This window comes from Pseudomonas sp. GW821-FHT09A09, from assembly GCF_059418405.1.
On record NZ_JBWKPU010000032.1, the window covers coordinates 1 to 56,961 of the forward strand.

The following is a 56,961-nucleotide window of genomic DNA, read 5'->3' on the forward strand; positions in this document are numbered from 1 at the left end:
CCCCCCCCCCCCCCCCCCCCCCCCCCCCCCCCCCCCCCCCCCCCCCCCCCCCCCCCCCCCCCCCGGGCTCCTACAGGATTGTGTGATCAATCACCCGTTGCAACTTCACGCTGCGGGTCGGTAATCCACTCACTCCACGACCCTGCATACAACTTGCCCAACGGGTAACCCGCCAGGCTCAGGGCGAACAGGTTGTGGCACGCCGTGACGCCCGATCCGCAATACGCCACCAGTTCATCCGGCGAACGCCCCTGCAGTTGCGCGGCGAAGCGCTGCTTGAGTTGTTCGGCCGGCAGGAAGCGCCCATCGCTGCCCAGGTTTTCAGTGAACGCCGCACATTGCGCGCCCGGAATATGCCCGGCGACCGGGTCGATCGGTTCCACGTCGCCACGAAACCGCGCCTGGGCACGGGCATCGATCAAGGTCAGGCCCGGTTGGCCCAGGCGTTTTTGCAGGTGTTCGGCGTCCAGTACCAGGTGGTTGTCCGGCGTGCCGGCAAACGTACCGGGCTCGATCACCGGTGCGTCCAGGCTCAGCGGGAACCCTGCGCTGTGCCAGGCCTTGAGGCCACCGTCCAGCACAAACACGCCCTCGCGCTTGCCCAACCAGGCCAGCAACCACCAGGCGCGGGCGGCATAGGCGCCGGGGCCGTCGTCATACAGCACGATGTCGGTGTCGGCGCTGATGCCCCAGGCGCGCAATTGTCGAACCAGAACATCGGCTGCAGGCAGCGGATGACGACCGGTCACGCCTTTGGTGACCGGGCCACTCAGGTGGCGCTCCAAGTCAGCATACTGCGCACCTTCGATATGCCCTTCGGCATAGCTGCACAGCCCGTAGTCCGGGTCTTCCAGGGCAAAGCGGCAGTCGAGGATCACCCATCCACCGGCCTTCTGGCGCTCGGCCAGTTGCTGGGGGCTGATCAATTGGGCAAGCGGCATGACGGACTCCTGTGAACAGATTCGGGAAAGGTCCTACTTCACTTCTTCCAGTGCCTGGTTCAACGGCACGTAAAACTCTTTGAACAGGGCATCCACCGCCTCTTTCGCCTGGGGGGTGACGAAACCTGCTTCCAGTACCAACACCTGATACACCCCACGCTTGATCGCCTCAGCGCTCAAATGGGTGGAATTTTCGTTGGTGGTGCACAAAAAACGCACCCAGGAGGTGAGGATGATCCAGGCATTGAGGGTCAGGGCCTCGGTTTGCACCGGGTCCATATTGAGGATCCCCGCGTCGACAAACCCTTGATAGATAGCACCGCCCTGGGTCAGGCAGCGCTGGGAAAAACGCCGGTAACCGGTGGCCAGCTCCGGGTCGCTTTCCAGCAGGTGTTCGAGGTCACGGTGCAGGAAACGGTAGCGCCACATGCCGGCCAGCACGGCTTGCAGGTAGAAGCGTTTGTCTTCGACGGTGACGGCGCGGCCCTGGGGCGGGCGCAGGAAACTGTCCACCAGGGCTTCGTATTCACGAAACAGCACGGCGATGATCGCCTGCTTGTTGGGGAAGTGGTAGTACAGGTTGCCCGGGGAGATTTCCATATGGGCAGCAATATGGTTGGTGCTGACACTGCGCTCGCCCTGCTGGTTAAAAAGCTCCAGGCTGGTTTGCACAATGCGCTCGCTGGTCTTTACTCGTGGTGCCATAGGGAATCAGCTTCTGTACACGTGAAGGGGCATCTTACGGCCTATCCTTGCCGGGATAAATCCACATGTTGCTGCAATGTTATTTGACAATTTAGAGCAATGACTCTAATAAATGAACCATTCAAATAACAATCGGGAACTGTGCCATGTCTGCCAACGTTGCCTACCTGCAAGATTCCCAGGCGCTGGATCAACTCCAGGACCTGTTCGATACCCAGCGTCGAGCCTATGCGGCCAACCCGATGCCGCCCGCCGCGCAACGCCAGCAATGGCTCAAGGCCCTGCGTGACCTGCTCAGCGACGAGCGCCAGGCATTGATCAACGCGATCAGCCAGGACTTCAGCCATCGCAGCGCCGACGAAACCCTGTTCGCCGAACTGATGCCCAGCCTGCATGGCATTCACTACGCCAGCAAACACCTCAAACGCTGGATGAAACCTTCTCGCCGCGCCGTAGGCATTGCCTTCCAGCCAGCGTCAGCCAAAGTCATTTATCAACCGCTGGGGGTGGTCGGGGTGATCGTGCCCTGGAACTACCCGCTGTACCTGGCCATTGGGCCACTGGTCGGCGCGTTGGCGGCCGGCAACCGGGTGATGCTCAAGCTCAGTGAATCCACCCCCGCCACCGGCGAATTGCTCAAGGCCTTGCTGGCGAAAATCTTTCCCGAGGACCTGGTGTGCGTGGTGCTGGGTGAAGCCGAGGTCGGCATGGCGTTTTCCAAGCTGCCCTTCGATCACCTGTTGTTCACCGGCGCCACCAGCATCGGCAAACACGTGATGCGGGCGGCGGCCGAACACCTGACCCCGGTCACCCTGGAGCTGGGCGGCAAGTCCCCAGCCATTGTGTCCGCCGATGTACCGCTAAAAGATGCCGCCGAACGTATCGCCTTCGGCAAAGCCCTGAACGCCGGGCAAACCTGTGTGGCCCCCGACTACGTGCTGGTTCCAGAGGATCGGGTAGACGGTTTCGTCGAGGCCTACACCCAGGCCGTTCGCGGGTTCTATCCGACTCTGGCCGACAACCCGGACTACACCGCGATTATCAACGAGCGCCAATTGGCCCGGCTCAATGCCTACGTCAAGGACGCCACCGACAAGGGCGCGACCTTGATTTCGCTGTACGACCAGGGCCAGGCCCGGCGCATGGCTCACAGCCTGCTACTGAATGTCAGCGACGACATGACGGTGATGCAGGATGAAATCTTCGGCCCGGTGCTGCCCATCGTGCCGTATCGCGGCCTCGATCAGGCGTTTGCCTACATCAACGGGCGCCCTCGCCCACTGGCCCTGTATTACTTCGGCTACAACAAGGCCGAGCAAAACCGCGTGCTCCATGAGACCCATTCCGGTGGCGTGTGCCTGAACGACACCCTGCTGCATGTGGCCCAGGACGACATGCCGTTTGGCGGTATCGGCCCTTCCGGCATGGGCCACTACCACGGCCACGAAGGCTTCCTCACGTTCAGCAAGGCCAAGGGTGTGCTGGTGAAACAGCGCCTGAACGCGGCGAAGCTGATCTACCCGCCGTATGGCAAATCGATCCAGAAACTGATCCAGAAACTGTTCGTGCGCTGAAACCACCACCCTCGGGATAACAATAACAATGAACCCAAGCCTGACTGAAACACCCGCGCTGTCGCGGCGCGGCGTCCTCAAGATCGGCCTGTGTGCCAGTGCCTTCCTGGCCACGGCCGGGCTGGGCGCCAGCCTCAGTGGCTGCTCCAGCAGCACACCGGCCAGCGGCTTTGCCATGTTGCGCAGCAGTGACCTGCCGTTTCTGCGGGCGGTCATTCCGGTGCTGCTGGAAGGCGCCGCCAGCGCCGAGGAGGTGGTCGCCGGTATCGAGGACACTCTGAAAAAACTCGACTACAGCCTGCAGCACCTGTCGCCGGAGATGTTCAAGCTCACCCAGCAACTGTTCGACGTGCTGGGCATGGGCATCACCCGTGGCCCGCTGACCGGCATTTGGGGCAGTTGGGAGAACGCCAGTGCCGAGCAGATCCGCAATTTCCTGCACCGCTGGGAAAACAGCTACCTGAACCTGCTGCGCATGGGCCAGGGCTCGCTGCTCAAGCTGGTGATCATGGCCTGGTATTTCCGACCGGCGTCCTGGGCGCATTGCGGCTACCCCGGCCCGCCGAAGATCTAGCCCTGACACCCCAAATCAATTGTGGGAGCTGGCTTGCCTGCGATAGCGGTGGATCAGCAATAAATGCACTGGCCGGCAGACCGCTATCGCAGGCAAGCCAGCTCCCACAGTGACTGCAACGTCGTACAAAAATAAGAGTGCATGTTTATGCCCGTACCCGATCTGTTCCGCGAGGGCCTGGCCCGTGGCTGGAAAACCCACAATGGCGCCGCCCTTGAAAGCGACCTGACCCTGGAAGCCGATGTAGCCATCATCGGCAGCGGCGCCGGTGGCGGCACCACCGCCGAGATCCTCAGCGCTGCCGGCTACAAGGTGTTGCTGATCGAAGAAGGCCCGCTCAAGACCAGCAGCGACTTCAAGCTGCTTGAGGACGAGGCCTACGCCAGCCTGTACCAGGAGGGCATCGGCCGCATGAGCAAGGATGGCGCAATCACCATCCTGCAGGGCCGGGCCGTCGGCGGCACCACGTTGATCAACTGGACGTCGAGCTTTCGCACCCCGGACGCCACCCTCGCCCACTGGGCCAGTGAATACGCGGTCAAGGGCCACAGCAGTGCCGAGATGGCGCCGTGGTTCGAAAAAATGGAGCAGCGCCTGGGCATTGCGCCCTGGGCCATCCCGCCAAATGCAAACAACGACGTGATCCGCAAAGGCTGCGAAAAGCTCGGCTACAGCTGGCACGTGATCCCGCGCAATGTGCGCGGCTGCTTTAACCTGGGGTATTGCGGCATGGGCTGCCCGGTCAACGCCAAGCAATCGATGCTGGTGACCACCATCCCGTCCACCCTGGAAAAAGGCGGTGAGCTGCTGTACCTCGCGCGGGCCGAACGCCTCATATACAGCGGCGACAGCATCAGCAGCCTGGAATGCGTTGCCATGGATGAACGCTGCGTGGCGCCCACAGGGCGCAAGATCACGGTGAAGGCCAAGCATTACGTGCTGTCCGGTGGCGGCATCAACAGCCCGGCACTGCTGATGCGCTCGGACGCGCCCGACCCGCATTCGCGGCTCGGCAAGCGCACTTTCCTGCACCTGGTGAATTTCTCTGCGGGCCTGTTCGACGAAGTGATCAACCCGTTCTACGGCGCACCTCAGTCCATTTACTCCGACCATTTCCAATGGCAGGACGGCACCACCGGCAAAATGTCCTACAAGCTGGAAGCTCCACCCTTGCACCCAGGATTGGCCAGCACCTTGTTCGGCGGCTATGGCGGGCAGAACGCCCTGGAGATGAGCCAACTGCCCCACACCCACGCGATGCTGGCGCTGCTGCGCGACGGCTTCCACCCCGACAGCCAGGGCGGCACGGTGGATTTGCGCGGCGACGGCACGCCGGTGCTCGACTACCAGGTCTCACCTTACGCCTGGGATGGCCTGCGCCGGGCTTTCCACAGCATGGCCGAGATCCAGTTCGCGGCCGGTGCCAAGTCGGTCAAACCGTTGCACCACGACGCGCGTTACGTGACCACCCTGGCCGAAGCCCGCAGTGTGATCGACGGGTTGAACCTTGAATTGCACCGCACAACCCTGGGCAGTGCTCACGTGATGGGCGGCTGTGCAATGGGCGAAGACCCTAAAAATGCCGTGGCCGACAGCCTCGGTCGGCATCACCAACTGCGCAACCTGTCGATCCATGATGGCTCGCTGTTCCCCACCAGCATTGGGGCCAACCCCCAATTGTCGGTGTATGGATTGACCGCGCAACTGGCGACAGCATTGGCCGAACGTCTGAAAACGGCGTGAAAAAACACGGTCTATCGGGCTTTCTTCTACATAAGTTGACTTGGCCGACCGGGATGGCTGCGATACCATCCGGTTCCCCAACGGACTCCGCCAGGACGACGCGATGAACCGAGTGTTGTACCCAGGTACCTTCGACCCGATTACCAAAGGCCATGGCGATCTGGTCGAACGTGCCTCTCGCCTGTTCGACCATGTGATCATCGCGGTCGCGGCCAGCCCCAAGAAAAACCCGCTGTTTCCCCTGGAACAGCGCGTGGAGTTGGCGCGTGAGGTCACCAAGCACCTGCCCAACGTGGAAGTGGTGGGCTTTTCGACCTTGCTGGCGCATTTCGCCAAAGAGCAGAACGCCAATGTGTTCCTGCGTGGCCTGCGTGCGGTGTCGGACTTCGAATACGAATTCCAGCTGGCCAACATGAACCGCCAACTGGCGCCAGACGTGGAAAGCCTGTTCCTCACGCCGTCGGAACGTTATTCGTTCATTTCCTCGACATTGGTGCGTGAAATCGCCGCTTTAGGCGGAGATATCACCAAGTTCGTCCACCCCGCCGTGGCCGATGCGCTGACCCTGCGCTTCAAGAAGTAAGACCGCTCAATCGGCGCCTGCTCGCACTGCGGGCGCCAATGCGGCACAATTGCGCGCATTAGTTTTTCAGATGCCTTGGCTGACGGCCCTGGCAGGAGTTTCCATGTCCCTGATCATCACCGACGATTGCATCAATTGCGACGTCTGCGAACCCGAGTGCCCGAACGCTGCGATTTCCCAAGGCGAAGAGATCTACGTGATCGACCCGAACCTGTGCACCCAGTGTGTCGGCCACTACGACGAACCCCAGTGCCAGCAGGTGTGCCCGGTGGATTGCATTCCATTGGATGAAGCCCATCCGGAGACGGAAGAGCAGTTGATGGCCAAGTATCGGTTGATTACCGGTAAGGCCTGAAGTTTTGTGGCGTCTGTAAGGGCGCTATCGCCGGCAAGCCGGCTCCTACAGTTGATCGCATTCCTCCTGTAGGAGCCGGCTTGCCGCCGATGGCAATATCAGCCATCACACAGAATCAGCGCTGACACTTAGGGCAAAACACACTCGCCCGCTGCCCCAGCACCACATTGCGCAATTCAGTCCCGCACACCTTGCACGCCTCGCCGCCCCGGCCGTAGACGAACAGTTCCTGCTGGAAATACCCCGGCTGCCCGTCCCCGCCGATAAAATCGCGCAACGTCGTGCCGCCGCGCTCGATGGCAGCCGCCAGCACGCGCTTGATCTCGATCGCCAGCTTCAAATAACGCCCCCGCGAAATGCCGCCGGCCTCGCGACGCGGATCGATCCCCGCCGCGAACAGCGCTTCCGTCGCATAGATATTGCCCACCCCCACCACCACCGCGTTGTCCATGATGAACGGCTTCACCGCCATCGAACGCCCGCGAGACAGCTGGAACAGGCGATCGCCGTCAAACAGGTCGGTCAGCGGCTCCGGCCCCAGGCGAATCAGCAGCTCATGGTTGTGCGGGTCCTGGCTCCACAGCATCGCGCCAAAACGCCGAGGGTCGGTGTAGCGCAGGGCCAGGCCCGACTCCAACTCGATGTCCACATGCTCATGCTTGGCGGCGGGCATCCCGATCTCTACCAGCCGCAGGTTGCCCGACATGCCCAAATGGCTGATCAAAGTGCCCACTTCGGCGTTGATCAGCAGGTACTTGGCCCGCCGTTCCACCAACACGATGCGCTGCCCCGACAGGCGCACATCGAGGTCTTCCGGAATCGGCCAGCGCAGCCGCCGCTCACGCACCACCACGCGGCTGACGCGTTGGCCTTCCAGGTGCGGTGCGATCCCGCGTCGGGTGGTTTCGACTTCTGGTAACTCGGGCATGTGTACCTCGTGAAGAACGGTTTAGTGGGCGCCCAGCTCGCGGATCGACAGCTTCATGCTTTCGAAGTCGTAGTCCGACAGGCCCACGTAGTCCAGCACCAGGTGGCCAATGGCATTCCATTCGTGGTCCACCGACTGGTTGCCCAGTACGCGGTAGGACGAGCAGATGTGCTCTGCCATCTTGAGGATCGCCAGCAGGTTTTTCAGTTGGGAATTGCGCGACGACTCATCGCTGAAGATCGCCAGGGCATTGTGGTGGTTGGCGATGGCGTCGGTCACATGTTGCGGCAGGCGCCAGGATTTGGCGGTGTAGTAGCCCACCACCGCATGGTTAGTGTTGAACGCGTTGTTTTCGGTGTCGACCACGCGACAATCCGGGCCGGCGTTGGCGTAGGCCTCTTCCAGCACGGCCATGTAATTGGGGAAGCGCTTGAGCATCAACGGCACGCCACAATCGTGGAACAGGCCCAAAGCATAGGCTTCGTCCACCGCCTGGGCGCCGGTGCGTTTGGCCAGGGTGAGGCAGGTCATGGCCACGTCCTGGGCGGTGTCCCAGAAACGGTTAAGGGTGACGATGGTGTCGTCGCTCATCTCGCCCCTGATCGACAGCGCGTTGATCAGGTTGATGATCGAGCGGCTGCCCAGCAGGTTCACTGCACGCTGGATCGAGGCGATCTTGTTGCTCAGGCCGAAATACGACGAGTTGACGATTTTCAGCAGTGCGCCGGACAAGCCCGGGTCCTGGGAGATCAACCGTGCGATCACTTCCAGGTCCGGGTCGGGCATGTACTGCTCCATCTGCAAATCCACCATGATTTGCGGTTGGGGCGGCACGCTGATGCCTTGCAGGGCCTGTTGGATCTGTTCGGCGGAAAGCTCTTGGGACATAAGTACTTACTCTGGGCTAGGCGGGGATTCTAACCTCTATGGGAACCTGACTGACACCTCAAAAACCTGAATGCAAACCCAATCAAATGTGGGAGCTGGCTTGCCTGCGAAAGCATCACCGCCGTACGTCAGATACACCGCGCCGTCCGCATCGCAGGCAAGCCAGCTCCCACATGAACAGCGCCGCAACAGGTATACTCCCGCTCTTTTTTCCGGAGCGACGTCATGTCCCTGCCAAGCCTGCGTCTCAAAGCCAACGCCGATCGTCGTTTGCGCAACGGCCACCTGTGGGTCTACAGCAACGAAATCGACGTGGCCGCCACCCCACTTCACGGCTTCCAGGCAGGCGACCAGGCTATCCTGGAAGCGGCCGGCGGCAAGACCCTGGGCATCGTGGCCATGAGCCCGAACAACCTGATCTGCGCCCGCCTGCTGTCGCGCGACATCAAGTTGCCTTTGGACAAGTCGCTGCTGGTGCACCGCCTGAACGTCGCTCTGTCCCTGCGTGACCGCTTGTTCGACAAGCCGTTCTACCGCCTGGTCTACGGCGATTCCGACCTGTTGCCAGGCCTGGTGGTTGATCGTTTCGGCGACATCCTGGTGGTGCAGATCGCCTCGGCGACCATGGAAGCCCACAAAGAAGACGTGATCGCGGCACTGACCCAAGTGCTCAAGCCAAGCGGCATCCTGTTCAAGAACGACTCCGCCGCACGCGACGCTGAAGGCCTCAACCGCTACGTCGAAACCGTGTTCGGCCTGGTACCGGAGTGGGTGGCGCTGGAAGAAAACGGTGTGAAATTCGAAGCCCCGGTGATCCAGGGCCAGAAGACCGGCTGGTTCTACGACCACCGCATGAACCGTGCGCGCCTGGCCCCGTATGCCAAAGGCAAGCGCGTGCTCGACCTGTACAGCTACATCGGCGGCTGGGGCGTGCAAGCTGCCGCGTTCGGCGCCAGTGAAGTGTTCTGCGTCGACGCCTCCGCCTTCGCCCTCGACGGCGTGGAGCGCAACGCCGCGTTGAACGGCTTTGCCGAAAAAATGACCTGCATCGAAGGCGACGTGTTCGAAGCGCTGAAAGAACTGAAAGCCAGCGAAGAGCGCTTCGACGTGATCGTCGCCGACCCACCGGCCTTCATCAAACGCAAAAAAGACATGAAGAACGGCGAAGGCGCCTACCGCCGCCTGAACGAGCAAGCCATGCGCCTGCTCAGCAAGGACGGCATCCTGGTCAGCGCCTCGTGCTCCATGCACTTGCCGGAAGACGACCTGCAAAACATCCTGCTGACCAGCGCCCGCCACCTGGACCGCAATATCCAGATGCTCGAACGCGGCGGCCAGGGCCCGGACCATCCGGTGCACCCGGCGATTGCCGAGACGCGCTACATCAAGAGCATTACGTGCCGCCTGCTGCCTAACAGCTGACTGACACCGCAACACCTGTAGGAGCCGGCTTGCCGGCGATGACGCCAGATCAGGCACTGCATCAGCGCCTGACCCACCGCTATCGCCGGCAAGCCGGCTCCTACATTTTTGTGCGTTGTGTCATGCCTGTTTCCAATGCCTCTGAGCATTGACTTTCCCCCCTCATCAAATCAATTCTGCGTCCTCGCTCAAGGACTGAGTTTTAACCTGATGACCACCCTCGCCACCCCCGCCCGCAAGACTGCCGCCATCTTCCTGCTGATGACGATGACCGTCCTCGGCGTGTTCCCCCTCGATGTAATCCTCCCCTCATTCCCATCCATGGCGACACATTTCGGCACGTCGGTGGCCGACATCGCGCTCTCCGTCAGCCTGTTTTCCATCGGTCTTTCCTTGTCGCTGCTGCTGGTCGGCCCCCTGTCCGACAACCTGGGGCGTAAACGCCTGCTGATGATCGGCATGACCGTTGCCGTCATAGGCTCGGCAGGCTGCGCGATGGCAGACGACTTCACTACGTTTCTGTTGTTCAGGGTGGTGCAGGCAGTCGGGTGCGGCAGCTTTGTGCTGTCCCAGGCGCTGGTTCAGGACCTGTTTGTGGGCAAGGAGCAGGAGCGGCTGCGAATCGCCATCGTCACGGCGGGCGGGATCTGCATTTCAGTCTCGCCCTTGTTCGGCAGTTGGCTGCAAACCTGGCTGGACTGGCGCGGCAGTTTCCAGGTGTTTGGGGTCATTGGCCTGGTGTTGGTATTCAAGGCCTGGTGGCTGCTGGAAAGCCCAGGTTCCACGCCATCAGCCCGCGTTCCCATTCTGAAGGCCTATCGTCAGGTGTTGTCCGACCGACGTTTTGTCAGCTACTGGCTGATCTCGGCGCTGGCCTTCACCTGTCACTTCGCCTTTATCGTGGTGTCGCCGATCATCCTGATGGAACAACTGGCCCTCACGCCCTACCAATTCTCCCTGGCGCTGCTGCTCTATGGCGCGGCCTATGTGCTGGGTGGCATGGGCGCGGGCTGGATGAACCGACGAATGGAAGGCCACACTCAAATCGTCACCGGCCAGCGGCTGATCGCGCTGGCGGGCGTGCTGATGCTGGTGCTTCATAACGTGTGGGGCTTGAGCGTGATAACGGTGATGCTGCCGATGATTCTGTGCACCGCCGGCACCACCATCACCCGGCCGATAGCCACGTCCCGTGCCATGGGGCTGTTTCCACACAGCGCCGGGACGTCAGCATCGGCCGGCAACGTGATCATTTTCGTCAGCGGCGGTTTGATCAGCGGGCTGGTCAGCCAGACCGGCGCACAGGTCATGAGCGTACTGCCGATGACCTTCCTGATCCTGAGCGCAATCGGCATGGGCCTCAATGCCCGGGTGCAAAGGCCTGCGCACGTCTCGTAAGCGCTAACTTCACACTGGCGGCCATTCCCTCCCGCCGCCAGCGGTGTAGAATCGACGCTATTCATCGCCAGTCATCCCCCGGCGGGTTTATGAGCTCGAGGCCCAAGCAAGCGGCGATCCCGCGACGCGAGTGGCAACTTCCGGACACACGGCCATTTCTGAGTGTTCCAGACGTCAATAGAAGCTCACTCCCTTTTGATACCGATTAGCCGCCCGGAGTGCTCCAATGCCTGATTACCGCTCGAAAACATCCACCCACGGCCGCAACATGGCCGGCGCGCGCGCGCTGTGGCGTGCCACGGGGATGAAAGATGACGACTTCAAAAAGCCGATCATCGCGATTGCCAACTCCTTCACCCAGTTCGTACCGGGCCACGTCCACCTCAAGGACCTGGGCCAACTGGTCGCCCGCGAGATCGAACGCGCTGGCGGTGTAGCGAAAGAATTCAACACCATCGCCGTGGATGACGGCATCGCCATGGGCCATGACGGCATGCTGTATTCCCTGCCGAGCCGCGAGATCATCGCCGACTCCGTGGAATACATGGTCAACGCCCACTGCGCCGACGCCATCGTGTGCATCTCCAACTGCGACAAGATCACCCCCGGCATGCTGATGGCCGCCCTGCGCCTGAACATCCCGGTGATCTTCGTCTCCGGCGGCCCGATGGAAGCCGGCAAGACCAAGCTCGCCTCCCACGGCCTGGACCTGGTCGACGCCATGGTCATCGCCGCCGATTCCAGCGCTTCTGACGAGAAGGTCGCGGAATACGAGCGCAGCGCCTGCCCGACCTGCGGTTCGTGCTCCGGCATGTTCACTGCCAACTCGATGAACTGCCTGACCGAGGCCCTGGGCCTGGCCTTGCCGGGCAACGGCTCCACCCTGGCCACCCACAGCGACCGCGAGCAGCTGTTCCTGCAGGCCGGCCGCACCATCGTCGAGCTGTGCAAACGCTACTACGGCGAGAACGATGAGTCGGTGTTGCCGCGCAACATCGCCAACTTCAAGGCGTTCGAAAACGCCATGACCCTGGACATCGCCATGGGCGGTTCCACCAACACCATCCTGCACCTGCTGGCCGCGGCCCAGGAAGCCGAGATCGATTTCGACTTGCGCGACATCGACCGCCTGTCCCGCCACGTGCCGCAACTGTGCAAAGTCGCGCCGAACATCCAGAAGTACCACATGGAAGACGTGCACCGCGCCGGCGGGATCTTCTCGATCCTCGGTTCGCTGGCCCGTGGCGGCCTGCTGCACACCGACCTGCCGACCGTGCACAGCAAGTCCCTCGCCGAAGGCATCGCCAAGTGGGACATCACCCAGACTGACGACGAAGCCGTGCATACCTTCTTCAAGGCAGGCCCGGCCGGCATCCCGACGCAAACCGCGTTCAGCCAGTCGACCCGTTGGGACACCCTGGACGACGACCGTGAAAACGGCTGCATCCGCAGTGTCGAGCACGCCTACTCCAAAGAAGGTGGCCTGGCCGTGCTGTACGGCAACATCGCCCTCGACGGCTGCGTGGTGAAAACCGCCGGCGTGGATGAGTCCATCCATGTGTTCGAAGGCAACGCCAAGATCTTCGAAAGCCAGGACAGCGCCGTGCGCGGCATCCTCGCCGACGAAGTCAAAGAAGGCGACATCGTGATTATCCGCTACGAGGGCCCCAAGGGCGGCCCGGGTATGCAGGAGATGCTGTACCCGACGTCCTATCTGAAATCCAAAGGCCTGGGCAAAGCCTGCGCGCTGCTCACCGACGGCCGTTTCTCTGGCGGCACCTCGGGCCTGTCCATCGGCCACGCTTCGCCAGAAGCCGCAGCCGGTGGTGCGATTGGCCTGGTGCAGGATGGTGACAAGGTACTGATCGACATCCCGAACCGCTCGATCAACCTGTTGATCAGCGATGAAGCACTGGCCGCGCGCCGGGTCGAGCAGGACAAGAAAGGCTGGAAGCCAGTGGAGAAGCGCCCGCGCAAAGTCACCACCGCGTTGAAGGCTTACGCCCTGCTGGCCACCAGTGCCGACAAGGGTGCTGTGCGTAACAAGGCGATGCTCGACGGCCTGTAAGCCTCGCTCATAAAAAATGCCCCGCCAGGTGCGGGGCATTTTTTTGCCTGAAGAAAATCCCCGAGACGGGTGGAGATCAAATGTGGGAGCTGGGGGGGGGGGGGGGGGGGGGGGGGGGGGGGGGGGGGGGGGGCTGGAGACAAAGTGTGGGAACTGGCTTGCCTGAGCTGGCGACCAGGAAGGTTCATAGATGCAAGCTGACGCACCGCCATCGCAGGCAAGCCAGCTCCCACAGCGTTTAGAATTGCGGTTTGTAGGTCACGCTGAACATCATGTTGCGCGGGTCGCCGAAGTAGTTGTTGCCCACCAGCTGGCTGTAGGACGGGATGTAGTAGCGCTTGTCGAGCAGGTTGTTGAAGTTCACCGCGAGGGTCACTTCATCGCTGGCTTCATACGCGACGCGTGAATTGAAGATAGCGAAGCCGGCCTGGCCGAATTTGCGGTCGAAGCTGGTGGTCGCCGTCTGTGCGTTAACCCCGGCACCCAGGCTGACGCGGCTGAAATCCCCCGGCAGCGTGTAATCGCCCCAGATCCGCAGCATGTGCTTGGGCACGGCCGTACTGAAGACTTTGCCTTTGAGTTCGGTGTCTTTCAAAAATACCGTGGTGTTGTAGGTGTAGCTGCTGCTGACCTGCAAGCCCGGCGCCAATTGACCGGTGACTTCTGCCTCCAGCCCCTGGCTGCGCACCTTGCCCGAGGCGGTGGAGCAGTACCAGCCACTGCAGGCATTCGGACCGTCAATATCGGTACTGAAGTCGGTGACGGCGCGGTTTTCGTGGATATAGCGGAACAGGGCGAGAGACGTGTTAAGCCGCCCATCCATCAACTCACCCTTGATACCCACCTCGTAGTTGCGCCCTTCGATCGGCGGCAGGCCGTTTTTTTGCTGGGTCAACTGGGTTTGCGGGATAAACACTTCGGCGTAGCTGCCATACACCGACCACTGGTCATCCAAGGCATACACCAGGCCGGCGAACGGCGTGACCTTGCCATTGCTCTTGACCGAGTTTTTCTCACCACCTTCCTCATACTGGCGGGCGTAGTAGTTGTCTTGGTCGAACGCGAAGTCGTACCAACTGGTACGGGCGCCGAGGATCAACGTCAGGGGCTCGGTCAGGTTGACCCGCCACGTGCCATAAATGCCTTTCTGGGTGATGTCGTAGGTGCTCAGGGCCAGGTTGGCGCTGTCAGCAATGCTGTTGTAGGACGGCTGTGGGCGGTGATGGTCAATTGCACCGATATCCGCTCCCGGCGTGAAGGCGCGGGCATAACCATCATCGGTGTTGTACTTGGAGTAGTTGGCGCCCAACACCACACTTTGCTTGAATGACAGCGCCTCGAACTCACCGCTGACAAAGGCATCCAGACCCCGGTTCTTGCCGGAGAAGTCCGTGGAATAGTCGGCGTAGTTACCGCTTTGGGTGCTGCCCGGCGGTACCGCGCCGACGATGAATTGATAGGTCGCCTCATTGGACTCATTCATCGCAATCGCCGAAGCCTTGAACTTCCACTGGTCGTTGAAGCGATGCTCAAGGTCCAGGTACACCGCCGTCTGATCATTGAACGAACGGTTCCAGGTTGCCCCGGTGTAGGTCGAGCGCGACACATCCAGCGGGCTGCCATCGGTGTGGCGCGGCAATGCGATCAGGTAAGGGCGCCCGTGGCTTTTCTTGTTGCTGAAACCGACGCCCAGGGTCGTGTCATCGTCCAGATCGAAGTCCAGCGCGCCATAGACGGTCTGCTCCCAGTTCCACACGTAGTCGGTGAAGGAGTGGCCCTTCTCATAGTTGACCACGGCGCGACCACGGACCGTCCCCGCCTCGTTCAAGGGGCCACCGACATCGGCCTGGGAGGCATACCGGTCCCAACTGCCGGCCTTGGCACTCAGGGTGACGGTGGGTGTCGCTTGCGGGCGCTTGCGCACCAGATTCACCGCGCCGCCCGGGCTGTTGGCACCTTGCAGCAGGCCCGCAGCACCGCGCATGACTTCCATGCGGTCGTAGATCACCATGTTTTCGGTGATGTAGCTGCCCAACGCGTACACGTTACGCGGCACGGGTACGCCGTCGTATTGCAGCGATTCAATCTCGAAGCCACGCGCAAACATGAACATCCCCGGCCCCGGGGATTTGACCGACGCCATGCCCGGCACCGCTTCGATCGCCTGGGTCAGGGTGGTGATGTTCTGGTCATCCATGGCCTTGCGCGTCAGCACGCTGACCGATTGCGGGATGTCCTTGAGTTTTTGCGTGCTCTTGCCCAGGGTCACCGCGCCCGTGGTGTAGGAGCCGCTGCCTTCGGTGGTCGTGCCCAGATGCTCGGCGCTGACCATCGTGGCCCCCACTTCCAGCGCGGAACCCGTGGCCACGCGTTTTTCCAGAGTGACCGTATCGGCATTGATGAACGCCGCACTCAACCCCGTGCCGCCCAGCAGCAAGCCCAGCGCCTCACGCTGGCCCAGGTTGCCACGCGCCCCCGGCGACACCACACCTTGCGTCAATTCCCCGGAAACCAGCACCTGCACCCGCGTCACCGCCGAAAACGCCGCCAGCGCGCCGTCCAGGCTTTGCCCCGGAATATCAAAACGATAGGTCTGGGCCTGGGTGGTCTCGGCGGCCTGCAAGGCCAGCGGCGCAGTGCCGCAGGCCATGGAAATAGCCAATGCCAGCAAAGGCCGTGCGACGTATCGGTGTGCCATGGATGATGCTCCCCGGTGCAAAAAGTCAGTGATCGGCGCTGCACTACTTGAGAGTGCTTACTATTTGCGCCTCAGTGATCAAGGACGATGCCTTGCGGAGAAACCCTGAAAGTTTTTGAAAAAAATGATGGCTAGGACGCTTTGCCTTCGCGCAGCACCAGCAAATACGGGGTGTAGTGCTCGGCGTGCAGGTTGAGGGTGTATTCCAGCGCCTTGATCACGGCCTCGGGCTTGTCGATCTCAAACACCCCGGACACCACGCGGTTACGCAGCGCATCGCCCAGCACCAGGGTCTTGCCCGGCCAATAACGGTTCAGCTCGCTGACCACTTCCGACAGCGGCTGCTGGCGGAACACCAGTTGCCGTTGGCGCCAGGCAAAGCCGCTGGCCGGGTCGAAGCCATGGACATCCGTAAGCCGCTGACCTTGATATTCCACAGCCCGGCCGGGCTCCAAGTAGACCGGATCCCCACTGCCCGCACTGACCTGCACCTTGCCCTGGGCCACTTGCACCCGCGTCTGCGACTCACGCCGGGCCACGCTGAACTGGGTACCCACCACCTTCACCCAGCCATCGCCCGACTGCACCACGAACGGCCGGGTCGGGTCTTTGGTCACGCTGAAAAATCCTTCACCGCGCAGCAAACGAATCTGACGCTCGCCGGCACTCATGCGCACTTGAATCGCGCTGTCGGTGTTGAGTTGCAACTGGGAGCCGTCCGCCAACTCGACGGTGCGCGATTCGCCAGTGCCGGTAGCGTAATCGGCCCGCAGGCGGTCGAGCCAAGGGGTGTTTTGAACGGTCAGCCCAACCGCCAGCAATACCGCGGCAGCATAGGCCCAGCGCCGCGCGGGCTTGCGCCAAGCGGCCTGTTCGGCACGGCGGATCACCCGCGCCGGCTCGCGCAAGCCGCCCAGCATCGCCTGCACTTCCTGCCAGGCATCGTCCTGGGCCTGGCCCTGTCCGAGCCAGGCGGCGAAAGCTTCCATTTCGGCCGAGGTCACGTCGTCGGCCTGCAGGCGGAAGTACCAACCGGTGGCTTCTTCGAACAGCCCATCGGCAGTGTGTGCAGCGGTCATGACCGACGTCCTTGTGTATCGCAGGCGAGCCGCGTCTTGATGTAGGCGCGGCATTCAATCAGGGCACGACGCAGTTGGTATTCCACGCTGCGCGGGGTGATCGACAGGCGTTCGCCAATCTCGCGGTAGGAAAGTTCGTCGACATGATAAAGCAGGAAGATCTGCCGAGTCGCTTCGGGCAACGCCAGGATCGCGTCCTGCATCAGTTGCTCCTGCTGGTAGGCGGCCAATTGCTCATCGGCGCCCGGGTTGCTGCACGGCAGTTCTTCACTGGGTTCGCCGGCGTCCAGGCGCTCACGGCGGATGGCCTGGCGCTGGTGATCGCGCACCAGGTTGCTGGCGATGGTGAAGAGGAAGGCAGGGAGGTTGTCGATCTTCTCGCCGCAGTCCATGCGTGCCAGGCGCAGGAACGATTCCTGGGTCAGGTCGGCGGCCACCTGGGCGCTGCCGGTGCGGCGGGTGACGAAGGCTTCGAGGGCTTTCTTCTGCTCCGCGAACAGGCGCGCGATCTGCGAATTCCAGGAGGGCACAGCACTACCTTGAGAAGAACGAGAGGTTCAGGAAGTGCGCACGCTAGCAGAGGATGAGATTGGTTCGCAATTGATATCTATTTTTGCCGTGAGGGTTGTGGTGTTCTTAGGGTCGCTATCGCAGGCAAGCCAGCTCCCACAGTTGACCGAGTTCTAAGATGAGAATGCGGTCCACATGTGGGAGCTGGCTTGCCTGCGATGCAGGCGGCTCGGTGTTACTGGATTTCGTCCGGCTTGACGATCACCCAGTTCTTGTCCGCAGTCACCGGCAGCCCTTCTTTGGCCTGAGCCGCGGCGTGCTTGGCCATCATGCCGTTGAGTTGGGTCATGTATTTGTCTTTGCGGTTGACCCACAGGTGAATGCCGCCCTTGGCCACGTCCACATCGTGGAACAGCATGTAACCGTCACTGCTGGGCGTGTCGCCGCCGACGATCACTGGTTTTTTCCATTCGTCGATGTAGGTGAGGATCGCCGCGTGCTTGCCCGCCATCCAGGTGGCCGGGGTCCACAGGTACGGCGTGAGTTCGAGGCCGATGTTGGCCTTCTCGTCATACTTGCCGGCCGCAATCTGCTTGCGCGCGGTGGTCAGCTCGCCGGTCTTGCGGTCCTTGAGCAGGGTGCTCACGCCGATAACGTTCTCGGGCTTGACGTTGTAGCCGTACTTGGGATCGGCCGCGACCATGCGCACCAGCTCTTCCGAAGCAGCGGTCATCACGTACACCTCGATGCCGTTTTCCATCAGCTTGTTGTACAGCTCAGCCTGGCCGGTGAAGACTTTCGGCGGCTGCACTTCGGAGTTCTTCACCACGTCGCCTTCGTAATAGGTGACGGGTACCGGCTTGCCGGAAGCCATCAGCTCATCCACGTAGCCTTTGAGTTCCTTGAGGGTGAAGCCGGAGAAGATTTGCGCAACCCACGGGTAGCAGACCATGTCGTCCACTTCGCACAGGCGGTAGTAGTAACTGAACAGGCTTTCCTTGTGGTCGGCGGTGTCCTTGAACGGGATCAGTTTCAGGGACGGGTCCATGGTGTCGCGGGTGATCAGGCCCTTGTTTTCCAGGTAAGGCAGCAAAGACTCTTCGAGGTCGTAGCGGTAGCTGGTGTTGTCCATGTCGAACACTGCGAAGTTACCTTTGTTGGCATTCGCAGCGATCATTTCGTTCAGTTGCTTGGCCGCCGGCGCTGGCCAATGCTTCAACTCGGTGGCGGCAAAGGCCTGGCTGGCGAGGCCAAGGCAGAAGGCGGCAGAGACCAGTAGTTTCGGCGCAAGCTTCATAAGCGTTTTCTCCCTGAGTGAAAGACATCGACGCTAACAAATCCGTATGACAGTTATCGTCCGAGCACGACCGCTTGCATCGTGATTGCGCCAACGGCATGTGCCTGAGCGTCAAACGCTTATTCCAAAAACGACAGTCACCATTCCATATCGGTATTAAATCAATATATTTCAAGCTGTTAGGCTTTCCGGTTCGCAATCGCAGGCTCACGCGATTGGCTGCCTTCTCAACGGAGCTTCAATGAATCTGCCCCTGATTCTCAACTTACTGGTGTTCGTGGCCCTGTTGCTGGGCCTGGCACAAACCCGTCGCACAAACTGGAGCCTCGCCAAGAAGGTGTTGTTTGCCCTCGCCCTCGGCGTGGTGTTCGGCACGGTCCTGCACACGATCTACGGTGACGGCAACCCGGTGCTCAAGGCCTCCATCGGCTGGTTCGACCTGGTCGGCAACGGCTACGTGCAACTGCTGCAAATGATCGTGATTCCACTGGTGTTCGCCTCGATCCTCAGCGCCGTGGCGCGCCTGCACAACGCCTCGTCCCTGGGCAAGATCAGCTTCCTGACCATTGGCACGCTGCTGTTCACCACCGCGATTGCGGCGCTGATCGGCATCGGCCTGACCAACCTGTTCGGCCTCACCGCCGAAGGCCTGGTGGCCGGCACCCAGGAAATGGCGCGCCTGCAAGTGATCCAGAGTGATTACGCGGGCAAGGTCGCCGACCTGAATATTCCGCAACTGCTGCTGTCCTTCGTGCCCGCCAACCCGTTCGCCGACCTGGCCCGGGCCAAGCCCACGTCGATCATCAGCGTGGTGATCTTTGCCGCGTTCCTGGGAGTTGCCGCGCTGCAACTGCTCAAGGATGACGTGGAAAAAGGCCAGAAAGTGCTCAACGCCATCGACACCCTGCAAGCCTGGGTGATGCGCCTGGTGCGCCTGGTGATGAAGCTCACGCCCTACGGCGTACTGGCGCTGATGACCAAGGTAGTCGCCGGCTCCAACCTGCAAGACATCATCAAGCTCGGCAGTTTCGTGGTGGTGTCGTACCTGGCCCTGGGCCTGATGTTCGTGGTGCACGGCCTGCTGCTGTCCCTGGCCGGGATCAACCCGCTGCGCTTCTTCCGCAAGGTGTGGCCGGTGCTGACCTTTGCCTTTACCAGCCGTTCCAGCGCGGCTGCGATTCCGCTGAGCATCGAAGCGCAAACCCGCCGCCTGGGTATCCCGCAGTCTATCGCCGGGTTTGCTGCCTCGTTCGGCGCGACCATCGGCCAGAACGGTTGCGCCGGTCTCTACCCTGCGATGTTGGCGGTGATGGTCGCGCCAACCGTGGGCATCAACCCGCTGGACCCGCTGTGGATCGCGACCCTGGTGGCAATTGTGACCTTGAGTTCGGCAGGCGTTGCCGGCGTGGGCGGCGGTGCGACTTTTGCTGCGCTGATCGTGCTGCCGGCCATGGGCTTGCCGGTGTCACTGGTGGCGCTGCTGATTTCCGTGGAGCCGCTGATCGACATGGGCCGCACGGCGTTGAACGTGAACGGTTCGATGACGGCCGGCGCGATTACCAGCCAGGTGATGGGGCAGACAGACAAAGCGCTGTTGAATGCCGATGAGCATGCCGAGTTAGCGCAAGGCTGATAGACCGCTATCGCGGGCAAGCCCGCTCCCACATTTGACCGAGTTTTCCTGAAGAAACCGGATCAAACTGTGGGAGCTGGCTTGCCTGCGATGCTTTTAGGCTTTTTCCCAGACTTCGAAGTTGTACGCTGGCTTGTCGCCTTCCGGCGCATTCTCCCGATTCGACACCAACGTCCACTGGCCCCGATCAAACTCCGGAAACCACGCATCCCCTTCCGGGCTCAACGCCACCCGCGTCAGATACAGGCGATCCGCCTGCTCCAGCCCCTGCGCATACAACTGCGCACCACCGATCAGCATCAGCTCATCAGCGCCTTGCTCCAGTGCCCACGCCTCAGCGCGCTCCACGGCGGCGTCCAGCGACGGAAAAACTTCCGCACCTTCCAGCGCCAGATCGGTCTGACGGCTGACCACAAGGTTCAAGCGCCCCGGCAACGGTCGGCCCAGGGAGTCCCAGGTCTTGCGCCCCATGATGATCGGCTTGCCGAGCGTGGTGGCCTTGAAATATTTGAAATCCCCCGGCAAATGCCAGGGCATGCTGTTGTCGACGCCGATCACACGGTTTTCACCGAGGGCTGCGATCAGGCTTAAAGGGAGAGTTTTTTTCATGGCGACGAGAATACCAGAGGTACGAGCCAGCGGTTATGCTCAGTCCTCACTGGCTCAACAGGATGACGCGTGACTGCACTGAACCCGCTGCACACACTCTGGCTGACAGAAACCGTGCGCCTGCGCGAAGAACACGCAGGCCCACTGGAAGACCTGGAAGCCAACCGCCTGGCCCGCACGGCCGGTGGCGACCTGCCGACGCGTATCCAGCACCGCGCGCTGCACCTGGCCGAGCGCGACGGCCTGACCGCCGCCCTCACCCGCTGGCTGCAAGGGGCGCGCCTGGCGCTGGTGTTGCTGGCTATCGTCGCCGTCATCAGCGGCGCCGGCTTGGCCTTTGCCGCCTTGGGCAACGGCCTGACCCCGGTGAACGTGTTCTGGGCCCTGGGCAGCCTGCTCGGCTTGAACCTGATCCTGCTGATCAGCTGGGCCCTGGGCTTGCTGTTTGCCGGCGAACACAGCGCCAGCCTGGGGCGCTTGTGGTTGTGGCTCAGCGAAAAACTCGCCCGGGATGCCAAGGCGGCGCAATTGGCACCGGCGCTGTTGCTGTTGCTGCAACGGCAGAAGCTCAATCGCTGGGCCGTGGGTGTGCTGGTCAACAGCGTGTGGCTGCTGGCGCTGCTCAGTGCCCTGGTGATTCTTCTTACGCTGCTCGCCACCCGTCGCTACGGCTTCGTGTGGGAAACCACCATCCTGGGCGCCGACACCTTTGTCGCCGTCACCCAAGCCCTGGGCACCCTGCCTGCCCTGCTGGGCTTCAACGTGCCCACTGTCGAGATGATCCGCGCCAGCGGTGATGCCGCCCTGAATATCGAAAGCGCCCGCCAGGCCTGGGCCGCGTGGCTGGTGGGCGTACTGCTGGTGTACGGCCTGCTGCCAAGGTTGATCCTCGCCCTGTTGTGCCTGTGGCGCTGGAAACGCGGGCGCGCCGCCCTGCGCCTGGACCTCAACCTGCCCGGCTACAGCCAACTGCGCGAACGCTTGATGCCCAGCAGCGAACGCCTTGGCGTCAACGATGCCGCGCCCGAGCAACTGCACCACGTCAGCGGCGGTGTCAGTGAAGTGGAAAGCGATGGTGCCTTGCTGGTGGCCATCGAACTGGACGACCAACATCCCTGGCCACCCAAGCTGCCAAGCAACGTAAAGAACGCCGGCATCCTCGACAGCCGCGAATCACGCCACACACTGCTGGAACAACTCACCCGCTTTCCGCCTGCCCGCCTGGCCATTGCCTGTGACCCACGCCGCTCACCCGACCGTGGCAGCCTGGCGCTGATCGCCGAACTCGCCCGTAGCGCCACCGCCACCCGCGTCTGGCTGCTGCAAGCGCCGCCCGGCCAGGCACTGGACGCCGAACGCCTGGGCGACTGGCACGCCGCGTTGCAGCAACTTGAGTTGCCGTTCGCCGACTGCGCGCCGCTGAACTGGCTGGAGACCGGTCATGACTAAACCGCTGAAACTCGCCGTGGTTGGCCACACCAACGTCGGTAAGACCTCACTGCTGCGCACGCTGACCCGCGACGTGGGCTTCGGCGAAGTGTCCCATCGCCCCAGCACCACGCGGCATGTCGAAGGCGCGCGCCTGTCGGTGGAGGGCGAGGCGCTGCTGGAACTCTACGACACCCCCGGCCTTGAAGACGCCATCGCCCTGCTCGATTACCTGGAGCGCCTGGACCGCCCCGGCGAACGCTTGGATGGCCCGGCCCGCCTGGCGCGCTTCCTGGAAGGCAGCGAAGCGCGCCAGCGTTTCGAACAGGAAGCCAAGGTGCTGCGCCAACTGCTGGCGTCGGACGCCGGGCTGTATGTGATTGACGCCCGCGAACCGGTGCTCGCCAAGTACCGCGATGAGCTGCAAGTGCTGGCCAGTTGTGGCAAGCCGTTGCTGCCGGTGCTCAATTTCGTCAGCAGCAGCGACCACCGCGAGCCGGACTGGCGCGAAGCCCTGGCCCGCCTCGGCCTGCACGCACTGGTGCGCTTCGACAGCGTGGCGCCGCCAGAAGACGGCGAACGGCGCCTGTATGAAAGCCTCGCCCTGCTGTTGGAAAACGCCCGGCCGCAATTGGAACGCCTGATCCTGGATCAGGAGGCTCAGCGCCAGGCCCGCCAACAAAGCGCGGCACGCTTGATCGCCGAGTTGCTGATCGACTGCGCCGCGTGCCGACGCAGCGTAGTCACTGAAGATGAACAGCAAGCCATCGGCGACCTGCGCAAAGCGGTGCGTCAGCGCGAGCAAAAATGCGTGGAGGCCCTGCTCAAACTCTTCGGCTTCCGCCCCCAGGACGCCGCCGCCAGCGACTTGCCACTGCTCGACGGCCGCTGGGGCGATGACCTGTTCAACCCCGAAACCCTCAAGCAACTCGGCGTGCGCGTCGGTGGCGGGATCGCCGCAGGTGCGGCAGCCGGTGCGGGTGTGGATCTGTTGGTCGGCGGTTTGACCCTGGGCGCCGCCGCCCTGGCCGGGGCAATTGCCGGTGGCGCGCTGCAAACCGCACGCAGCTATGGCAGCCGTTTGCTGGGCAAGATCAAGGGCCAGCGCGAACTGACCGTGGACGACAGCGTGCTGCGCCTGCTCGCCCTGCGCCAACGCCAATTGCTCAAGGCCTTGAACCTGCGCGGGCATGCGGCGATGCACAGCATCAAGGTGGACACGCCCCAGGACAAAACCTGGCGCGAAGGCAAGTTGCCAGACGCCCTGCACAAGGCCCGCGCCCACCCGCAATGGTCGTCCCTCAACCCCCACGCCAAACTCAGCCAGGCCGAGCGTCAGGAACAGATCGAAGCACTGGCTACCCGGCTCGACGAGGCATAAACCGCTTACATCTCATACCAGTTCAAGGCCAGGAAGGTCGTGCATAGCGAGCGGATCAGTTCCTTGTCCGCCTTGTCAGCCGCGCCATTGCGGTCAACATCACTGTTGGTGAACGACTCCAGTACGCCGTCGCTGTCACCGTCATAGGCCGCCACCTTGTAGATCAGCGCAGCGCCAGCCCCAGAGGCAGCAGGTTCGTGAAAGTCCAGCTTGACTGCGTTCGGCCGACCGGTTTTGCCGAAATGGTCGACGTACATGATCAATGTACGCTGCCACTGTCTAGCCGAATTGAACCAATTGAGCTTCAAGAAGCTGTCGGCGAAACTCACCAACTGAGGTTTGTCCACAACCAGACAGTCAGGCAGCGGCTCTCCCGCCAGCTGCAGATCGACCTTGCCATCCACCGTCATATCCAGACCGACGGTTTCGTAGATCAACGCGTCTGGGGCACCGGGGTGCTGCTGATAAAAGTGCAGAATCACCGCATCGGCGCGACCATTCCCGCACAAGTCCTGGGCAGTGGCTTTCAAATAACGCATCGCATTGCTCCTTTAACTAAAGAAGCAAGCACCTTAGTAACGTGCCGATCATGGCTCTAGGCGGCGCGTCTGCGTTTTGCGTAAGGCCACTCTACGCAGCGAGTAGCCGTATGGCCTTGGCCTTGAGCAACTGCAAATCCAGCACCGGCACGTGCATTTCCTTGGCCTGCTCATCCCAATAGCGCATGCGCAAACTCACCGCACACAGCGGGTCTTGCTCGAACGCCTGGGCTTCCTCGGCGCTCATCACCCCACCCTGATACGCCAGCGTGCGGCGGCTGGCTTCGCTGAGGCGAGCGTAGTAGTCCGGTTGGCTGAAGGTCAGGTAACGCTTGGCCTGTACGTGGTATTCCACCAGCTTGGCCATACGCTCACTGAAACCGGCACGGCGCAGGTAATCGGCCCCTAGCCGTTCATGGCTGACAACGCCATAACCGCCCATGTTCTCGCCACCCTGGCCGCAGAGGTGCCCGATGTCGTGGAAAAACGCCGCCAGCACCACTTCATCGTCAAAACCCTCGGCCATCGCCAGCTGCGCCGCCTGGGACATGTGCTCGATTTGCGACACCGGCTCGCCGATGTAATCCGCCGTGCCATGCGTTTCGTACAAGCCGAAGACGTCGGCAATTGCCTGTTCCGGGTTCATCACGCCGCTCCCCACAATGCTGTGATATTTCGCTCGGCCATCGCCGGCCCCACGCTCATGCCCACCCCGGTGTGCATCAACGCCGCACTCACGCCCGGCGCCGCACGCAGGAACGAAAACGGCGCCGGCCCACGCGAGCCATACACGCCCTGCCACCGCTCGACCACCTGGATCTTGCACCCAAGGGTTTGCTCGGCCAGCTCGATCATCCAGTCGTCCACTTGCTCGGCGTTGAACGGCGAGGCATCGCTGCCGTAGTCGTGGGAGTCGCCGATGATCAGTTCGCCATGGGGCGTCGGGCTGATCAGCAGGTGAATCCCGTGCTCGTGCAAGTGCGGTGCTTCACGCAGGATCTGCGCCTGCACCGGTGCCGCTTCCGGCAGGTCGGCAAAGGCGCCGTAGTGCACGCAACTCAAGCCCGTGAGCAACGCGTGTTGCAGGTTCAGATTCACGCTTGGCCGGGCACGCAGCATTTGCAAGCGGCAGATACTCGGGTTGAGTTCGGCCATCGCCTCGGCCAGCAAGGTTTGGTAGTCATGGCCGGAACACACGATGATCTGCTCACCGCGAAAGCTGCCTGCGGTGCTGTGCAACTGGCCCGGCTCGACGTCACGCACCAGGGTGGAGAAGTAGAACTCCACGTTCAGTTCCTGCGCCAGGTAGTTGATCAGCGCCGGGATCGCTTCGCGCGAATACAGCTGCTGGTCGTCCTTGCCGTGCAGTGCGGCGCGGTGATGGCGGAACTGGCCGCCGTACAGGTCTTTCATGGCCGAGCCTTGAAGCAGCTCGACGTTGTAGCCGTGTTCACGGGCGCGCCCGGCGCAGAAGGCTTCGAGCAGATGCTCTTCGGCTTCGGTGCGGGCGAACAGGTACGCGCCGTTGCGCTTGAGTTGCAGGCCGGCGACTTGAGCCCAATGGCCCCAGATGTCGCGGCTTTCCCGCGACAGATCGAGCATCGGGCCAGGTGGTTGGCCGGTGACCAGGGCCTGTCCGAAGTTGCGCACCGAGGCGCCGAGCGGCGTGGCACTGCGTTCGAAGACCTTAACCTTGAGGCCGCGTTTGGCGGCGGCGTAGGCGTGGGACAGGCCGAGGATGCCGGCGCCCACGATCAGCAGATCAGTGTGGTGTGTCATGGAGAGATGTCCTGAATTCGAAGCCGCCTTCGCAGGCAAGCCAGCTCCCACATTTGAATGTGTTCACAAATCAAAATGTAGGAGCTGGCTTGCCTGCGAAGAGGCCATCAGCCCTAACGAAAAATCTTACTGACCGGCCACCTTCTCCGACTTGCCGTCATAGCGCTTGCGCCACTCAGTCAGGATGCTGTCGCGGTTCTTCGACGCCCAGGCAAAGTCGTTCTTGATCAGACGCTGCTCGTAATCAGCCGGCAATTCGGTCTGCGGCTTGGCAATGCCTGGCTGCGCGAGCACGGCGAAGTTGTCTTTGTACAGGTCCATGGCCGCGCTGCTGGCAGAGAAGTCAGCGAGCTTTTTAGCGGCGTCCGCATGGGCGGTGCCCTTCATCACCGCCGTGGCTTCGATGTCCCAACCCAGGCCTTCCTTCGGCAGGATGATGTCCAGCGGCGCGCCCTGGCGTTTGAGCTGCACGGCCGGGTATTCGAAGGAAATACCAATCGGGAACTCACCCGAAGCCGCCAGCTTGCACGGCTTGGAACCGGAGTGAACGTATTGGCCGATGTTCTGGTGCAGGTCGTCCATGTACTGCCAGCCCTGCTTCTCGCCGAAGGTCTGCAACCAGGCGCTGACGTCCAGGAAACCGGTGCCGGAAGACGCCGGGTTCGGCATCACGATCTTGCCCTTGTACTCAGGCTTGGTCAGGTCTTGCCAGCTCACCGGCTTGGTCAGGCCTTGTTTCTCGGCTTCGACGGTGTTGAAGCAGATGGTTGCCGCCCAGACGTCCATGCCCACCCAGGCCGGTGGGTTGGCCGGGTCGCGGTAGTTCTTGCCGATCTTGTCCAGGTCCTTTGGCGCGTAGTTGTCCAGCATGCCCTGCTGGTCGAGGATCGCCAGGCTCGACGCAGCCAGGCCCCACACCACGTCGGCTTGCGGGCGGTCTTTCTCGGCCAGCAGCTTGGCAGTGATGATGCCGGTGGAGTCGCGTACCCACTTGATCTCGACGTCAGGGTTGGCCTTTTCGAACGCCTGCTTGTAGGTCTTCAACTGCTCGGCTTCGAGGGCCGTGTACACGGTGAGCTCGGTCTTGGCGAAGGCATTCAGGCTGAATGCAGTGAGTACGGCAGCGACCAGCGCCAGGGGCTTGAACATGGAACACCTCCTATCGAGATTATTGGCCGGGCGCGGTCTGGCGCCAGGCTTGGGAGCGACGCAGTGCGCCACGTGAAGCCCACGCCAGCAGCAGCGAGACGCCGGCCGACGTGAACAGGATCAGGGTCGACATGGCCGCCGCACCGCCCACGTTGCCGGCATCGTCCATGTTCAACACGGCGACGGCGGCGAGGATGGTGTCGGGGCTGTAGAGGAAGATCGCGGCCGACACAGTGGTCATGGCCGATACAAACAGGTAGCGCACGATGTCCAGCAACGCCGGCAGGCAGATCGGCACGGTCACACGCAGGTAATGGCGGTACAGCGGCGCCTTGAGGGACAGCGCGGCGGCTTCGAACTCGGCGTCCAGTTGGCGCAGGGCCGTGGTGGCGGTCATCTGCGCAGTGGTCAAATAGTGCGCAATGGTGCACACCACCAGCAGGGTCATGGTCCCGTAGAACACATGCAGCGGGTTGCCGTTGAGGTTGAAAAAGAACACGTAGCCCAGGCCCAGCACCAGGCCCGGCACGGCCATCGGCACGAAGCTGAGCATGCGCAGCGCCAGGTTGAGGCCTTTCTGGCCCTTGGTCTTTTCCATCAGGTAAGCGCCGGTGAAGATCAGCACGCTGCCGATCAACGCCGTGCACAGCGCCAGGGTCAGGCTGTTGCGATAGGCCAGCCAGCCGCCGCCCGCGGTGTCTTCAAACTGGTAGTGGTTGAGCGACAACGACAGGTTGTACGGCCAGAACTTCACCAGCGAGGAATACACCGCCATGCCGAACACCAGCAGCAACACGGCGCAGATCAGCAGCACGATGGCCAGGTAGCAACCGTCGCGCAGCCGCGAGGGCGCCGGCTGGAACACCTGGGCACGGCCGCTCATCGAGTCGCCATGACGGCGGCGCAGCCAGGCGTCCACACTAAAGCTGAACAGCGCCGGCAACAGCAACACCATGCCGATCAGTGCACCACGCCCGAACTGTTGCTGACCGACCACCGCCTTGTAGGCTTCCAGCGCCAGCACCTGATAATCCCCGCCGACGACAACGGGCACGCCAAAATCGGTGATGGTCAGGGTGAACACCAGGCAGAACGCAGCGAACACCGCCTGGCGCGTGGCCGGCCAAGTGATGCTGCGAAACGCCCGCGCCGGGCTGGCGCCCATGCTGGAGGCGGCGTCGAACAGGCGCGCGTCCGCCAGGGACAGCGCCGACAGCAGAATCATCAGTGCGTGGGGGAAGGTGTAGATCACCTCACCCAGCACAATGCCCCAGAAACCGTAGATATTGTCCGATAGCAAGCCGCGCAACATGCCCTGGTTACCGAACAGGTAGACCAGCGCAATGCCCGGCAACATCGACGGCGCCATCAGTGGCAGCAGCGACATGCCACGCCAGATCGCCTTGCCGGGAATCAGCGTGCGTTGCAGGGCGTAGGCAAACAGGTAGGCCAACGGTACGACAATGGCCGCCACGCTGAGGGAGACCTTCAGGCTATTGCCCAGCAGCCAGTGGAAGTTGTCGCTGGTCACCAGTTCCCGCGCCGCGACCAGGCCACCGCCCTGCCCGGCTTCGCTGCTGAAGCCGCGCCAGAAGATCGCCAGCAAGGGCAGCAAGACTGCGACGCCCAGCAACACCAGCCACAGCAGTTTGCCGCCGACGACGAAAATACGGTCACCGGTTTCGGCACGGGACACCTGCCGTGGCTGCGTCATGACAGTGGCCATCTCAGGCAAACACCTGCAGGCTGCGCGGCGGCAAGGCCACCCAGATATCCTGGGCACCCAGGCGCGGCATGGCTTCCGGCGCCAGCTCGGCCAGCAATGGGTGGCCGGGCAACTGCTCGAGCTCAAAGCTCATGCGGCAACGATTGCCGAGGAAGGTGATCTCGCGGACCTTGGCCGGGAACAGGTTCTCTTCATGCACCGGCGGGTTGACGCTGATCGCTTCCGGGCGGCAGAACAGGCGACCGGACTTGGCCACGCCGGCGTCGTCGGCCAAGCGCATGTTCATCCCACCCACCTGGGCATGGCTGGCACTGTTGCGGCTGAACGGCAGCCAGTTGCCCTGGCCAACAAACTCCGCCACGAACGGCGTGGCCGGGCGGTCGTAAATCTCCTGGGGCGTGGCGTATTGCTCGACCTTGCCGTTGTTCATCACGGCGATGCGGTCGGCCATCAGCATGGCCTCGTCCTGGTTGTGGGTGACCATCAACGTGGTGATGCCCAGGCGGCGCTGCAGTTGGCGCAGTTCGGTACACAAATGCTCGCGGACGCGGGCGTCGAGGGCCGACATCGGTTCATCCAGCAACAACAACGAAGGGGCCGGCGCCAACGCGCGGGCCAGGGCTACGCGTTGCTGCTGGCCGCCAGAGAGTTGGCCGGGGTATTTCTTTTCACTGCCGACCAGGCCAACCAGTTCGAGCATCTGCCCGACGCGCTTGCGCACTTCATCGCGACCGCTGCCGGTGAGGCCGTAACCGATGTTGGCTTCGACGGTGAGGTTGGGAAACAGCGCGTAGGACTGGAACAAAATGCCGTAGTCCCGCGCCTGGGGTGGCAGCAGGGATACGTCACGGTTGCCCAGGCGCAGCTCTCCGCTGTCCTGGCGCTCCAGGCCGGCGATGCAGCGCAGCAAGGTGGTCTTGCCACAGCCGGACGGGCCCAGCAGGCACACCAGCTCGCCCGCAGCGACGTCCAGGGAAACGTTGTCCAGGGCGGTGAAGGCGCCGAAACGCTTCTGGATACCGCGCACCGTCATCGGCGCGCCGGGGTGGGTCAGGGCTGTGTTCATGGTGGCACCTCATCAAACGGATGAAGGCCATGCTAGGAGGGCAATGCGTCCCTGATGTGGCAGGAAGGCAAAATGGGGCGATAGTGGTATTGGTAGATTTGGGTTGTCTGGGCGGACGTCATCGCCGGCAAGCCGGCTCCTACCGTTGGAATACGTACACCTTTAGGAGCCGGCTTGCCGGCGATGACGTATTCAGATTGGCGACATTTCCTGCGCCAACCCCAGAAACGCCGCCGGCAACCGTGCGCCTTTGCGCTCCTTGAGGCAGTACAGATACTCCGGAATCTGCGGCGCATTCTCGATGGTCAGCACCCGCAACTGCGGGTCATGGGGCACTTCCTGGCGCGCAATGATGCTGATGCCGATATTGCGCAACACCGCCTCGCGGATCGACTCGCGGCTGCCGATCTCCAGCAGCGGCCCATAACTCACACCGGCGCCCTGCAACATTTCCTCGGTCAACCGCCGCGTGGTGGAGCCGGCTTCGCGCATCAACAAGGTGTGACCGGCCAACGCATTGAGCGGCACATGGTCGAGCTTGGCCAGTGGGTGGTTGCGATGCACCGCCAGCACCAGCGGGTCGGTGCCGAGCACGCGGCGGATCAGACGCGGGTCTTCGAGTAACTGTGACGAGGCGGCGACGTCGACGCGGTAATCATCCAGCGCTTCGAGGACCTGTTGGGAGTTGCCGATTTCCACCGACACCTCCACGTGGGGCAGGCGTTCGCGGAAGGCTTTGACCAGGTCGAGGATGTAATACGGCGCCGTCGCGGCAATCCGCAATGCGCCCTGGACCTGGCCGGTGTTGCGCAGGAAAAACTCGATATCCGCTTCCTGCTGCAACAGCGTCTTGACCATCGGCAGCAAGCGCGCGCCGTCGTCACTGACGGTGAGGCGACGCCCGCCGCGATAGAACAGCTCAACGCCGTAATGGCTTTCCAGGTTGCGGATCTGGGTGGTGACCGTGGGTTGGCTCAAGCCGAGTTTTTTCGCCGCCTGGGTGATGCTGCCCAGGCGGGCGACCATGAAAAAAGCCTTCAGCTCGGCACTCAGCACACCACCCTCTCATCGTTTATTTGCGCAACAGGCGCAGGCCATTGAACACCACCAGCAGGCTGACGCCCATGTCGGCGAACACCGCCATCCACATGGTCGCCATGCCCAGGAAGGTGACGGCCAAGAAGATCGCCTTGATCACCAGCGCCAGGGCGATGTTTTGCTTGAGGATACTCGACGTTTGCCGCGAGAGCCGAATGAAAGCCGGAATCTTGCGCAAATCATCGTCCATCAACGCCACGTCGGCGGTCTCGATGGCGGTATCGGTGCCTGCTGCGGCCATGGCGAAGCCAATCTCGGCGCGCGCCAGGGCCGGGGCGTCGTTGATGCCGTCGCCGACCATGCCCACGCGGTGGCCTTGGCCGTAGAGGGTTTCAATAGCGTGCAGTTTGTCGGTGGGCAACAGGTCGCCCTGGGCCTGATCGATGCCGACCTGGGCGCCAATTGCCTGGGCAGTGTGGGTATTGTCGCCGGTGAGCATCAGGGTCTTGATGCCCAACGCATGCAGCTGCTGGATGGCTTCTCGGCTACTGTCTTTCACGGTGTCAGCCACGGCAAACAGCGCCAGCGGGCCGGACTTGTCGAGCAGCAACACCACGGACTTGCCTTGTTTCTCCAGGGCGAAGAGTTTTTCTTCCAGCGCCGGCGAACACAGGCCGAGGTCTTCCACCAGGCGGTGGTTGCCCAGGTGATAGGTCTGGCCATTGATATCGCCGCGCACACCACGCCCGGCCAGGGCTTCGAAGTTATCCACAACGTGCGTCGGCAGGTTTTTATCCACAGCCGCGTTGGCGATGGCCAGGGACACCGGGTGGTCGGACCGCCCGGCCAAACTGGCGGCCAGGGCCGGCGCGCTGTCCTCGACGTTGGGGAACAGTGGCAAGTAGTCGGTTTGCACCGGCTTGCCGTGGGTGATGGTGCCGGTCTTGTCGAGGGCCAGGTAGTCGAGCTTGTAACCGCCCTCCAGGTACACGCCGCCCTTGATCAGGATGCCTTTGCGCGCCGCTGCCGCCAGGCCGCTGACGATGGTTACCGGGGTGGAAATCACCAGCGCACAAGGGCACGCGACCACCAGCAGCACAAGGGCGCGGTAGATCCAGTCAAACCAGGCGCCAGCCATGAACAGCGGCGGGATCACTGCCACGCCCAGGGCAAACAGGAACACGGCCGGGGTGTAGACCTTGGAGAAGCTGTCGACAAAGCGCTGGGTCGGCGCCCGGGCGCCTTGGGCCTGCTCCACGGCGTGGATGATGCGCGCCAGGGTGGAATTGTTGGCCGCAGCCGTCACCTTGTATTCCAGGGAGCCGGCCTGGTTGATGGTGCCGGCGAAGACTTTATCGCCCACGGTCTTTTCAATCGGCAGGCTTTCGCCGGTGATCGGCGCCTGGTCGATGGTGGACTGGCCGGCGGTAACTTCACCGTCCAGTCCAATGCGTTCGCCGGGTTTTACCCTCACGATCGCGCCAATTTCAATACTTTTTACGTCCTGTTCAACCCACGAACCGTCCGCCTGCCGAACCGTGGCCTGCTCGGGTGTCATCTGCATCAAGCCGCTGATGGCGTTGCGTGCACGGTCCAGGGATTTGGCTTCGATCAGCTCGGCCACGGTAAACAGGAACATCACCATGGCGGCTTCTGGCCATTGGCCAATCAGCACGGCGCCGGTGACGGCGATGCTCATCAAGGCATTGATGTTCAGGTTGAGGTTTTTCAGGGCGATCCAGCCCTTTTTGTAGGTGGTGAGGCCGCCGCTGAGGATCGACACCAGCGCCACCACAGCAATCACCCATGTCGGCGCGGCGTTGGTGAAGTGCAGCACTTCGGCGCCCAACGCGCCGACGCCAGACACCGCCAACGGCCACCAGTGTTTCTTGGCAGGCGGCTCGGCGGCGGGAGTGCCTTCTTCGATGGGGTCGGCTTGCATGCCGAGGGATTTGATCGCGTCGATGATCGGCGCAGTATTCGGCAGGTCATGGGTGACACCGAGAATGCGATTGATCAGGTTGAATTCCAGCTGCTGCACACCGGCGAGCTTGCCCAGTTTGTTCTGGATCAGCGTTTGCTCGGTGGGGCAATCCATGGCTTCGATGCGGAAGGTGCTCAGGCGCGAGCCGGCGGTGGGGGCTTCGCTCAGCTGCACCACCGCAGGGGCTGGCGTGCCGGAACAGCAGGAACCACCGTGGCCGTGGTTATGCACAGGCGTGAGTTTCTTCGGGGCATGATCGTGATCGTGATCATGGTCATGACCGTGGTCGTGCTTGTGTGGGGTGTGGAGGGAATCGCTCATTCTGTCGCGTCCGTAAAGGTGCCTGTTGCCAAGTAAAGACCCTGTAGCCACTATAGGGTCAAGCACCCATTTGGAGATTGCTGCGATGAAGATCGGCGAACTGGCCAAACTGACCGACTGTCAGGTGGAAACCATCCGGTATTACGAGAAAGAAGGCCTGCTGCCACCCCCGGCCCGCACGGACGCCAACTACCGCGTGTACACCCAGGCACACACCGAGCGGCTGATCTTTATCCGCAATTGCCGCAGCCTCGACATGACCCTGGAAGAAATCCGCAGCCTGCTGGGCCTGCGCGACAGCCCCCAGGACCAGTGCGAAAGCGTGAATGCGTTGATTGACGAGCATATCCATCACGTGAAAGCGCGGATTGATGGGCTGTTGGCGTTGCAGGAACAGTTGCTGGACCTGCGCCAGCGTTGCGGCGGTGGGGAGCAGTGCGGGATTTTGCAGCGGCTGGAAGTCAGCGGAAGCGTGCAGGCCAGTGAGGCTGAGCCTTCACATGTGGGCAGAAGCCATGGCCATTAGCCTTGGGTGAAAACCCAATCAAACTGTGGGAGCTGGCTTGCCTGCGATAGCGGTACATCAGGCACCTATCAGGTGCTGACACTCCGCGATCGCAGCGGTGCGACGACTCGACAAGCCAGCTCCCACAGTTTTGATCGAGGCGGGCTTCAGATCGCGACGTCGGCCTTGATGCTCGGGTCGGCGTCGTAGCCCACGATTTCGAAGTCTTCGAACTTGTAGTCGTAGATCGACGCAGGCTTACGCTTGATCACCAGCTCCGGCAGCTTCTTCGGCGTACGCGCCAGTTGGGTGCGGATCTGTTCCATGTGGTTGCTGTAGGCGTGGGTGTCGCCGGTGGTGACGATGATCTCGTGGGGGATCAGGTCGCACTGCTGGGCCAGCATGTGGGTAAGCAATGCCAGGGCGGCGGTGTTGTATGGCAGGCCGAGGAAGACGTCGGAGCTGCGGATATACAACTGCATCGACAGGTGACCGTCGTGCACAAACGCCTGGTACAGCAGGTGGCACGGCGGCAGGGCTTGCTTGCCGTCGAGTGCGTTTTGCTGCGGGCTCTTGGTTTCGTCGGGCAGGTACTCGACGTTCCAGCCGTGGAACAGGATGCGCCGGCTGTTGGGGTTGTTCTTCAACGTGTCGACCATGTAGTCGATCTGGTTGATCGTGCCGCCGTCCTTGGTCGGCCAGGCGGTCCACTGCTCGCCGTACACCGGGCCGAGGTCGCCGTCTTCGGTGGCCCATTCGTCCCAGATACGCACGCCGTTTTCGTTGAGCCACTTGATGTTGGTGTTGCCACTCAACATCCAGATCAATTCGTTGGCGATGCTTTTGAAGTGAAGCTTCTTGGTGGTCAGCAGCGGGAAGCCGTCGGCCAAGTTATGCCGATACTGACGGGCAAACACGGCCTTGGTGCCGGTGCCAGTGCGATCGCCCTTGGTCAATCCATTGGTCACGACGTCGTTCAGTAGTTCGAGATATTGCTTCATATGTGTACCTGTATCAAAGAAGCCGGGGCTCGCAAGCCCCGGCATTCGAATTTAAAGCGCGGCGTTCTTCAACGGCTGCGGGCGATTGTACGCCCACCACAGCAGGCCCAGGCCGCCCAGGATCATCGGCAGGCTGAGGATCTGACCCATGGTCACCCAACCCCACGCCAGGTAGCCCAGCTGTGCATCCGGCACGCGGACGAACTCGACGATGAAGCGGAAGATGCCGTAGAACAGCGCGAACATGCCGGACACGGCCATGGTCGGGCGCGGCTTGCGCGAGAAGATATAGAGGATAAGGAACAGCGCCACGCCTTCCAACGCGAATTGGTAAAGCTGCGACGGGTGGCGCGGCAGTTGCGCCGGGTCGCTGAACGGCGGGAACACCATCGCCCACGGCACGTCGCTTGGCTTGCCCCACAACTCGGCGTTGATGAAGTTACCGATACGCCCGGCGCCCAGGCCGATCGGCACGAACGGCGCGACGAAGTCCATCAACTGGAAGAATGACTTGCCGTTGCGACGGCCGAACCACCAGGCGGCGATCATCACGCCGATAAACCCACCATGGAACGCCATGCCGCCCTTCCACACCTCGAAGATCAGCGTCGGGTTGGCAATGTAGGCCGACAAATCGTAAAACAGCACATACCCCAGGCGTCCGCCGACGATCACCCCCATCGACATCCAGAACACCATGTCGGAGAGTTTCTCCTTGGTCCAGGTCGGGTCGAAGCGGTTCAGGCGCCGGGAGGCCAGCACCCAGGCACCACCGATGCCGATCAGGTACATCAACCCGTACCAGTGGATTTTCAGCGGACCGATGGCCAAGGCCACCGGGTCGATCTGCGGGTAAGGCAGCATTGCGACTCCTCGTTAAATCATTAGTCATGACGCACCGGACCATGCCGGTGTGCGATTAAGCCTGCGTTACAGCCGCTATTTCAAATTAAGAAGTTCACACGCACCGAATCGCTTGGCATGTTAACGGATGGAAGGCACGCGACCCAACTGGATACGATGGATCGCCTCTGCCCGAGTGGGTAGAGTGGCAAGAAACACAAAAGGGATCGCCTGATGTGCCTGATTGTTTTCGCCTGGCGGCCGGGCCACTCCCAGCCGCTGATCGTCGCGGCCAACCGTGATGAGTTCTACGCCCGCCCCAGCCTGCCCCTGGCCCAGTGGCCGGATGCGCCCGAGGTCTACGCCGGCCGTGACCAGGAAGCGGGTGGCACCTGGCTTGGAGTGAACACCGATGGGCGCTTTGCTGCCCTGACCAATATCCGTAACCCGCACCAGCCGCCGGCACGCAAGTCCCGGGGGGAGCTGGTGGCGCGCTTTCTCAGCGGTTCGTTGCCCATTGATGAGTATTTGGCCGACGTTAACGGACGTTCGATTGAATATGCCGGGTTTAACCTGCTGGTGGGCACGCGGGAGGAGCTGTGGCATTACAACGCCAATGACACCGAGCCCACGCGGTTGAAGGCCGGGGTTTATGGGCTGTCGAATGCCGGGCTGGATACGCCGTGGCCCAAGTTGCTCAAGGCCAAGGCGGCGTTGAATGCCGTGCTGGATGATCCGCAGCCCGAGGCCCTGTTGGGGATTCTGAGTGATCCACAGACCGCCCCCTTTGCCGAGCTGCCGGATACCGGGGTGGGGTTGGCGACGGAAAGTCTGTTGTCGAGCGTGTTTATTGCCAGCCCCAGTTATGGGACGCGGGCCAGTACGGCGTTGATTGTGAATGCCGACGGGACGCGGCGGATGGTGGAGCACAGTTTCGGGCCGCATGGCGGGCGGCTTGGCGAGGTAGAACTGCATATTTGACGGCGCTTGGACCGGCCTCATCGCAGGCAAGCCAGCTCCCACAGTTGGAATGCATTTCAACTGTGGGAGCTGGCTTGCCTGCGATGGCCGCGCCTCGGTCTAGAGGGTTTTCGCAGAGGCCGGGTTGATCATGCGCGTCAGCCCCAGGTTCTTCAGCGCCAACTGCAGCGAGCTGTGGATAACTTGCGGGTTGTCGATGGTCATCAACTCCGCCAGCAACTCCTTGGCCATGCCCAGTTCAACCTGGCGCAGCATCCACTTCACCTTCGGCAAGTTGGTGGCGTTCATCGACAGGCTGTCAAAGCCCATCGCCATCAACAGCACCGCGGCCGCCGGGTCACCGGCCATTTCACCGCAGATACTCACTGGCTTGCCTTCGGCATGGGCGTCGCGCACCACATGTTGCAGGGCTTGCAGCACCGCCGGGTGCAGGTAGTCGTAGAGGTCGGCCACCCGTGGGTTGTTGCGGTCCACGGCCAGCAGGTATTGGGTCAGGTCGTTGGAGCCTACCGAGAGGAAGTCCACCTGCCGCGCCAGCTCTTTAGCCTGGTACACCGCTGCCGGGATTTCGATCATCACGCCAATCGGCGGCATCGGTACGTCGGCGCCTTCGTCGCGCACTTCGCCCCAGGCGCGGTGGATCAGGTGCAGCGCCTCTTCCAGCTCATGGGTGCCGGAGATCATCGGCAGCAGGATGCGCAGGTTGTTCAGGCCTTCGCTGGCCTTGAGCATGGCGCGGGTCTGTACGAGGAAAATTTCAGGGTGGTCGAGGGTGACGCGAATGCCGCGCCAGCCGAGGAAGGGGTTGTCTTCCTTGATCGGGAAATACGACAGTGACTTGTCGCCGCCGATGTCCAGGCTGCGCATGGTCACCGGCAACGGATGGAAGGCGGACAGTTGCTCGCGATAGATCGCCAGCTGCTCCTTCTCACTCGGGAAACGCTGGTTGATCATGAACGGCACTTCGGTGCGGTACAGGCCCACCCCTTCGGCGCCGCGCTGTTGCGCGCGGGCCACATCGGCCAGCAGGCCGGTGTTGACCAGCAGCGGCACGCGGTGGCCGTCGAGGGTCACGCACGGCAGTTCGCGCAAGGAATCCAGGCCCAGGGCCAGTTGTTTCTCTTCCTCAACCACTTCGCCGTATTGCTTGCGCAGCACGTCGCTGGGGTTGGTGAACACCTCGCCGCGATGGCCATCGACGATCATGTCGATGCCGTCGACCTTGGCATACGGCAGGTCGACCAGGCCCATCACCGTCGGGATGCCCATGGCACGCGCCAGGATGGCAACGTGGGAGTTACCCGAACCGAGTACCGACACCAGGCCTACCAGCTTGCCCTCAGGCACTTCGCCGAGCTGGGTGGCCGTCAGTTCTTCACTGACCAGAATGGTGTTGTCAGGGAACACCATGTTGGTGCTCCGGTCTTCCTGCAGGTAGGCCAGCAGGCGGCGACCCAGGTCGCGCACGTCCGAAGCCCGCTCGCGCAGGTAGTCGTCGTCCATCATTTCAAAGCGGTTGACGTGATCGGTGACCACCTGGCGCAGCGCACCCTGGGCCCACTGGCCGGTCTTGATCACAGTCTTGACTTCATTACCCAGGGACGCGTCGTCGAGCATCATCTGGTACACGTCGAACAGCGCGCGTTCTTCGGGGCGCAGCTGGGTGGCCAGCTTGTTCGACAGGTTGCGCATGTCGGCGCGCACGCCTTCCAGGGCCGTCTTGAACAGTTTGATTTCGGCGTCGATGTCGGTGACGGTTTTGTCCGGCACCACATCCAGGTCTGCCGGCGGCAACATGACCACCGCCGTACCGACCGCAGCGCCCGGCGAGCCCGGTACGCCAACAAACTTGGCTTCCTGGATGCCCTTGCCTTCACGGCCCAGGCCCCGAATCGAGCCGGTGGCTTCGGCGTGGGCGATTACCCCGGCCAATTGCGCGCTCATGGTCACGAGGAAGGCTTCTTCACCTTCGTCGAACTGACGGCGTTCTTTTTGCTGGATGACCAACACGCCGACGACGCGGCGGTGGTGAATGATCGGTGCGCCGAGGAACGAGGCGTAGCGCTCTTCGCCGGTTTCGGCAAAGTAGCGGTAACGCGGGTGATCGGCCGCGTTTTCAAGGTTCAGGGGTTCTTCACGCGTCCCCACCAGGCCCACCAGACCTTCATTGGGCGCCATGCTGACCTTGCCGATGGAGCGCTTGTTCAAGCCCTCGGTGGCCATCAGCACAAAACGGTTGGTCTCGGGGTCCAGCAGGTAAACCGAGCAGACCTGGCTGCCCATGGCTTCCTTGACGCGCAACACAATAATCCCCAACGCCGCCTTGAGATCCTTGGCGGAGTTAACTTCCTGGACGATCTTGCGCAGCGTATTGAGCATGGCTCGGGGTCGAACTCCGTCGTCAGTCGCGCGCTAAAAGGCGCGGGGCAAGCTCTTTGAGAGCGCGACGATAAACTTCGCGCTTGAATGTCACCACCTGGCCCAACGGGTACCAATAGCTGACCCAGCGCCAGCCATCGAACTCCGGTTTACCGGTCAAATCCATCCGCACCCGCTGCTCGTTGGAGATCAGGCGCAGGAGAAACCATTTCTGCTTCTGGCCGATGCACAGCGGTTGGCTGTGGGTACGCACCAGGCGTTGCGGCAAACGATAGCGCAACCAGCCTCGGGTGCAGGCCAGAATTTGCACATCTTCGCGCTCCAGGCCGACTTCTTCATTCAACTCACGGTACAAGGCGTCTTCAGGGGTTTCGTCGGGGTTGATTCCGCCTTGAGGAAACTGCCAGGCATCTTGGTTGATTCGGCGAGCCCATAGCACCTGTCCGGCATCATTCGTAAGAATAATCCCGACATTAGGACGGAAACCATCGGGGTCGATCACGGCAACAACCTCGCAAACGCATGTCGCCGCATTGTTCCACAAAGGTTGATCAAGCGGCAACGAGGCTTCTTACCTTATGTGCACTCTTGTGAAAAGACCGTATTCTGGACGCCTTTTTACAGACTTTTCAGCGAGTAACTGCAATGCGCCTGGCTTTATTCGACTTGGACAACACCCTCCTCGGCGGTGACAGCGATCACGCCTGGGGCGATTACCTGTGTGAACGCGGGATTCTCGACCCGGTGGCCTACAAGGCCCGCAACGACGAGTTCTATCAGGATTACCTGGCCGGCAAGCTGGACAATGCCGCCTACCTGAACTTCAGCCTGGAAATCCTCGGTCGCACCGAGATGGCCCAACTTGATGAGTGGCACAACGACTTCATGCGCGACTGCATCGATGCGCTGATGCTGCCCCTGGCCGCAGAGCTGCTGGCCAAGCACCGCGCCGCCGGTGACAAGCTGGTGATCATCACCGCCACCAACCGTTTCGTCACGGCGCCGATTGCCGCACGCCTGGGCGTGGACACCCTGATCGCCACCGAGTGCGAGATGGAAAACGGCCGCTACACCGGGCGCAGCACCGACGTGCCGTGCTTCCGCGAAGGCAAGGTGACACGCCTGAACCGTTGGCTGGAAGAGACCGGGTACAGCCTGGAAGACAGCTACTTCTATAGCGATTCGATGAATGACCTGCCGTTGCTGGAGCAAGTGACACATGCAGTGGCGGTGGATCCGGATCCGAATCTGCGCGCCGAGGCTGAAAAACGTGGGTGGCCGGTGATTACCCTGCGTAGCTGAGGGCGCCATCGCCGGCAAGAAGCCGGCTCCTACAAGAGCTTGCGTAAACCTGTAGGAGCCGGCTTGCCGGCGATGAAGCCACCTCGGTCCCACGCCCTACATCGGCTTGGCCACCATCAGATAGAAAATCCCCACAAACGCCAAAAACGCCGGCCACCCCAGGCCAAACCACCAGCGCATGTAGGTCGCCGCCTTGATCGGCATCGCCGTGCCATCACGCAGCGCCTGCTCCGCCATTTTGTGTACGCGAATCTGCAGCCACACCACCGGCAGCCAGCAGATACCGGCCAGTACATAGAGGCCGAACGTCCACTGCAACCAGCTCTGCTGCACCGACCAGCCCGCCAGGTGCATCAGGCCGATCCCGCTCAATGGCTGGAACACCGCCGTGGTGGCGGTAAAGGCCCAGTCGGCGAACACCAGGTGCTTGAAGGTCACGGCGATCACCTCGACCTTGCCGGTGCGCCAGGCACGCAACGCGTAGTAGGCCGAGCCGGCACCCAAGCCGAACAGGATGGTGGAGGACAGGATGTGCAGGGTTTTCAGCAGCAGGTAGGCGCTCATCGACGGGGTTCAGTCCAAAACAGCCATAAAGTGGCCACCATCAACACCAGGTTCTTGGCGACGGCGGCGTAGGGGTCAAACCAGTAGTGAGGCAGGATCAGGCTGATGAACACGGTGTATCCCGCCATCAGCGCCAACTGCAAGATCAAGGTCTGGCGCCGCCAGCGCTTGATCATCAGCCCCAGGCCCAGCAGGGCATCGCACAGTGAGCCACCGATCACGGCCAATGCCGCCCAGGCGCCGTGTACACCGGCCTCGGCCATGATGCGCAGACCCCAGTCGTATCCCGGGCCGAGACACACCGCAGCGGTGCCCAACCAGATCAGCGCCATCACCGCCAGCATCAGCGGGCGGATCGTGCGCTGGCTGCTCACGACGGCTGTGGGCCAGTCCTGCAGGCGCGCTGGCAGCGGCGCGGCGGTGTAGCCGCAGACCGAGGCCAGCACGTCGGGGTCGGCCACGTTGTCTCGTTGCGCCAGGGCAATGCTTTGCCGATTCAACGCACGCCAGCCCAATCGATCCCCCAGCCAGCCGCCCAGCCCCAACAGAGGTACCTGCACGTATCGGCCGGGCCCCCAGCCCTGGGCGGCGCGCAGATGGTCAATGACGTTAGACAGGCGCATCGGCTGCGGCCCCACCAACGGCAACACCAAGGATTCGGTGGGCCAGCGGCGCATCAAGGTCAGCACCGCTCCGACCACATCATCTATATGCACGGGTTGCAGTTGGGCCTTGAGGTCCAGCAAGGGAATCAACGGCCAAGGCGACAGCCCGACCAGCCAGGCGCTGCTGGTTCCGCCCTCGCCTATTACCAATGAAGGCCGCAGCACTACCGAGTTCAGGTTAAGGCCAAGTAGATAATCGTCAGCGGCGCCTTTGCTGGCCAGAAACGGCAGGTCCGATTGAGCGGAGGCTCCCAAGGCCGAAACCTGCAGCACCCGGACACCCCGCTGAGCCGCCAGATCAAACAGCGCACGAGCGCCCTGATCCTGTACACGGCTTAACTGGGCCGCATCCACGCTCAACAAGCCCGCCGCATTGATCAATAAATCGACAGCATCAGGGAATATGAAGTGCTCGGGATCGGCCGCCAACAGACTCAGGTCCAGCGACCGCCACTCCACCCCAGGCGCGCTCGGCTGCCTGGGTTCGCGACAGGTGGCAATCACGCGGTGCCCGGCTTGCTGCAAGGCACGCAACAGATGGCGGCCCACAAACCCTGTGGCACCGACCAGAAGAACGTTCATGAAGATCCTTTTCGATCAGACCGGCTTGGCACCCATCAGCCCGGCAATCGCCACAAACCCCACCAGGCTGACCACCGCCAGCACCAAGGTGAAGTTCAGGCTACCGCCCTCGCCCTTGCGCAGGCGGTTGAGCCGCGCCACCAGCCAGAACCAGGCCAGCGCCGCCACGGTATAGAGGATGCTGGAGCCCAGGATCCAGGTCTGCCCCAACGGCCAGCCGATCAGGTGCGCCAGCCACCAGCCGGTAAACGGCATGCTGACCACGCACACCCCCATCAACAGCCACACGAACGCCCATGGGCGCTGCACGGTCGCCGCCGGGCCCGCGCTGCGTTTGCGCCAGGCCAGCAGCGCCAGGCCGAGGCCACTGAGCAGCAGCAACGCCGTGGCCGCGATGTGAATAACTTTCAGGGTGGTCAGGGTTTCCATGTGTCGTCTTCCTTATAGGCCGCCCCAATCAGCGTAGTCGCTCAACCGAGGAACAGTGTGTAGGCCGGGTTATCGCTTTCATCCCAGTACGGGTAGCCGATGGCCTCCAGGGCTGCCGGTACCAGGTGACGCTCGTCCGCCGGCACTTGCAGGCCGGCGACCACACGGCCGTCGGCTGCGCCGTGGTTGCGATAGTGGAACATCGAGATGTTCCAGCGCCCGCCCAATTTGTTAAGAAAGTTGAACAAGGCGCCCGGACGCTCGGGGAATTCGAAGCGCAACACCACTTCATCGCTGACTTTAGCCGCGTGCCCGCCGACCATATGGCGGATGTGCAACTTGGCCAGTTCGTTTTCGGTCAGGTCCAGCACCGGGAAACCCTGGCTTGTCAGGCTAGCGATCAGCGCGCTGCGCGGGTCGTTTTCCGGGTGGGTCTGCACACCAACAAAGATGTGCGCCTCACTGCCGGAGTGGTAGCGGTAGTTGAATTCGGTGATCTGGCGCTTGCCCACGGCTTCGCAGAACGCCTTGAAGCTGCCCGGCTTCTCGGGAATGGTCACGGCGATGATGGCTTCGCGGCCCTCACCCAGCTCGGCACGCTCGGCCACGTGGCGCAGGCGGTCGAAATTGACGTTGGCCCCCGAGTCGATGGCCACCAGGGTCTGCCCGGTCACGCCACGGGTCTCGACGTACTTCTTGATCCCGGCCACGCCCAGCGCGCCCGCAGGCTCGGTGATGGAGCGGGTGTCGTCGTAGATGTCCTTGATCGCCGCACAGATTTCATCGGTGCTCACGGTGATCACTTCATCCACATAGTCCTTGCAGATGTCGAAGGTGTGCTGGCCGATCTGCGCCACCGCCACGCCGTCGGCGAAAATACCGACGGTGGGCAATACCACGCGCTCACCCGCTGCCATCGCGGCTTGCAGGCAGTTGGAGTCGTCGGGCTCGACGCCGATGATCTTGATGTCCGGGCGCAGGTATTTCACGTACGCCGCAATACCGGCGATCAGCCCGCCGCCGCCCACCGGTACGAAGATCGCGTCCAGCGGCCCCGGGTGCTGGCGCAGGATCTCCATTGCCACGGTGCCCTGCCCGGCAATGGTGTGCGGATCATCGTAGGGGTGAATGTAGACGTAGCCTTTTTCGTCGACCAGTTTCAGCGAGTAGGCCAGGGCTTCCGGAAAGGAATCGCCATGCAGCACCACTTTGCCGCCACGGGAGCGCACGCCTTCGACCTTGATTTCCGGGGTGGTCTTGGGCATCACGATGGTGGCTTTGACCCCCAGCACCTTGGCCGCCAGGGCCAGGCCTTGGGCATGGTTGCCCGCCGAGGCTGTGACCACACCGCGCGCACGCTCTTCGCTGCTCAGTTGGGTCAGCTTGTTGTAGGCGCCGCGAATCTTGAACGAGAACACCGGCTGCAAGTCTTCGCGCTTGAGCCAGACCGTGTTGCCCAGCCGCTCGGAGAGCTGGCGGGCGGTCTGCAACGGGGTTTCTACGGCAACGTCGTAGACGCGCGAGGTGAGGATCTTTTTGACGTACTGTTCAAGCATCGGCGGGCTTCTACTTTCACGGTTTGGCAGGGCCAAGGAGTCTAACCCGGCTTTTGGCCGGGCGACCACACGAATCCCGAGGTTTTGTTGGGTTATACTCGCCGCCCTCGATAACTCCCCGCCCGTTCCGGAGCCCGCATGACCCAGGATCAACTCAAACAGGCAGTGGCCCAGGCCGCCGTCGATTTAATCCTTCCTAAACTCGACGACAAGAGCATCGTCGGTGTCGGCACCGGCTCCACCGCCAACTGCTTCATCGATGCACTGGCCCAGCACAAGGGCGCGTTCGACGGCGCCGTGGCCAGCTCCGAAGCCACCGCCGCACGCCTCAAGGGCCACGGCATTCCGGTGTATGAGCTCAACACCGTGAGCGACCTGGAGTTCTACGTCGACGGCGCCGATGAAAGCGACGCGCACCTGAACCTGATCAAAGGCGGCGGCGCAGCCCTGACCCGCGAGAAGATCGTGGCGGCCGTGGCCAAGACCTTCATCTGCATCGCCGACGCCAGCAAGCTGGTGCCGGTACTCGGCGCGTTCCCGCTGCCGGTAGAAGTGATCCCAATGGCCCGCAGCCACGTGGCCCGCGAGCTGGTGAAACTGGGCGGCGACCCGGTGTACCGCGAAGGCGTGGTGACCGATAACGGCAACATCATCCTCGACGTGTTCAATATGCAGATCACCAACCCGGTGGAGCTGGAGACCCAGATCAACGCGATCGTGGGCGTGGTGACCAATGGTTTGTTCGCGGCGCGTCCTGCTGACGTGTTGCTGCTGGGGACTTCCGAAGGCGTGAAAACCCTCAAGGCCTAAGCAAATACGCTGTGCTTTATGTGGGAGCTGGCTTGCCTGCGATAGCATCACCCCGGTGCTACTGAAAGACCGAGGTGCCTGCATCGCAGGCAAGCCAGCTCCCACAGTTGGCCGGCGGCGTTTCAGGGGTTGGGTTTCTTGAAGACGTAGAACAGGTTCGGCTCACTGGTCAGGTACAGCGTGCCATCGTCGCCCATCGCGATCCCTTCCGCCTGCGGCACGCGCTTTTTGAGGCCGTGGCGCCCGGCGAGCAAAGACAGGCTGCTCAACGGGCGACCGTCAATATCCAACTCCAGCACCAGGAACGACTCATCCGACAGCGCCAGCAAGTGGCCGCTGCGCTCGTCGTATTGCAGGCTCGACAGGTCCCGTACAAACAGCCCCGCGTCCCGCTTGGGGTTGTTGATCACGTGGACCGAGTAGGTTTTTTCCGGTTTGAAATGGGGAAAACCGTGCACCTCGTAGATCAGCATCGGGTCACGCTCCTTGGCCACGAACAGACGCTTGCCCAGTGAGTCATACGCCAGGCCTTCAAAGCCTTTGTTGCCACCAATATGCACACCCAGGGTCATCTGCTCCGCATCGGCGGCATCGAGAAACTGCGTGTCGTTGTCCACATGCACCTTGATCAGCCGTTGCTGGCGCTCATCGCTGATCACATAGATGTTGTCGCTGATGAACTCCACTGCCTCGGCATCGCCAAAGCCCACCAACGGAATACGCCGCAGGATTTTGCCTTCCAGGGACAGCTCGATCAGCTCGGGCTTTTTGTTGGTGACAGTAAACAGGCTTTTGCGGACCGGGTCGTAGGTGAGCGCCGAAACGTCTTTATCCAGACCCTCGATCACCCGGGCTTCGACCGTGACGCGGTAATCCGCCAGGCCAATGGAGCGCTCGTTCGCAGGCTGGCGCCAGGCTTGCCAGTTGAACCACGCACGCTCGAACAAGCGAAAGTGCTGCGCAACGACCCCGGCGCCGATCAAAGCGACCAGCGCAAGCATAAAGAAGATGGGTTTGGGGCGGGCAAATCGACGCATCGGACAGGCTCAAAGTCAAAAGTGGCGAAGAAATATCACGCCGGTCTGAATTTAAACTTAAACGCTGCCGAGTGCCTGGTGAATGCCGCTAATAGAGACTTATCCGACGTATTCGTCGGATTACTTCTGCCTTTCGAAGCGGTAGAACAAGTTGGGCTCGCTGACCATGTACAGAGTGCCGTCTTCATCCATGGTCACGCCTTCGGCGCGGGGTATGGTGTTCTTCAGGCCGTTGAAACCGCCAAGCAAGGTCATGAAGCTGACTTGCTCGCCCTTTTCATCCAGCTCCAGCAGCAGGTGGGAGTCGGCCGATAGCACCAGTAAATGGCCGGTGCGCGGGTCGACAGCCAGCGCGGAGAGGTTGCGCATGTCCAGCTCAGTGCTGGCGACTTTTTGCTTATCGCCGGTCAGCGTGCTGCCATCGCTTTTCCAGGTGAACAGCGCGGGTGGGCGTTCTTCGCCGAGCACGATGTGTTGGTTTCGCTTGTCCCAGGTGACACCTTCAAAGGCTTTGTTCTGATCCTTGGAAGGGCCGAGGTCGTAGCTTTTGAAGTCAGCGATGTTCAGTTGTTGGGTGCTGGCGTCGACCTTGACCACCGTTAGGGTGTGCATGCGTTCATCGACGATGGCCATTTGGCCGTTTTCCATCACCGTGACGCCTTCCGGGTTGTTCCAGCCGTTGAGCGGCATCTTGCGCAACACATCGCCTTGCAGGCTCAGCTCAACGAGGAAAGGGTTCTTGCCCATGACGGAAAACAGGGTTTTGGTCTGCGGGTTATAGGACACATCCGAGGCCTCATCCTTCTCCATGCCGGGCAGCAACTTGCCGTCGATGACCGCGTGGTAATCCGGCAACCACACACTTTCCTGACGCTCCGCCTGGGTTTCGAAGCGCTCCATCACCCACAACACGCCGCGATCATCCCAATGCATTGCCCACGACACGCCATAGACGATCGCCCCCGCCAGGAACAGCCAGGAATACCAACGCAGGGCAAAACGGGAACGGGGCTTGGGTGTGGCGGAAGGCAGAGGCACGGCCATTGAGCGCTTTTCCAGAAAGTCAGCTTTAGGTGATAGCACAGGATCAACGGGCCCGCGTGCTGAAGGCTGAGGATTATCCGGATGGCGTGTGAAAAAAATGCAAAGAGCAATGCTTGGGGATGAACACAAACCCCTGTGGGAGCTGGCTTGCCTGCGATGCGGACGACTTGGTGTGTCAGTTACACCGAGGCGATGCTATCGCCGGCAAGCCGGCTCCTACAAAGGGGGAAGGGTTCAGCGAACGTGGCTTTCGAAGCGGCTGACGCCTGGCAGCTCCAGCACCAGCTCGTCGCCGACATTCAGCGGGCCCACGCCCACCGGGGTACCGGTGAGGATCACGTCGCCGGCCTGCAGCGAGAAGCAACCGGCCATGTACTGGATCATCGGGATGATCGGGTTGAGCATGATCGCGCTGTTGCCGTCCTGGCGAACTTCACCGTTGATGGTCAGGCGAATGCCGATATCGGTCACGTCCGGGAAAGTGCTGCCCACCACGAATGGTGCAATCACTGCCGCGCCGTCAAACGACTTGGCGATTTCCCACGGCAGGCCCTTGGCTTTCAGCTCGGCCTGCTTGTCGCGCAGGGTCAGGTCCAGGGCCGGGGCGAAGCCGGAGATGGCGTCCAGCACTTCTTCACGGCTCGGCTTGGTCGACAAGGGCTTGCCGATCAGTACCGCGATTTCCGCCTCGTAGTGCACCGAACCGCGCTCGGTCGGGATGGCGAAGCCACCTTCCAACGCGACCACACAGCTGCCGGGCTTGATGAACAGCAGCGGCTCGGTCGGTACCGGGTTGTCCAGTTCCTTGGCATGTTCGGCGTAGTTACGCCCGATGCACACCACTTTGCCCAGGGGAAAGTGGATGTTGGTGCCGTCGACATACTTGTGCTGGTAGCTCATGGAACGACTCCTTCAGGGGCGATTAAACAGCGAAGATCTTGCCAGGGTTCATGATCCCGTTCGGGTCGAACACGGCTTTCACGGCTTTCATGTACTCGATTTCCACCGGCGAACGGCTGTAGGTCAGGTAATCGCGCTTGGTCATGCCCACACCGTGTTCGGCGGAGATCGAACCGTTGTACTTCTCGACGGTTTCAAACACCCACTTGTTCACAGTGGCGCACTTGGCGAAGAACTCGTCCTTGCTCAGGTTTTCCGGCTTGAGGATGTTCAGGTGCAGGTTGCCGTCGCCGATGTGGCCGAACCAGACGATTTCGAAGTCTGGGTAGTGTTCGCCGACGATTGCGTCGATTTCCTGCAAGAACGCCGGGACTTTGGAGACCGTGACCGAAATATCGTTCTTGTACGGGGTCCAGTGGGAAATGGTCTCGGAGATGTACTCGCGCAGCTTCCACAGGTTGTGCAGCTGGGTTTCGCTCTGGCTCATCACGCCGTCCAGCACCCAGCCCTGCTCCACGCAGTGCTCGAAGGTTTCCAGCGCGTGGTTGGCGACTTCTTCGGTAGTGGCTTCAAATTCCAGCAACGCGTAGAACGGGCATTCGGTCTCGAACGGCGCCGGTACGTCACCACGGCCGAGGACCTTGGCCAGGGCCTTATCGGAGAAGAATTCGAAAGCGGTCAGGTCCAACTTGCTCTGGAACGCGTGCAATACCGGCATGATCGAGTCGAAGTCGGTGGTACCCAGCACCATGGCGGTGAGATTCTTCGGTGCCCGGTCCAGGCGCATGGTGGCTTCCACCACAAAGCCCAGGGTGCCTTCGGCGCCGATGAACAGCTGGCGCATGTCATAGCCGGTGGCGTTCTTGATCAGGTCGCGGTTCAGTTCCAGCACATCACCCTTGCCGGTGACGACCTTCATGCCAGCCACCCAGTTACGGGTCATGCCGTAGCGAATAACCTTGATTCCGCCGGCATTGGTGCCGATGTTGCCGCCAATCTGGCTCGAACCGGACGACGCGAAGTCCACCGGGTAGTACAGGCCTTTTTCTTCGGCGACGTTCTGCAACTGCTTGGTGACCACGCCCGGCTGGCACACGGCGGTGCGGTCGGTGAGGTTCACGTCGAGAATCTGGTTCATGTAGTCGAACGACACCACCACCTCGCCATTGGCCGCCACGGCAGCCGCCGACAGGCCGGTACGTCCACCGGATGGCACCAGCGCCACCTTGTGTTCATTGGCCCAACGGACGATGGCCTGCACCTGCTCGATAGTCTTGGGGAAGACGATGGCCGTGGGTGCGGGGGCGAAATGCTTGGTCCAATCCTTGCCGTAAGCCTCCAGGGAGTCTGCATCGGTCAGCACTTTGCCAGGCTCAACCAGGGTCTTTAGCTCATCAATCAGGGCAGGATGGGTCATCGACAGAACTCTCGAACAATTCATGGTCATCCTGAGAACGCTTCACGTCGCAGGAATGAGTGTTTAGCGGGGCGCGTATGCTAGCATACCGCCCCCGCAGGACAGAGCCCAAGGGCGTTTCTGCGGTGACGGCTTTCCTGCCGTCCGGGTCAGCTTAAGCGATCCGATTCCCTGCCATTTTTCTCCGGGATACAGGTTTACGCAGATGAGCAAGACTTCTCTCGATAAGAGCAAGATCAAGTTCCTTCTTCTGGAAGGCGTCCACCCATCGGCTGTCGACGTTCTGAAAGCCGCCGGGTACACCAGCATTGAGTACATCACCAGTTCTCTGCCGGAAGCCCAGTTAAAGGAAAAGATCGCCGACGCGCACTTTATCGGCATTCGCTCCCGCACTCAGCTGACCGAAGAGATCTTCGATCACGCCAAGAAACTCGTGGCGGTTGGCTGTTTCTGCATCGGCACCAACCAGGTCGACCTCAACGCAGCGCGCGAGCGCGGCATCGCGGTGTTCAACGCACCGTACTCCAACACCCGTTCCGTTGCGGAGCTGGTGCTGGCCGAGGCCATCCTGCTGCTGCGCGGCATCCCTGAGAAGAACGCTTCCTGCCACCGTGGCGGCTGGATCAAGAGCGCGGCCAACTCCTTCGAAATCCGTGGCAAGAAGCTGGGTATCGTCGGTTACGGCTCGATCGGTACTCAACTGTCGGTCCTGGCTGAGGGCCTGGGCATGCAGGTGTTCTTCTACGACACCCTGACCAAGCTGCCATTGGGCAACGCTACTCAAGTGGCCAGCCTGACCGAGCTGCTAGGCATGTCCGACATCGTCACCCTGCACGTTCCGGAAACCGCTGAGACCCAGTGGATGATCGGCGAGAAGGAAATCCGCGCCATCAAGAAAGGCGGCATCCTGATCAACGCAGCACGCGGCACCGTGGTCGAGCTGGACGCCCTGGCCGACGCGATCAAGGACAAGCACCTGATCGGCGCCGCCATCGACGTGTTCCCGGTGGAGCCACGCTCCAACGACGACATCTTCGAAAGCCCGCTGCGTGGCCTGGACAACGTGATCCTGACCCCGCATATCGGCGGTTCCACCGCTGAAGCCCAGGCCAACATCGGCCTGGAAGTGTCGGAGAAGCTGGTCAAGTACAGCGACAACGGTACCTCGGTATCGTCCGTGAACTTCCCGGAAGTGGCCCTGCCGGCTCACCCTGGCAAGCACCGCCTGCTGCACATCCACCAGAACATCCCTGGCGTGATGATGGAGATCAACAAGGTCTTCGCGGAAAACGGCATCAACATCTCCGGTCAGTTCCTGCAGACCAACGAGAAGGTCGGCTACGTGGTGATCGACGTCGACGCCGAGTACTCGGACCTGGCGCAAGAGAAGCTGCAGCACATCAACGGCACGATTCGTAGCCGCGTGTTGTTCTAAGGTTTCAACGCCGCATAAAAAAGGGAGCCCCGAGGGGCTCCCTTTTTTTCATCTGAACAAATCTTACTTTACGTTAACCGTGATCACTTTGGACGCTACAGTCGGGTTGAACTGCATGTGCAGTTTGTCGCCCGCCACCAGTTGCAAGGTGTGCTTGCCTGGGGTGAGGGTCAGTTCGGTTTCAGTCTGGGCCTTGCCGTAGTGGATCACGGTGTCAGTGGCCGGGATCGGCACGCTGGCGTCAGGCAGTTCTTTCTGGTCGACCAACAGGTGGTGGTGGCCGGTGCCTGGGGTCTGGTCAGTGGCCGGAGCCAGTTTCAGACCTTCCATGCCGAATTTGACGGTGAAGGTCTTGTCGACGGTGGCGCCGTCTTTTGGCGAAACGATAAACACCTTGGCGCCTTCAGGTGGAGCACTGCGCGGGATACCGTCGGCGGCGGTGGCCAACATTGAAGCACCCAGCAGCAGGCTGGCAATCGTTGCACGGGACAAAAGGGCTTTCATTCGCTTCTCCAGTTTTTCCAGGAAATCTGTTGGGTTATGACAACTTCGCGGCAAATTGCTGTCCAAGGCACTCAACACACCATAGCAAAGCGATGCTGAACGGCGCCTCGCACAGATGAATACTTTAGGAGTGACCATGCGCCTTTCGCCTGGCCTTGTACTTTTGCTTTCCTTCCTGAGCCCTCTGGCTCATGCCGAGTTGATCGACGATGTGTTCGATCGCGGCGAACTGCGTATCGCCCTCGAAGCCAACACCCCGCCCTTTAACTTCAAGGACGGCGACAAACTCACCGGCTTTGAAGTGGAGCTGGGCGAACAACTGGCCAAGGAAATGGACGTGCGCCCCTCATTCATCACCACCGACGACAGCGACCTGCTACCCGGCGTGGAAACCGGCAAGTACGACGTGGCCATCAACCATATCGCTATGACTGCCGAGCTGCGGGATCGGTTCGATTTCAGTGAGGCTTATAAGGAAACACCTGAACTGGCGATTCCATTCCATAAAGGCAACCCGGCGTTCAAAAATAGCCTGGACAAGGCGCTGCAGCACATCAAGGCCGATGGCCGCCTGAAGGCGCTGACGCAGAAGTGGTTTGAAAACGAGCCCGTCGCCAAAGCCCAATAACCCTCTGTAGGAGCCGGCTTGCCGGCGATGGCGGCCTCAGGTTGTTCGCAAACCTTAAGGGCCTCATCGCCGGCAAGCCGGCTCCTACAGGTTGTTGAGTGCCTGGGCGGCCTGGGGGAGCTCCAGCTCGCTGAAGACGTGCACGCCATGGCGCTTGAGCAGCGCCGCCGTCACACCCTCACCGCTCACCTTCACACCCGAGAACGTGCCGTCATAGGTCAGCAGGTTGCCGCACGACGGGCTATTGGCCTTGAGAATGGCGATACGGATATTGTGTTGCTGCACCAACGCCAGGGCCTGGCGGGCGCCGTCGAGAAACGCCTCGCTGAAATCCTCGCCGTCGGCGGTCAGCACCCGAGCACGGCCTTCCCATACGTCCACCCCCTGCCCGCCCGGAATTTCAGCCGCAGGCCTGGGGGTGGGCAATCCGCCGGACACTTCCGGACAGATCGCGACCACCCGCCCCTCGGCCTGCCATGCGGCCAACTGATCGAACGGCCCGCTGCCGGCGCCGTCGTAGCGCACCTTGTGCCCGAGCAGGCAGCGGCTGACGAGGATCTTTTCCATCGCTAAAACGGCTCGTTGCCGCGCCGGCGAAACCAGCCCGTGAGGGACAGCCGCTCACGCGTCGCCGGCAGGACTTCGTGGGGCACCTCGCCCGACAGGAACACCACCAGGCAACCGCCGTTGGGCTCTACGTCGTACTCTGCGCCGTCCTTGAGGTACATGCGCAATTGGCCGCCGTGTTCGGGCAGCCAGGCGTCATTCAAGTAGACCACTGCCGAGACCATGCGCCGGTCATCGTCGCGGAAGCGGTCCACATGTTTTAGGTAGAACGCCCCGGGCGGGTACATCGCGAAGTGGCTTTCGAAATCCTCGAGGCCCAGGAACAGGTCGCGATTCATCGCCTGGCGCAGGCTGTCCATCAAGCCCATGTAGGTGCCGCAGACAGCAGCATCACCCTCTTCCAGCCACTGGATGTGATCACCGCGAATCCCCTCGCGGATCTCCTGGGCCGGGCCGCGCCCGACCGCAGCCGGCGCCAGCTCACCCTCGGCTTTACGTTTACGGCACTCAGCCGCCAATTCCAGGGTCAGAGCCTGGGGCAGGAAGCCGTCCTGCCGGGACCAGCCTTTTTCGGCGAGGTCGTCGACAATACGTTGCAACAGCGAGTGATCGAGGGGAATTTGCATGGCGCGCATAGTATCCATACGCCTGTGAATCCGACAGAGCCGCCGAGCGTCTGAATACACTTTAGTCAGGTGACCGATAGGATTTCTCGACAAATCCTACGCCCGACACGGACAATAGTGGCCGACTGACAGGAGTCCATATGCGTCGTTTGTTTTTTTCCGTGCTGATGTTCTGCGTTTTGCCCGCTTGGGCAGACGGCCATGACCAGTTGTACAAGGTCGCCGGCTGGGCCGAACAACGTGCGCATTTCAATGACGCCCTGAGTGCCGCCCAGCAACGCTACCGCAATAGCCTGCCGCCAGCGGTGTACCAAGCGTTGGTGGACAACAGCAATAAACGCTTCGCCGCCCAGGCCGTGGACCAGCGTGCCGAGGCGCAGCTGCGCAAGAACCTGGCGGACCCCAAGCCTGCCCTGGCGTTTTTCCAGTCGCCCCTGGGCCGCAAGATTGTCGCCGCCGAGCTGCTCGCCACCCGCCGCGACCAACTGGCAAAGAACGCCCAAGGCCTGCCGAAAATCGAAGCCGACGCCACCCGCAGCCTGATCATCGGTCACCTGGCCCAGGCGCTGCCAGCTCGCGAAGCGGGCGCAGAAGTCAGCCTGGCGATTGCCGGGGTGGCGGCCGACAGCCTGAGCCAGATGATCCCTGGCCTGCTGGGGGGCGGTCAGGCCCAAGGCATGTTGAATGGTCAGCGCGAGCGGTTGATGCAGCAGATCGACAAGGATCTGAACAACACGCTGCTGTACGTCTATCGGGATTTGTCTGACCCGGAGCTGGAAGAATTCGCCACGTTTGCCGAGTCACCGGACGGCAAGGCGTATTACCAGGCGGCGTTGGCGGCCATCCGCGCAGGGTTGGCGGTCGGCCAAAGCACCTCAAGCCTGTCGCAATAACCTTCCTTGTAGGAGCTGGCTTGCCAGCGATGGCGGCCTCAAGACGTGCGACACATCTGATGCCGCCATCGCCGGCAAGCCGGCTCCTAAACAGGGGCGGTGTTATTTCAGATGGGCTGTTAGATACCGGAAGTACTCTTCTCGAATTTCCGGAATTTCATTGGCCAGGTGGTGCCTGCCACGCGGCAGCATCAGCACCTCAGGCTGGTCAAACTTGCCCCGCAGCACCAACAGGTTGTGCTGCCAGTCCACCGTCATGTCTTCCTCCCCCTGGATAATCACCGGCCGCCGCGAACTGCGCGGTGCGGCTTCGATGCGTTTGATCCAGCGGGCGAGCGCGCCCACCCAGGCGGTGGGCAGTTGGCGCGGCTGCAGCGGGTCGGCTTCCAGGAACGGCTTGAACGCGGGGTCGTTGGTGTTCTCGCTGAACCGCCGCGCAATGCCTTTTACAAACGGGCGCAGCAGGTAGTAGCTAACCTGCGACCAGCCCCACGCACGCGGCCGCACCAGCGGCGACAGCAGGAAGGTCTTGCCCTGGGCCGGGCTGTCGGCGCCGTGGTTGAGGAGGTGATCCACCACCACCGCCCCGCCGGTGCTTTGCCCGAACAGGTGCCAGGGCTGGGGCAATTGCAGTGCTGATGCCTGGGCGAACAGCGCCTGGACCACGTCCTGATACACCGAGAAATCCTCGATGCTGGCCCGCGCGCCACTGGACAGGCCATGGCCCGGCAGGTCGCAGGCGATCACCACGAAGCCCTGGTCCAGCGCCCAGTCCACCACGTTGCGGTACAGCCCCATGTGGTCATAGAAACCGTGGAACAGGAACATCGTCGCCACCGGCGCCTTTGGCCACCAGACCTGCGCCACCACCTCAAAACCGTCGACCTCGAAGCGCCCCAGGCGGCTCACCGCAGGCACCGTGCGCTTGGCCAGGTCCAGCCCGTAGAAACGCTGGTAGACCCGCGCCTCGGCACTCAGCGGTTGCGCATCCACCAGGGGGCGCAAGCTGTCGCGCAGATGATCGGGGTCAAAGGTGACGGGCATAAAGGGTTCCAGACTGACGGCGAAGATGAATATCGAGCTGCGATATTCATCTGTCAGGACAAGCATGGCAAGCTACGCGACCTTCGAGGATTGATCTGAATGCGACAGCCTTACCGTACCGCCTTGTTCGCCAGCCTGATCCTGATCATCTGCGCCGGCGTGCTGTGGGCAGCCTACGACTGGTTCCAGGGCCGCTACCTGCGGGCCTTCAGCGAGCACACGGCGGTGTTTTCCGGTGACGCCCTGCGCCTGCCCGCCGAGCTGAGCGGCCCGGGCCCGATCCGCCTGGTGCACTTCTGGGACCCGGCCTGCCCGTGCAATGTTGGCAACCAGCAACACCTGGGCGAGCTGATCGAGCAATACGCGCCCCACGGCGTCGAGTTCTACGCCCTGCAAAAAGCCGGCAGCCACGGCAAGCTGCCCGACAACCTGCGCCAGATGAAAACCCTCACCGCCCTGTCCGGCGCCGACCAAGTACCCGCCAGCCCCGCCGTGGGCATTTGGGACCGCAGCGGCAAGCTCGCGTATTTCGGGCCCTACAGCGAAGGGCTGACGTGCAATTCCAGCAACAGTTTTATCGAGCCGATCCTCAAGGCCCTTGAAGCCGGACGCGAGGTGAATGCCACGCACACCCTGGCGGTGGGCTGCTATTGTTCGTGGCCTAAGGATCTGTAGCCCGTTACCCCACTCTTGGTAAGGAATGTTCATGAAGCGCGTCTTGCAGGTTTTCGCGGTTCTGGTGGTGCTGCTCGCCCTCGCGGGCGGCTGGTACGTCTACAGCAAGCAACCCACCCGCCAGGGCACGGTCACGCTGGCCGGCCTGCAAGGCTCGGTCACGGTGCGCTACGACGACCGTGGCGTGCCGCATATCCGCGCCGAGAACGAGACCGACCTGTACCGCGCTTTGGGTTATGTGCACGCCCAGGACCGCCTGTTCCAGATGGAAATCATGCGGCGCCTGGCCCGTGGCGAACTGGCCGAAGTGCTCGGGCCCAAACTGCTGGACACCGACAAGCTGTTCCGCAGCCTGCGCATTCGCGAACGCGCCTTGAGTTACGTGGAACAGCTGGACCACGACTCGCCTGCGTGGAAAGCGCTGCAAGCCTACCTGGACGGCATCAACCAGTATCAGGACAGCCACGCCAGCCCCATGGAATTCGACGTGCTGGGCATCCCCAAGCGGCCGTTTACCGCTGAAGACACCATCAGCGTCGCCGGCTACATGGCCTACAGCTTTGCCGCCGCCTTTCGCACCGAACCCCTGCTGACTTACGTACGCGACCAGCTGGGCAGCGACTACCTGAAAGTCTTCGACCTGGACTGGCAACCCAAGGGCGCCCTGAACCTGGCTGCCAGCGACTGGCAAAACCTCGGCGCCCTGGCCTCCCTCAGCGAGCAGGCCCTGGCCGAAAATGGCTTGCCGCAGTTCGAAGGCAGCAACGCCTGGGCCATCAGCGGCAGCCGCACCAAGAGCGGCAAGCCGTTGCTGGCGGGTGACCCGCACATTCGCTTCTCGGTGCCGTCGGTGTGGTACGAGGCGCAACTGTCGGCGCCGGGGTTTGAGTTGTACGGCTATCACAACGCGCTGGTGCCGGTGGCGTTCCTGGGGCACAACCTGGACTTCGGTTGGAGCCTGACCATGTTCCAGAACGACGACCTCGACCTGATCGCCGAGAAGGTCAACCCGGACAACCCCAACCAGGTCTGGTACCACGACCAATGGGTGAACATGACCACCAGCGAGCAGCAGATCGCCGTGAAAGGCCAGGCACCGGTGACCATCACCCTGCGCCAGTCGCCCCACGGCCCGATCGTCAACGACGTGCTGGGTGA

The 56,961-nt window shown here is 62.0% G+C and carries 53 protein-coding genes (1 of these 53 only partly in view); 20 read left to right on the top strand and 33 right to left on the bottom strand.

Translation table 11 applies throughout. The features are described from left to right. Positions 1-86 precede the first annotated feature (86 nt). Entirely contained in the window at positions 87-941 is an 855-nt protein-coding gene (locus AC07OV_RS23465; protein ID WP_495093084.1) for a sulfurtransferase, read from the bottom strand. A 33-nt stretch (positions 942-974) separates the two neighbouring features. Continuing rightward, entirely contained in the window at positions 975-1,646 is a 672-nt protein-coding gene (locus AC07OV_RS23470; RefSeq protein WP_176996783.1) for a TetR/AcrR family transcriptional regulator, read from the bottom strand. Between the two features lie 146 nt (positions 1,647-1,792). On the opposite strand from AC07OV_RS23470, the gene AC07OV_RS23475 reads away from it, so the two are divergent. From AC07OV_RS23475 to AC07OV_RS23495, 5 genes are all read left to right on the top strand, one after another. Beyond that, on the top strand, positions 1,793-3,220 hold the full coding sequence (locus AC07OV_RS23475) for a coniferyl aldehyde dehydrogenase (RefSeq protein ID WP_494996240.1): 1,428 nt from the start codon (positions 1,793-1,795) through the stop codon (positions 3,218-3,220). A gap of 28 nt (positions 3,221-3,248) precedes the next feature. Continuing rightward, positions 3,249-3,794 carry a twin-arginine translocation pathway signal protein gene (locus AC07OV_RS23480; RefSeq protein ID WP_495093085.1) on the top strand — a complete coding sequence of 182 codons (546 nt, stop codon included), beginning with the start codon at positions 3,249-3,251 and terminating at the stop codon, positions 3,792-3,794. Between the two features lie 147 nt (positions 3,795-3,941). Further along, entirely contained in the window at positions 3,942-5,537 is a 1,596-nt protein-coding gene (locus AC07OV_RS23485) for a GMC family oxidoreductase (protein WP_494996242.1), read from the top strand. Positions 5,538-5,640: 103 nt separating this feature from the next. Then, positions 5,641-6,120, top strand: a complete 480-nt coding sequence (gene coaD, locus AC07OV_RS23490; RefSeq protein WP_003176711.1) for a pantetheine-phosphate adenylyltransferase — start codon at positions 5,641-5,643, stop codon at positions 6,118-6,120. Positions 6,121-6,223: 103 nt separating this feature from the next. Continuing rightward, on the top strand, positions 6,224-6,475 hold the full coding sequence (locus tag AC07OV_RS23495; protein ID WP_017139475.1) for a YfhL family 4Fe-4S dicluster ferredoxin: 252 nt from the start codon (positions 6,224-6,226) through the stop codon (positions 6,473-6,475). A gap of 115 nt (positions 6,476-6,590) precedes the next feature. On the opposite strand, the gene mutM is transcribed toward AC07OV_RS23495, so the two are convergent. Together mutM and AC07OV_RS23505 are read right to left on the bottom strand one after the other, a co-directional pair. Continuing rightward, complete coding sequence (gene mutM / locus AC07OV_RS23500) at positions 6,591-7,403, bottom strand: bifunctional DNA-formamidopyrimidine glycosylase/DNA-(apurinic or apyrimidinic site) lyase (protein ID WP_495093086.1); 813 nt, start codon at positions 7,401-7,403, stop codon at positions 6,591-6,593. A 21-nt stretch (positions 7,404-7,424) separates the two neighbouring features. Continuing rightward, on the bottom strand, positions 7,425-8,237 hold the full coding sequence (locus tag AC07OV_RS23505; protein WP_176996901.1) for an HDOD domain-containing protein: 813 nt from the start codon (positions 8,235-8,237) through the stop codon (positions 7,425-7,427). A 279-nt stretch (positions 8,238-8,516) separates the two neighbouring features. Here AC07OV_RS23505 and AC07OV_RS23510 point away from each other — a divergent pair, with 279 nt between their 5' ends. The 3 genes from AC07OV_RS23510 (at position 8,517) to ilvD (ending at position 13,179) form a co-directional block, all read left to right on the top strand. Then, positions 8,517-9,713 (top strand): class I SAM-dependent rRNA methyltransferase, encoded by a 1,197-nt coding sequence (locus AC07OV_RS23510; RefSeq protein WP_003195152.1) that lies wholly within the window; start codon positions 8,517-8,519, stop codon positions 9,711-9,713. A gap of 210 nt (positions 9,714-9,923) precedes the next feature. Next, positions 9,924-11,111 (top strand): Bcr/CflA family efflux MFS transporter, encoded by a 1,188-nt coding sequence (locus tag AC07OV_RS23515; protein WP_495093087.1) that lies wholly within the window; start codon positions 9,924-9,926, stop codon positions 11,109-11,111. Between the two features lie 226 nt (positions 11,112-11,337). Then, positions 11,338-13,179 (top strand): dihydroxy-acid dehydratase, encoded by a 1,842-nt coding sequence (gene ilvD, locus AC07OV_RS23520; RefSeq protein ID WP_495093088.1) that lies wholly within the window; start codon positions 11,338-11,340, stop codon positions 13,177-13,179. A 238-nt stretch (positions 13,180-13,417) separates the two neighbouring features. Here the strand turns inward: ilvD and AC07OV_RS23525 are convergent, their stop codons facing one another. The 4 genes from AC07OV_RS23525 to AC07OV_RS23540 form a co-directional block, all read right to left on the bottom strand. Next, entirely contained in the window at positions 13,418-15,877 is a 2,460-nt protein-coding gene (locus tag AC07OV_RS23525) for a TonB-dependent siderophore receptor (protein WP_495093089.1), read from the bottom strand. Between the two features lie 131 nt (positions 15,878-16,008). After that, on the bottom strand, positions 16,009-16,956 hold the full coding sequence (locus AC07OV_RS23530; RefSeq protein WP_494996245.1) for a FecR family protein: 948 nt from the start codon (positions 16,954-16,956) through the stop codon (positions 16,009-16,011). Then, entirely contained in the window at positions 16,953-17,486 is a 534-nt protein-coding gene (locus AC07OV_RS23535; protein ID WP_176996792.1) for an RNA polymerase sigma factor, read from the bottom strand. Before AC07OV_RS23535 ends, AC07OV_RS23530 begins: the two co-directional genes overlap by 4 nt. Positions 17,487-17,701: 215 nt before the next feature. Further along, positions 17,702-18,763, bottom strand: coding sequence for an HAD family hydrolase (locus AC07OV_RS23540; protein ID WP_495093090.1), 1,062 nt, complete (start codon positions 18,761-18,763; stop codon positions 17,702-17,704). 241 nt (positions 18,764-19,004) lie between these two features. Between AC07OV_RS23540 and AC07OV_RS23545 the strand changes: the two genes are divergently transcribed. Continuing rightward, positions 19,005-20,396: an L-cystine transporter gene (locus AC07OV_RS23545; RefSeq protein ID WP_176996793.1), complete on the top strand. Its 1,392-nt coding sequence runs from the start codon at positions 19,005-19,007 to the stop codon at positions 20,394-20,396. 96 nt (positions 20,397-20,492) lie between these two features. Here the strand turns inward: AC07OV_RS23545 and AC07OV_RS23550 are convergent, their stop codons facing one another. Continuing rightward, the gene (locus AC07OV_RS23550; RefSeq protein ID WP_176996794.1) at positions 20,493-21,005 is read right to left on the bottom strand and encodes a dihydrofolate reductase; all 513 of its coding nucleotides are present in this window, start codon (positions 21,003-21,005) and stop codon (positions 20,493-20,495) included. Positions 21,006-21,074: 69 nt separating this feature from the next. Here AC07OV_RS23550 and AC07OV_RS23555 point away from each other — a divergent pair, with 69 nt between their 5' ends. Both AC07OV_RS23555 and AC07OV_RS23560 read left to right on the top strand, forming a co-directional pair. Then, a complete protein-coding gene (locus tag AC07OV_RS23555; protein ID WP_494996246.1) occupies positions 21,075-22,454 on the top strand; it encodes a DUF2868 domain-containing protein in 1,380 nt (459 codons plus the stop codon). Then, the gene (locus AC07OV_RS23560; protein WP_495093091.1) at positions 22,447-23,814 is read left to right on the top strand and encodes a DUF3482 domain-containing protein; all 1,368 of its coding nucleotides are present in this window, start codon (positions 22,447-22,449) and stop codon (positions 23,812-23,814) included. The genes AC07OV_RS23555 and AC07OV_RS23560 overlap by 8 nt, the downstream gene beginning before the upstream one ends. Before the next feature lie 5 nt (positions 23,815-23,819). Here the strand turns inward: AC07OV_RS23560 and AC07OV_RS23565 are convergent, their stop codons facing one another. From AC07OV_RS23565 to AC07OV_RS23600, 8 genes are all read right to left on the bottom strand, one after another. Beyond that, positions 23,820-24,353 (bottom strand): hypothetical protein, encoded by a 534-nt coding sequence (locus tag AC07OV_RS23565; protein WP_494996248.1) that lies wholly within the window; start codon positions 24,351-24,353, stop codon positions 23,820-23,822. Between the two features lie 91 nt (positions 24,354-24,444). Then, positions 24,445-24,999 (bottom strand): phosphonate degradation HD-domain oxygenase, encoded by a 555-nt coding sequence (locus AC07OV_RS23570; RefSeq protein WP_176996798.1) that lies wholly within the window; start codon positions 24,997-24,999, stop codon positions 24,445-24,447. Next, the gene (locus AC07OV_RS23575; protein WP_495093092.1) at positions 24,999-26,132 is read right to left on the bottom strand and encodes a TIGR03364 family FAD-dependent oxidoreductase; all 1,134 of its coding nucleotides are present in this window, start codon (positions 26,130-26,132) and stop codon (positions 24,999-25,001) included. The genes AC07OV_RS23570 and AC07OV_RS23575 overlap by 1 nt, the downstream gene beginning before the upstream one ends. 126 nt (positions 26,133-26,258) lie before the next feature. After that, positions 26,259-27,281: a putative 2-aminoethylphosphonate ABC transporter substrate-binding protein gene (locus tag AC07OV_RS23580; RefSeq protein ID WP_495093093.1), complete on the bottom strand. Its 1,023-nt coding sequence runs from the start codon at positions 27,279-27,281 to the stop codon at positions 26,259-26,261. A gap of 19 nt (positions 27,282-27,300) precedes the next feature. Then, positions 27,301-29,007: a putative 2-aminoethylphosphonate ABC transporter permease subunit gene (locus AC07OV_RS23585; protein WP_494996251.1), complete on the bottom strand. Its 1,707-nt coding sequence runs from the start codon at positions 29,005-29,007 to the stop codon at positions 27,301-27,303. A gap of 1 nt (position 29,008) precedes the next feature. Further along, a complete protein-coding gene (locus AC07OV_RS23590) occupies positions 29,009-30,073 on the bottom strand; it encodes a putative 2-aminoethylphosphonate ABC transporter ATP-binding protein (protein ID WP_495093094.1) in 1,065 nt (354 codons plus the stop codon). A 192-nt stretch (positions 30,074-30,265) separates the two neighbouring features. Next, a complete protein-coding gene (locus AC07OV_RS23595) occupies positions 30,266-31,129 on the bottom strand; it encodes a LysR family transcriptional regulator (protein ID WP_494996253.1) in 864 nt (287 codons plus the stop codon). A 16-nt stretch (positions 31,130-31,145) separates the two neighbouring features. Then, a complete protein-coding gene (locus AC07OV_RS23600; RefSeq protein WP_495093095.1) occupies positions 31,146-33,416 on the bottom strand; it encodes a heavy metal translocating P-type ATPase in 2,271 nt (756 codons plus the stop codon). Positions 33,417-33,501: 85 nt separating this feature from the next. Here AC07OV_RS23600 and cadR point away from each other — a divergent pair, with 85 nt between their 5' ends. Continuing rightward, positions 33,502-33,942 (top strand): Cd(II)/Pb(II)-responsive transcriptional regulator, encoded by a 441-nt coding sequence (gene cadR, locus AC07OV_RS23605; RefSeq protein ID WP_176996805.1) that lies wholly within the window; start codon positions 33,502-33,504, stop codon positions 33,940-33,942. A gap of 146 nt (positions 33,943-34,088) precedes the next feature. Here the strand turns inward: cadR and AC07OV_RS23610 are convergent, their stop codons facing one another. Beyond that, a complete protein-coding gene (locus tag AC07OV_RS23610) occupies positions 34,089-34,922 on the bottom strand; it encodes a thymidylate synthase (protein WP_176996808.1) in 834 nt (277 codons plus the stop codon). Positions 34,923-34,973: 51 nt separating this feature from the next. Then, positions 34,974-35,786 (bottom strand): prolipoprotein diacylglyceryl transferase, encoded by an 813-nt coding sequence (gene lgt / locus AC07OV_RS23615; protein ID WP_176996809.1) that lies wholly within the window; start codon positions 35,784-35,786, stop codon positions 34,974-34,976. A gap of 213 nt (positions 35,787-35,999) precedes the next feature. On the opposite strand from lgt, the gene AC07OV_RS23620 reads away from it, so the two are divergent. Continuing rightward, complete coding sequence (locus tag AC07OV_RS23620; protein WP_495093096.1) at positions 36,000-36,746, top strand: NRDE family protein; 747 nt, start codon at positions 36,000-36,002, stop codon at positions 36,744-36,746. 99 nt (positions 36,747-36,845) lie between these two features. Here AC07OV_RS23620 and ptsP read toward each other — a convergent pair whose 3' ends face one another. After that, positions 36,846-39,125, bottom strand: a complete 2,280-nt coding sequence (gene ptsP / locus AC07OV_RS23625; RefSeq protein ID WP_494996255.1) for a phosphoenolpyruvate--protein phosphotransferase — start codon at positions 39,123-39,125, stop codon at positions 36,846-36,848. A gap of 22 nt (positions 39,126-39,147) precedes the next feature. After that, a complete protein-coding gene (locus AC07OV_RS23630) occupies positions 39,148-39,627 on the bottom strand; it encodes an RNA pyrophosphohydrolase (RefSeq protein WP_003176750.1) in 480 nt (159 codons plus the stop codon). A gap of 143 nt (positions 39,628-39,770) precedes the next feature. Between AC07OV_RS23630 and AC07OV_RS23635 the strand changes: the two genes are divergently transcribed. Next, on the top strand, positions 39,771-40,427 hold the full coding sequence (locus AC07OV_RS23635) for a histidinol-phosphatase (protein WP_178919990.1): 657 nt from the start codon (positions 39,771-39,773) through the stop codon (positions 40,425-40,427). A 96-nt stretch (positions 40,428-40,523) separates the two neighbouring features. On the opposite strand, the gene AC07OV_RS23640 is transcribed toward AC07OV_RS23635, so the two are convergent. Genes AC07OV_RS23640 through ilvA form a run of 4 tightly spaced genes read right to left on the bottom strand, consistent with a single transcriptional unit; the run spans position 40,524 to position 44,253 of the window. Then, entirely contained in the window at positions 40,524-40,991 is a 468-nt protein-coding gene (locus AC07OV_RS23640) for a DUF2269 family protein (protein ID WP_494996257.1), read from the bottom strand. Beyond that, positions 40,988-42,238 (bottom strand): SDR family oxidoreductase, encoded by a 1,251-nt coding sequence (locus tag AC07OV_RS23645; protein ID WP_495093097.1) that lies wholly within the window; start codon positions 42,236-42,238, stop codon positions 40,988-40,990. The genes AC07OV_RS23640 and AC07OV_RS23645 overlap by 4 nt, the downstream gene beginning before the upstream one ends. Positions 42,239-42,253: 15 nt before the next feature. Then, on the bottom strand, positions 42,254-42,667 hold the full coding sequence (locus AC07OV_RS23650) for a DUF2269 family protein (protein ID WP_494996259.1): 414 nt from the start codon (positions 42,665-42,667) through the stop codon (positions 42,254-42,256). A 41-nt stretch (positions 42,668-42,708) separates the two neighbouring features. Next, positions 42,709-44,253, bottom strand: a complete 1,545-nt coding sequence (ilvA, locus tag AC07OV_RS23655; protein WP_256732832.1) for a threonine ammonia-lyase, biosynthetic — start codon at positions 44,251-44,253, stop codon at positions 42,709-42,711. A 108-nt stretch (positions 44,254-44,361) separates the two neighbouring features. On the opposite strand from ilvA, the gene rpiA reads away from it, so the two are divergent. Further along, positions 44,362-45,033 (top strand): ribose-5-phosphate isomerase RpiA, encoded by a 672-nt coding sequence (gene rpiA / locus AC07OV_RS23660; protein ID WP_494996260.1) that lies wholly within the window; start codon positions 44,362-44,364, stop codon positions 45,031-45,033. A gap of 122 nt (positions 45,034-45,155) precedes the next feature. Here the strand turns inward: rpiA and AC07OV_RS23665 are convergent, their stop codons facing one another. The 4 genes from AC07OV_RS23665 to AC07OV_RS23680 form a co-directional block, all read right to left on the bottom strand. Beyond that, positions 45,156-46,070, bottom strand: coding sequence for an SdiA-regulated domain-containing protein (locus AC07OV_RS23665; RefSeq protein ID WP_495093098.1), 915 nt, complete (start codon positions 46,068-46,070; stop codon positions 45,156-45,158). A 120-nt stretch (positions 46,071-46,190) separates the two neighbouring features. Beyond that, a complete protein-coding gene (locus AC07OV_RS23670; protein ID WP_495093099.1) occupies positions 46,191-47,114 on the bottom strand; it encodes an SdiA-regulated domain-containing protein in 924 nt (307 codons plus the stop codon). A gap of 234 nt (positions 47,115-47,348) precedes the next feature. Then, positions 47,349-48,014 (bottom strand): fumarylacetoacetate hydrolase family protein, encoded by a 666-nt coding sequence (locus AC07OV_RS23675; RefSeq protein ID WP_176996819.1) that lies wholly within the window; start codon positions 48,012-48,014, stop codon positions 47,349-47,351. Between the two features lie 22 nt (positions 48,015-48,036). Beyond that, positions 48,037-49,431 (bottom strand): FAD-binding oxidoreductase, encoded by a 1,395-nt coding sequence (locus tag AC07OV_RS23680; RefSeq protein WP_176996820.1) that lies wholly within the window; start codon positions 49,429-49,431, stop codon positions 48,037-48,039. 205 nt (positions 49,432-49,636) lie between these two features. Between AC07OV_RS23680 and serA the strand changes: the two genes are divergently transcribed. Next, positions 49,637-50,866, top strand: coding sequence for a phosphoglycerate dehydrogenase (serA, locus tag AC07OV_RS23685; RefSeq protein WP_003195214.1), 1,230 nt, complete (start codon positions 49,637-49,639; stop codon positions 50,864-50,866). Positions 50,867-50,929: 63 nt separating this feature from the next. On the opposite strand, the gene AC07OV_RS23690 is transcribed toward serA, so the two are convergent. Beyond that, positions 50,930-51,370 (bottom strand): DUF4399 domain-containing protein, encoded by a 441-nt coding sequence (locus AC07OV_RS23690; protein ID WP_176996821.1) that lies wholly within the window; start codon positions 51,368-51,370, stop codon positions 50,930-50,932. Between the two features lie 136 nt (positions 51,371-51,506). Between AC07OV_RS23690 and AC07OV_RS23695 the strand changes: the two genes are divergently transcribed. After that, positions 51,507-51,998, top strand: a complete 492-nt coding sequence (locus AC07OV_RS23695) for a transporter substrate-binding domain-containing protein (protein ID WP_494996263.1) — start codon at positions 51,507-51,509, stop codon at positions 51,996-51,998. A gap of 84 nt (positions 51,999-52,082) precedes the next feature. Here the strand turns inward: AC07OV_RS23695 and AC07OV_RS23700 are convergent, their stop codons facing one another. Continuing rightward, entirely contained in the window at positions 52,083-52,565 is a 483-nt protein-coding gene (locus AC07OV_RS23700) for a 2-thiouracil desulfurase family protein (protein WP_176996823.1), read from the bottom strand. A gap of 2 nt (positions 52,566-52,567) precedes the next feature. Then, a complete protein-coding gene (locus AC07OV_RS23705) occupies positions 52,568-53,200 on the bottom strand; it encodes a 2OG-Fe(II) oxygenase (RefSeq protein WP_495093105.1) in 633 nt (210 codons plus the stop codon). A gap of 131 nt (positions 53,201-53,331) precedes the next feature. On the opposite strand from AC07OV_RS23705, the gene AC07OV_RS23710 reads away from it, so the two are divergent. Next, complete coding sequence (locus AC07OV_RS23710; protein WP_495093100.1) at positions 53,332-54,084, top strand: DUF2059 domain-containing protein; 753 nt, start codon at positions 53,332-53,334, stop codon at positions 54,082-54,084. A gap of 102 nt (positions 54,085-54,186) precedes the next feature. Here the strand turns inward: AC07OV_RS23710 and bipL are convergent, their stop codons facing one another. Further along, positions 54,187-55,128, bottom strand: coding sequence for a phospholipase BipL (bipL, locus tag AC07OV_RS23715; RefSeq protein WP_495093101.1), 942 nt, complete (start codon positions 55,126-55,128; stop codon positions 54,187-54,189). 99 nt (positions 55,129-55,227) lie between these two features. Here bipL and AC07OV_RS23720 point away from each other — a divergent pair, with 99 nt between their 5' ends. Beyond that, positions 55,228-55,803, top strand: a complete 576-nt coding sequence (locus AC07OV_RS23720; protein ID WP_494996266.1) for a DUF6436 domain-containing protein — start codon at positions 55,228-55,230, stop codon at positions 55,801-55,803. Between the two features lie 31 nt (positions 55,804-55,834). Then, positions 55,835-56,961 carry the start of a penicillin acylase family protein gene (locus tag AC07OV_RS23725; protein WP_494996267.1) on the top strand. It continues 1,228 nt past the right edge of the window, so 1,127 of the gene's 2,355 nt are visible here — the first part of the coding sequence; it begins with the start codon at positions 55,835-55,837; the stop codon falls past the right edge of the window.

Bases quoted from the DNA above. Each gene is read 5' to 3' on its own strand.
- serA (WP_003195214.1), top strand. From the start codon at position 49,637: ATGAGCAAGACTTCTCTCGATAAGAGCAAGATCAAGTTCCTTCTTCTG.
- AC07OV_RS23675 (WP_176996819.1), bottom strand. From the start codon at position 48,014: ATGAGCTACCAGCACAAGTATGTCGACGGCACCAACATCCACTTTCCC.
- AC07OV_RS23665 (WP_495093098.1), bottom strand. From the start codon at position 46,070: ATGCGTCGATTTGCCCGCCCCAAACCCATCTTCTTTATGCTTGCGCTG.
- AC07OV_RS23580 (WP_495093093.1), bottom strand. From the start codon at position 27,281: ATGTTCAAGCCCCTGGCGCTGGTCGCTGCCGTACTCACTGCATTCAGC.
- ilvD (WP_495093088.1), top strand. From the start codon at position 11,338: ATGCCTGATTACCGCTCGAAAACATCCACCCACGGCCGCAACATGGCC.
- coaD (WP_003176711.1), top strand. From the start codon at position 5,641: ATGAACCGAGTGTTGTACCCAGGTACCTTCGACCCGATTACCAAAGGC.
- rpiA (WP_494996260.1), top strand. From the start codon at position 44,362: ATGACCCAGGATCAACTCAAACAGGCAGTGGCCCAGGCCGCCGTCGAT.
- AC07OV_RS23645 (WP_495093097.1), bottom strand. From the start codon at position 42,238: ATGAACGTTCTTCTGGTCGGTGCCACAGGGTTTGTGGGCCGCCATCTG.
- AC07OV_RS23590 (WP_495093094.1), bottom strand. From the start codon at position 30,073: ATGAACACAGCCCTGACCCACCCCGGCGCGCCGATGACGGTGCGCGGT.
- AC07OV_RS23585 (WP_494996251.1), bottom strand. From the start codon at position 29,007: ATGGCCACTGTCATGACGCAGCCACGGCAGGTGTCCCGTGCCGAAACC.
- ptsP (WP_494996255.1), bottom strand. From the start codon at position 39,125: ATGCTCAATACGCTGCGCAAGATCGTCCAGGAAGTTAACTCCGCCAAG.
- AC07OV_RS23570 (WP_176996798.1), bottom strand. From the start codon at position 24,999: ATGAACCCGGAACAGGCAATTGCCGACGTCTTCGGCTTGTACGAAACG.
- AC07OV_RS23510 (WP_003195152.1), top strand. From the start codon at position 8,517: ATGTCCCTGCCAAGCCTGCGTCTCAAAGCCAACGCCGATCGTCGTTTG.
- AC07OV_RS23525 (WP_495093089.1), bottom strand. From the start codon at position 15,877: ATGGCACACCGATACGTCGCACGGCCTTTGCTGGCATTGGCTATTTCC.
- AC07OV_RS23495 (WP_017139475.1), top strand. From the start codon at position 6,224: ATGTCCCTGATCATCACCGACGATTGCATCAATTGCGACGTCTGCGAA.
- mutM (WP_495093086.1), bottom strand. From the start codon at position 7,403: ATGCCCGAGTTACCAGAAGTCGAAACCACCCGACGCGGGATCGCACCG.
- AC07OV_RS23575 (WP_495093092.1), bottom strand. From the start codon at position 26,132: ATGACACACCACACTGATCTGCTGATCGTGGGCGCCGGCATCCTCGGC.
- AC07OV_RS23600 (WP_495093095.1), bottom strand. From the start codon at position 33,416: ATGAGCGATTCCCTCCACACCCCACACAAGCACGACCACGGTCATGAC.
- AC07OV_RS23705 (WP_495093105.1), bottom strand. From the start codon at position 53,200: ATGCGCGCCATGCAAATTCCCCTCGATCACTCGCTGTTGCAACGTATT.
- AC07OV_RS23620 (WP_495093096.1), top strand. From the start codon at position 36,000: ATGTGCCTGATTGTTTTCGCCTGGCGGCCGGGCCACTCCCAGCCGCTG.
- AC07OV_RS23690 (WP_176996821.1), bottom strand. From the start codon at position 51,370: ATGAAAGCCCTTTTGTCCCGTGCAACGATTGCCAGCCTGCTGCTGGGT.
- AC07OV_RS23485 (WP_494996242.1), top strand. From the start codon at position 3,942: ATGCCCGTACCCGATCTGTTCCGCGAGGGCCTGGCCCGTGGCTGGAAA.
- AC07OV_RS23475 (WP_494996240.1), top strand. From the start codon at position 1,793: ATGTCTGCCAACGTTGCCTACCTGCAAGATTCCCAGGCGCTGGATCAA.
- AC07OV_RS23550 (WP_176996794.1), bottom strand. From the start codon at position 21,005: ATGAAAAAAACTCTCCCTTTAAGCCTGATCGCAGCCCTCGGTGAAAAC.
- AC07OV_RS23720 (WP_494996266.1), top strand. From the start codon at position 55,228: ATGCGACAGCCTTACCGTACCGCCTTGTTCGCCAGCCTGATCCTGATC.
- AC07OV_RS23650 (WP_494996259.1), bottom strand. From the start codon at position 42,667: ATGGAAACCCTGACCACCCTGAAAGTTATTCACATCGCGGCCACGGCG.
- AC07OV_RS23515 (WP_495093087.1), top strand. From the start codon at position 9,924: ATGACCACCCTCGCCACCCCCGCCCGCAAGACTGCCGCCATCTTCCTG.
- AC07OV_RS23700 (WP_176996823.1), bottom strand. From the start codon at position 52,565: ATGGAAAAGATCCTCGTCAGCCGCTGCCTGCTCGGGCACAAGGTGCGC.
- AC07OV_RS23670 (WP_495093099.1), bottom strand. From the start codon at position 47,114: ATGGCCGTGCCTCTGCCTTCCGCCACACCCAAGCCCCGTTCCCGTTTT.
- AC07OV_RS23470 (WP_176996783.1), bottom strand. From the start codon at position 1,646: ATGGCACCACGAGTAAAGACCAGCGAGCGCATTGTGCAAACCAGCCTG.
- AC07OV_RS23710 (WP_495093100.1), top strand. From the start codon at position 53,332: ATGCGTCGTTTGTTTTTTTCCGTGCTGATGTTCTGCGTTTTGCCCGCT.
- AC07OV_RS23530 (WP_494996245.1), bottom strand. From the start codon at position 16,956: ATGACCGCTGCACACACTGCCGATGGGCTGTTCGAAGAAGCCACCGGT.
- bipL (WP_495093101.1), bottom strand. From the start codon at position 55,128: ATGCCCGTCACCTTTGACCCCGATCATCTGCGCGACAGCTTGCGCCCC.
- AC07OV_RS23480 (WP_495093085.1), top strand. From the start codon at position 3,249: ATGAACCCAAGCCTGACTGAAACACCCGCGCTGTCGCGGCGCGGCGTC.
- AC07OV_RS23545 (WP_176996793.1), top strand. From the start codon at position 19,005: ATGAATCTGCCCCTGATTCTCAACTTACTGGTGTTCGTGGCCCTGTTG.
- AC07OV_RS23610 (WP_176996808.1), bottom strand. From the start codon at position 34,922: ATGAAGCAATATCTCGAACTACTGAACGACGTCGTGACCAATGGATTG.
- cadR (WP_176996805.1), top strand. From the start codon at position 33,502: ATGAAGATCGGCGAACTGGCCAAACTGACCGACTGTCAGGTGGAAACC.
- AC07OV_RS23465 (WP_495093084.1), bottom strand. From the start codon at position 941: ATGCCGCTTGCCCAATTGATCAGCCCCCAGCAACTGGCCGAGCGCCAG.
- AC07OV_RS23680 (WP_176996820.1), bottom strand. From the start codon at position 49,431: ATGACCCATCCTGCCCTGATTGATGAGCTAAAGACCCTGGTTGAGCCT.
- AC07OV_RS23695 (WP_494996263.1), top strand. From the start codon at position 51,507: ATGCGCCTTTCGCCTGGCCTTGTACTTTTGCTTTCCTTCCTGAGCCCT.
- AC07OV_RS23635 (WP_178919990.1), top strand. From the start codon at position 39,771: ATGCGCCTGGCTTTATTCGACTTGGACAACACCCTCCTCGGCGGTGAC.
- AC07OV_RS23640 (WP_494996257.1), bottom strand. From the start codon at position 40,991: ATGAGCGCCTACCTGCTGCTGAAAACCCTGCACATCCTGTCCTCCACC.
- AC07OV_RS23560 (WP_495093091.1), top strand. From the start codon at position 22,447: ATGACTAAACCGCTGAAACTCGCCGTGGTTGGCCACACCAACGTCGGT.
- AC07OV_RS23540 (WP_495093090.1), bottom strand. From the start codon at position 18,763: ATGAAGCTTGCGCCGAAACTACTGGTCTCTGCCGCCTTCTGCCTTGGC.
- lgt (WP_176996809.1), bottom strand. From the start codon at position 35,786: ATGCTGCCTTACCCGCAGATCGACCCGGTGGCCTTGGCCATCGGTCCG.
- AC07OV_RS23565 (WP_494996248.1), bottom strand. From the start codon at position 24,353: ATGCGTTATTTGAAAGCCACTGCCCAGGACTTGTGCGGGAATGGTCGC.